General features: G+C 71.6%; 47 protein-coding genes (1 of these 47 running past the window's edge). 28 read left to right on the top strand and 19 right to left on the bottom strand.

The window, feature by feature from the left end; genetic code table 11:
• On the top strand, positions 1–841 hold the 3' portion of the coding sequence (locus tag AB0L37_RS23025; RefSeq protein ID WP_365508431.1) for an alpha/beta hydrolase. The gene continues 50 nt to the left of window position 1, outside the view; only the last 841 of its 891 coding nucleotides appear in the window; its start codon lies beyond the left edge, outside the window; its stop codon occupies positions 839–841.
• Between the two features lie 6 nt (positions 842–847).
• Here AB0L37_RS23025 and AB0L37_RS23020 read toward each other — a convergent pair whose 3' ends face one another.
• From AB0L37_RS23020 to dhaK, 3 genes are read right to left on the bottom strand one after another with little or no spacing between them, the layout of a single operon-like run.
• Entirely contained in the window at positions 848–1261 is a 414-nt protein-coding gene (locus AB0L37_RS23020) for a PTS fructose transporter subunit IIA (RefSeq protein WP_365508428.1), read from the bottom strand.
• Complete coding sequence (gene dhaL / locus AB0L37_RS23015) at positions 1258–1866, bottom strand: dihydroxyacetone kinase subunit DhaL (RefSeq protein WP_365508426.1); 609 nt, start codon at positions 1864–1866, stop codon at positions 1258–1260. Before dhaL ends, AB0L37_RS23020 begins: the two co-directional genes overlap by 4 nt.
• Before the next feature lie 53 nt (positions 1867–1919).
• Positions 1920–2912 (bottom strand): dihydroxyacetone kinase subunit DhaK, encoded by a 993-nt coding sequence (dhaK, locus tag AB0L37_RS23010; protein WP_365508423.1) that lies wholly within the window; start codon positions 2910–2912, stop codon positions 1920–1922.
• Positions 2913–3087: 175 nt separating this feature from the next.
• Here dhaK and AB0L37_RS23005 point away from each other — a divergent pair, with 175 nt between their 5' ends.
• The gene (locus AB0L37_RS23005) at positions 3088–4254 is read left to right on the top strand and encodes a pentapeptide repeat-containing protein (RefSeq protein ID WP_365508421.1); all 1167 of its coding nucleotides are present in this window, start codon (positions 3088–3090) and stop codon (positions 4252–4254) included.
• 43 nt (positions 4255–4297) lie between these two features.
• Here AB0L37_RS23005 and AB0L37_RS23000 read toward each other — a convergent pair whose 3' ends face one another.
• A complete protein-coding gene (locus AB0L37_RS23000; protein WP_365508418.1) occupies positions 4298–5794 on the bottom strand; it encodes a PHB depolymerase family esterase in 1497 nt (498 codons plus the stop codon).
• Between the two features lie 150 nt (positions 5795–5944).
• Positions 5945–6301: an STAS domain-containing protein gene (locus tag AB0L37_RS22995; protein WP_365508416.1), complete on the bottom strand. Its 357-nt coding sequence runs from the start codon at positions 6299–6301 to the stop codon at positions 5945–5947.
• A 186-nt stretch (positions 6302–6487) separates the two neighbouring features.
• On the opposite strand from AB0L37_RS22995, the gene AB0L37_RS22990 reads away from it, so the two are divergent.
• The 3 genes from AB0L37_RS22990 to AB0L37_RS22980 all read left to right on the top strand — a co-directional run bounded on the left by AB0L37_RS22990 (position 6488) and on the right by AB0L37_RS22980 (position 9831).
• On the top strand, positions 6488–7243 hold the full coding sequence (locus tag AB0L37_RS22990) for a GAF and ANTAR domain-containing protein (protein WP_365508751.1): 756 nt from the start codon (positions 6488–6490) through the stop codon (positions 7241–7243).
• 280 nt (positions 7244–7523) lie between these two features.
• A complete protein-coding gene (locus AB0L37_RS22985; protein WP_365508413.1) occupies positions 7524–8948 on the top strand; it encodes a tannase/feruloyl esterase family alpha/beta hydrolase in 1425 nt (474 codons plus the stop codon).
• A 124-nt stretch (positions 8949–9072) separates the two neighbouring features.
• Positions 9073–9831, top strand: a complete 759-nt coding sequence (locus AB0L37_RS22980) for an alpha/beta hydrolase (protein WP_365508410.1) — start codon at positions 9073–9075, stop codon at positions 9829–9831.
• On the opposite strand, the gene AB0L37_RS22975 is transcribed toward AB0L37_RS22980, so the two are convergent.
• Positions 9789–10481, bottom strand: a complete 693-nt coding sequence (locus tag AB0L37_RS22975) for a response regulator transcription factor (RefSeq protein WP_365508408.1) — start codon at positions 10479–10481, stop codon at positions 9789–9791. The genes AB0L37_RS22980 and AB0L37_RS22975 overlap by 43 nt on opposite strands.
• Positions 10478–11680 carry a histidine kinase gene (locus tag AB0L37_RS22970; protein WP_365508405.1) on the bottom strand — a complete coding sequence of 401 codons (1203 nt, stop codon included), beginning with the start codon at positions 11678–11680 and terminating at the stop codon, positions 10478–10480. Before AB0L37_RS22970 ends, AB0L37_RS22975 begins: the two co-directional genes overlap by 4 nt.
• Before the next feature lie 732 nt (positions 11681–12412).
• Here AB0L37_RS22970 and AB0L37_RS22965 point away from each other — a divergent pair.
• Entirely contained in the window at positions 12413–13555 is a 1143-nt protein-coding gene (locus tag AB0L37_RS22965) for a glycosyltransferase family 4 protein (protein WP_365508402.1), read from the top strand.
• Positions 13556–13786: 231 nt separating this feature from the next.
• Here AB0L37_RS22965 and AB0L37_RS22960 read toward each other — a convergent pair whose 3' ends face one another.
• Positions 13787–16408, bottom strand: coding sequence for an RICIN domain-containing protein (locus AB0L37_RS22960; protein WP_365508399.1), 2622 nt, complete (start codon positions 16406–16408; stop codon positions 13787–13789).
• Positions 16409–17009: 601 nt separating this feature from the next.
• On the opposite strand from AB0L37_RS22960, the gene AB0L37_RS22955 reads away from it, so the two are divergent.
• Positions 17010–18299 (top strand): sulfite oxidase, encoded by a 1290-nt coding sequence (locus AB0L37_RS22955; RefSeq protein ID WP_365508397.1) that lies wholly within the window; start codon positions 17010–17012, stop codon positions 18297–18299.
• Here the strand turns inward: AB0L37_RS22955 and AB0L37_RS22950 are convergent.
• The 3 genes from AB0L37_RS22950 to AB0L37_RS22940 all read right to left on the bottom strand — a co-directional run bounded on the left by AB0L37_RS22950 (position 18274) and on the right by AB0L37_RS22940 (position 23146).
• Positions 18274–19605, bottom strand: a complete 1332-nt coding sequence (locus AB0L37_RS22950) for an NAD(P)/FAD-dependent oxidoreductase (protein WP_365508394.1) — start codon at positions 19603–19605, stop codon at positions 18274–18276. The genes AB0L37_RS22955 and AB0L37_RS22950 overlap by 26 nt on opposite strands.
• 45 nt (positions 19606–19650) lie before the next feature.
• On the bottom strand, positions 19651–22641 hold the full coding sequence (locus AB0L37_RS22945) for an aminotransferase (RefSeq protein ID WP_365508391.1): 2991 nt from the start codon (positions 22639–22641) through the stop codon (positions 19651–19653).
• 64 nt (positions 22642–22705) lie between these two features.
• Positions 22706–23146, bottom strand: a complete 441-nt coding sequence (locus tag AB0L37_RS22940; protein WP_365508389.1) for an Lrp/AsnC family transcriptional regulator — start codon at positions 23144–23146, stop codon at positions 22706–22708.
• Positions 23147–23349: 203 nt separating this feature from the next.
• Between AB0L37_RS22940 and AB0L37_RS22935 the strand changes: the two genes are divergently transcribed.
• On the top strand, positions 23350–23967 hold the full coding sequence (locus AB0L37_RS22935; RefSeq protein WP_365508386.1) for a GNAT family N-acetyltransferase: 618 nt from the start codon (positions 23350–23352) through the stop codon (positions 23965–23967).
• A gap of 33 nt (positions 23968–24000) precedes the next feature.
• Here the strand turns inward: AB0L37_RS22935 and AB0L37_RS22930 are convergent, their stop codons facing one another.
• Complete coding sequence (locus AB0L37_RS22930; protein ID WP_365508383.1) at positions 24001–24990, bottom strand: aminoglycoside phosphotransferase family protein; 990 nt, start codon at positions 24988–24990, stop codon at positions 24001–24003.
• 536 nt (positions 24991–25526) lie between these two features.
• Between AB0L37_RS22930 and AB0L37_RS22925 the strand changes: the two genes are divergently transcribed.
• From AB0L37_RS22925 to AB0L37_RS22895, 7 genes are all read left to right on the top strand, one after another.
• Positions 25527–26135 (top strand): hypothetical protein, encoded by a 609-nt coding sequence (locus tag AB0L37_RS22925; protein ID WP_365508380.1) that lies wholly within the window; start codon positions 25527–25529, stop codon positions 26133–26135.
• 221 nt (positions 26136–26356) lie between these two features.
• On the top strand, positions 26357–27238 hold the full coding sequence (locus AB0L37_RS22920; RefSeq protein WP_365508377.1) for a GNAT family N-acetyltransferase: 882 nt from the start codon (positions 26357–26359) through the stop codon (positions 27236–27238).
• Between the two features lie 130 nt (positions 27239–27368).
• Positions 27369–27947 carry a SigE family RNA polymerase sigma factor gene (locus AB0L37_RS22915; protein WP_365508748.1) on the top strand — a complete coding sequence of 193 codons (579 nt, stop codon included), beginning with the start codon at positions 27369–27371 and terminating at the stop codon, positions 27945–27947.
• Positions 27940–28647: a hypothetical protein gene (locus AB0L37_RS22910; protein ID WP_365508375.1), complete on the top strand. Its 708-nt coding sequence runs from the start codon at positions 27940–27942 to the stop codon at positions 28645–28647. Before AB0L37_RS22915 ends, AB0L37_RS22910 begins: the two co-directional genes overlap by 8 nt.
• Before the next feature lie 72 nt (positions 28648–28719).
• Positions 28720–29358, top strand: a complete 639-nt coding sequence (locus tag AB0L37_RS22905) for a methyltransferase domain-containing protein (protein ID WP_365508372.1) — start codon at positions 28720–28722, stop codon at positions 29356–29358.
• A gap of 2 nt (positions 29359–29360) precedes the next feature.
• Complete coding sequence (locus AB0L37_RS22900) at positions 29361–30212, top strand: hypothetical protein (RefSeq protein WP_365508369.1); 852 nt, start codon at positions 29361–29363, stop codon at positions 30210–30212.
• A gap of 90 nt (positions 30213–30302) precedes the next feature.
• On the top strand, positions 30303–30917 hold the full coding sequence (locus tag AB0L37_RS22895; RefSeq protein ID WP_365508367.1) for a GNAT family protein: 615 nt from the start codon (positions 30303–30305) through the stop codon (positions 30915–30917).
• A gap of 13 nt (positions 30918–30930) precedes the next feature.
• Here AB0L37_RS22895 and AB0L37_RS22890 read toward each other — a convergent pair whose 3' ends face one another.
• Positions 30931–31515, bottom strand: a complete 585-nt coding sequence (locus AB0L37_RS22890; RefSeq protein WP_365508364.1) for a CGNR zinc finger domain-containing protein — start codon at positions 31513–31515, stop codon at positions 30931–30933.
• Positions 31516–31617: 102 nt separating this feature from the next.
• Between AB0L37_RS22890 and AB0L37_RS22885 the strand changes: the two genes are divergently transcribed.
• A complete protein-coding gene (locus tag AB0L37_RS22885) occupies positions 31618–32811 on the top strand; it encodes an epoxide hydrolase family protein (RefSeq protein ID WP_365508361.1) in 1194 nt (397 codons plus the stop codon).
• A gap of 75 nt (positions 32812–32886) precedes the next feature.
• Entirely contained in the window at positions 32887–33342 is a 456-nt protein-coding gene (locus AB0L37_RS22880) for an OsmC family protein (protein ID WP_365508358.1), read from the top strand.
• A 50-nt stretch (positions 33343–33392) separates the two neighbouring features.
• Here AB0L37_RS22880 and AB0L37_RS22875 read toward each other — a convergent pair whose 3' ends face one another.
• Positions 33393–34163: an SDR family oxidoreductase gene (locus tag AB0L37_RS22875; protein WP_365508355.1), complete on the bottom strand. Its 771-nt coding sequence runs from the start codon at positions 34161–34163 to the stop codon at positions 33393–33395.
• Positions 34164–34272: 109 nt separating this feature from the next.
• Positions 34273–34566, bottom strand: a complete 294-nt coding sequence (locus AB0L37_RS22870) for a DUF1330 domain-containing protein (protein ID WP_365508352.1) — start codon at positions 34564–34566, stop codon at positions 34273–34275.
• Between the two features lie 124 nt (positions 34567–34690).
• Between AB0L37_RS22870 and AB0L37_RS22865 the strand changes: the two genes are divergently transcribed.
• The 6 genes from AB0L37_RS22865 (at position 34691) to AB0L37_RS22840 (ending at position 40379) form a co-directional block, all read left to right on the top strand.
• A complete protein-coding gene (locus tag AB0L37_RS22865) occupies positions 34691–35209 on the top strand; it encodes a cupin domain-containing protein (protein WP_365508349.1) in 519 nt (172 codons plus the stop codon).
• 230 nt (positions 35210–35439) lie between these two features.
• Positions 35440–37257, top strand: a complete 1818-nt coding sequence (locus tag AB0L37_RS22860; RefSeq protein ID WP_365508346.1) for a serine/threonine-protein kinase — start codon at positions 35440–35442, stop codon at positions 37255–37257.
• Positions 37258–37341: 84 nt separating this feature from the next.
• Complete coding sequence (locus tag AB0L37_RS22855; RefSeq protein WP_365508343.1) at positions 37342–38265, top strand: NADP-dependent oxidoreductase; 924 nt, start codon at positions 37342–37344, stop codon at positions 38263–38265.
• A gap of 78 nt (positions 38266–38343) precedes the next feature.
• Complete coding sequence (locus AB0L37_RS22850) at positions 38344–38520, top strand: hypothetical protein (RefSeq protein WP_365508340.1); 177 nt, start codon at positions 38344–38346, stop codon at positions 38518–38520.
• A gap of 256 nt (positions 38521–38776) precedes the next feature.
• Positions 38777–39277 carry a transglycosylase SLT domain-containing protein gene (locus AB0L37_RS22845; protein WP_365508337.1) on the top strand — a complete coding sequence of 167 codons (501 nt, stop codon included), beginning with the start codon at positions 38777–38779 and terminating at the stop codon, positions 39275–39277.
• Positions 39278–39311: 34 nt separating this feature from the next.
• Positions 39312–40379 carry an LCP family protein gene (locus AB0L37_RS22840; protein WP_365508334.1) on the top strand — a complete coding sequence of 356 codons (1068 nt, stop codon included), beginning with the start codon at positions 39312–39314 and terminating at the stop codon, positions 40377–40379.
• A 58-nt stretch (positions 40380–40437) separates the two neighbouring features.
• Here the strand turns inward: AB0L37_RS22840 and AB0L37_RS22835 are convergent, their stop codons facing one another.
• The 4 genes from AB0L37_RS22835 to AB0L37_RS22820 form a co-directional block, all read right to left on the bottom strand.
• Positions 40438–43446 (bottom strand): family 16 glycoside hydrolase, encoded by a 3009-nt coding sequence (locus tag AB0L37_RS22835; protein ID WP_365508331.1) that lies wholly within the window; start codon positions 43444–43446, stop codon positions 40438–40440.
• 167 nt (positions 43447–43613) lie between these two features.
• Positions 43614–45020, bottom strand: a complete 1407-nt coding sequence (locus tag AB0L37_RS22830) for a DEAD/DEAH box helicase (protein WP_365508328.1) — start codon at positions 45018–45020, stop codon at positions 43614–43616.
• Between the two features lie 138 nt (positions 45021–45158).
• A complete protein-coding gene (locus AB0L37_RS22825) occupies positions 45159–48038 on the bottom strand; it encodes a CARDB domain-containing protein (RefSeq protein ID WP_365508745.1) in 2880 nt (959 codons plus the stop codon).
• Between the two features lie 158 nt (positions 48039–48196).
• The gene (locus tag AB0L37_RS22820; RefSeq protein ID WP_365508325.1) at positions 48197–50416 is read right to left on the bottom strand and encodes a discoidin domain-containing protein; all 2220 of its coding nucleotides are present in this window, start codon (positions 50414–50416) and stop codon (positions 48197–48199) included.
• Positions 50417–50711: 295 nt separating this feature from the next.
• Between AB0L37_RS22820 and AB0L37_RS22815 the strand changes: the two genes are divergently transcribed.
• From AB0L37_RS22815 to AB0L37_RS22795, 5 genes are all read left to right on the top strand, one after another.
• A complete protein-coding gene (locus AB0L37_RS22815; RefSeq protein WP_365508322.1) occupies positions 50712–52046 on the top strand; it encodes an extracellular solute-binding protein in 1335 nt (444 codons plus the stop codon).
• Between the two features lie 87 nt (positions 52047–52133).
• Positions 52134–53072 carry a sugar ABC transporter permease gene (locus tag AB0L37_RS22810; protein ID WP_365508319.1) on the top strand — a complete coding sequence of 313 codons (939 nt, stop codon included), beginning with the start codon at positions 52134–52136 and terminating at the stop codon, positions 53070–53072.
• A gap of 4 nt (positions 53073–53076) precedes the next feature.
• The gene (locus tag AB0L37_RS22805) at positions 53077–53997 is read left to right on the top strand and encodes a carbohydrate ABC transporter permease (RefSeq protein ID WP_365508316.1); all 921 of its coding nucleotides are present in this window, start codon (positions 53077–53079) and stop codon (positions 53995–53997) included.
• 97 nt (positions 53998–54094) lie between these two features.
• The gene (locus AB0L37_RS22800) at positions 54095–55699 is read left to right on the top strand and encodes a glycoside hydrolase family 13 protein (RefSeq protein ID WP_365508313.1); all 1605 of its coding nucleotides are present in this window, start codon (positions 54095–54097) and stop codon (positions 55697–55699) included.
• A complete protein-coding gene (locus AB0L37_RS22795; protein WP_365508310.1) occupies positions 55696–56754 on the top strand; it encodes a LacI family DNA-binding transcriptional regulator in 1059 nt (352 codons plus the stop codon). Before AB0L37_RS22800 ends, AB0L37_RS22795 begins: the two co-directional genes overlap by 4 nt.
• Positions 56755–56828 lie beyond the last annotated feature (74 nt).

The raw sequence follows: 56828 nt of genomic DNA, 5'->3' as shown, positions 1-56828 counted from the left end.
CGTCGCCGACGGCGTCGCCCTGAACGTCGCCGTCGGCGGCAGCGGCGCCCCGCTCGTGCTCCTGCACGGCTTCCCGCAGACGCACCTGATGTGGCGGCACGTCGCCGCCGATCTCGCCGCCGAGCACACCGTCATCTGCCCTGACCTGCGCGGCTACGGCGCCAGCGACAAGCCCGCCGAGACCTCGCCCGACACGTACGCCAAGCGCACCATGGCCGCCGACGTCGTGGCGCTCGCCCGCGCGCTCGGCCACGAGCGGTTCGCGCTCGCCGGGCACGACCGGGGCGCGCTCGTCGCGATCCGTGCCGGGCTAGACCACCCGGAGGCGATCACGCACCTGGCGTCGCTGGACGCCATGCCGACGTTCGACACCTGGGACGTCCTGCACGGCGCGTTCGGCGCGGTCGGCTTCCACCTCTACCTGATGGCGCAGCCGCCCGGCCTGCCGGAAGCGATGATCGCGGCGAGCGCGGACGCGTACTTCGGCCACTTCCTCGACCTGTGGGCGGGTTCGGGCGACGCGATCCCCGACGACGTACGCGCCCACTACCTGGCCGCCTGCCGCGCAGCCGTCCCCTCGATCGTCGCCGACTTCCGGGCCACCGCCGGCATCGACCTCGCCCACGACGAGGCGGACCGCGCGGCGGGGAACCGGCTGCGGATGCCGGTGACCGTGCTCCAGCAGGACTGGGGCACGGCCCTCGGGTTCGACGCCACGGCCCGCTGGCGTGCCTGGGCCGACGACCTCGACCACCGCACCGTCCCCTGCGGGCACTTCATGGCCGAGGAGGCGCCGACGCTCGTCGCCGACGCCCTCCGCGACCTGCTGAAGCGGCGGTAGCCGACGTCACTCCTTGCGGTACGCATACGCCTCCCCGGCCGCCGCCACGACCGCGTCGAGGTCCGCCCCGGCCGACGCCGAGACGACGGCGGCGACCGCGCCCTCCACGAACGGGGCGTCCACCAGGCGGGTGCCGTCGGGGAGTTCATCGCCCTCGGCGAGCAGCGCCTTCACGGTGAGCACCGCGCTGCCGAGGTCGACGAGGACGGCCACGCCCGCGCCCCGGTCCACCTGCGCGGCGGCGGCCGCGATGAGTTCGCTGCTGGTGCCGAGGCCGCCGTCCTCGGTGCCGCCCGCCGCCGCGACCGGCGCCGTCGACCCGCCGCCCGCGAGCCCCGCCGCGAGACGCGCCACGGACTCGGCGACCTCCCGGCTGTGCGAGACGAGGACGACGCCGACCGCCTTGTCGGGGGCGTTCACGAGGCGTCCCCCGCGGCCTCGGCGAGCGCCCCGACCAGGAGCGCCGACGACGTCGCGCCCGGATCCTGATGCCCGATGCTGCGCTCGCCCAGATAGCTCGCCCGCCCCTTGCGCGCCTGGAGCGGGGTCGTCGCCTCGGCCCCGTGCTCGGCCGCCGACCGCGCCGCCGCGAAGTCGCCGCCGTCCAGCGCGTCCACGGCCGGGACGAGCGCGTCCAGCATCGTCTTGTCGCCGGGCGCGGCCCCGCCGAGCGCGGCGACGGCGTCGACACCGACGCGCAGCGCCTGCGCGAGATCGGCCTTGCTCACCTCTGCCGCGTCCCCGAGCGCCTTGCCGGTGCGCCGCAGCAGCGTCCCGTACAGCGGACCCGACGCACCGCCGACGGTCGAGATCAACTGCCGTCCGGCGAGGGTGAGTACGGCGCCCGGCGTGTCCGGCGCGTCCTTGTCGAGGACGGCGCGCACGGCCGTGAAACCGCGCTGCAGATTGCTGCCGTGGTCGGCGTCGCCGATCGGCGAGTCGAGTTCGGTGAGACGGGCGGCCTCACGGTCCACGGCGGTCGCGGTAGCCGCCATCCAGCGCCGGAAGAAATCGGCGTCGAGCACAGGATCTCCTTGCTTGGTAGATGCGTTGAGCCGATCGACACGTACCGCGGGACTCACCTGCCCCAGCGCAGGGCCGCCGTGCTGACCGGCGCGTCCCACAGCCGCAGCAGTTCCTCGTCCACCTGGCAGAGCGTGACGGAGGCACCGGCCATGTCGAGCGACGTCACGTAGTTGCCGACGAGGGTGCGGGCGACGGGCACCCCGCGCTCGCCGAGGACGCGCTGCACCTCGGCGTTGAACCCGTAGAGCTCCAACAGGGGAGTGGCGCCCATGCCGTTGACGAGCGCGAGCACGGGGCTGGTGGGGTGGAGGTCCTCCAGGACGGCGTTGACGGCGAAGTCGGCGATCTCCCCCGACGTCATCATGGAACGCCGCTCGCGCCCCGGCTCGCCGTGGATGCCGATGCCCAACTCCAGTTCGCCGGGCGGCAGATCGAAGGTCGGCGACCCCTTCGCGGGGGTGCTGCACGCGCTGAGCGCCACCCCGAAACTCCGTGAGCTCTCGTTCACCTGACGGGCGATGGCCTCGACGCGCTCCAGCGGCTGACCCTCCTCGGCGGCGGCCCCCGCGATCTTCTCCACGAACAGCGTCGCCCCGGTGCCGCGCCGCCCTGCGGTGTACAGGCTGTCGGTGACGGCGACGTCGTCGTTCACGAGGACCTTGGCGACGGACACGCCCTCGTCCTCGGCGAGTTCGGCGGCCATGTCGAAGTTGAGCACGTCGCCGGTGTAGTTCTTGACGATGAACAGCACGCCCGCCCCGCTGTCCACCGCGGCGGCGGCCCGCACCATCTGATCGGGCACGGGCGACGTGAACACCTCGCCAGGGCAGGCCGCCGACAGCATCCCGGGCCCCACGAACCCGCCGTGCAACGGCTCGTGCCCGGACCCGCCGCCCGACACCAGCGCCACCTTCCCGGCGACGGGCGCGTCCCGCCGCACGATCACCCGGTTCTCGACGTCCACGTTCAGTTCGGGGTGGGCTGCGGCCATGCCACGCAGGGCGTCGGCGACGACGTTCTCGGCCACGTTGATCAACATCTTCACTGGTGTCTCCTGAGGACTGCTCTGGAGGGGGCGGTGGGGTCGGATGCGGATATGGGTGAGTACGACACAAGGTACGTGCCGGAAGTATCAACCTTGGGGGAGCGGACGTCACGAGCCCGGGCCCGAAGTCGTACACCTTGATCACTTTGTGAGCGGCGCCTAGGCTCCCATGCCCATGGAGACGGGGGATCGGCGCCACGGTCGCAGGCCGTGGCGCGAGCGGCGGGCCGGACAGCGAGCGATCGCGGCCCTCTTGGCCGGGGCGGCGGGGGTGGCCGTTCTCGGCGCGGTGCTCGTCGTCCTGCCGGGCGTGGTGGTCGACCACGATCTCGCCGGGGCGAGCGTCGCCGCGCAGGACCGGCTCAAAGCGGTGAACGACGTCCGTACGACCCTTCTCCAGGCCGTGGGCGGCGTGGTCGTGCTGTTCGGCGCGATCGCCACGTGGCGGCAACTGCGGGTCAGCCAGGACGGGTTGCGCGCCACCCGGGAGGGCTACATCACCGACCGGTTCAGCACAGCCGTCGATCAGCTCGGCAGCGACAAGGTGGAAACACGCATCGGCGGACTCCACGCGCTGTGGCGGATCGCGGAGCACTCCGCCCGTGACCGCGAGGCCGTCGTCTCCATCCAGGCCGCATACCTGCGGACCCACCTGCCGTGGCCGCCCGCGGGACCGGAGGCTCCGGCGCCGGACGCGCCGATCAACGACGTCGCGCCGCTGGAGGTCCGTGCCCCCGACGCCCAGGTGGCGCTGACCGGGCTCGGCGTGTTGCTGCTGGAACCCCGGCAGCAGTCCTGGGTCAACCTCGGCGTCACGGACCTGCGCCGGGCCGACTGCGACGGACTGTGGCTGCACGAGGTCAATCTCGACCGGTCCTGCATGGAGGCGGCGGGCCTCTACCACGCCAACCTGACGCAGGCCTCTCTCGTCTCCGTCAACCTGCGGCACGCCGACCTCAAGACGGCGATCCTGCGCCGGGCCCGCTGCGTTCTGTCCGACCTGCGGGGCGCCCGGCTGGTCGAGACGGACCTGCGGGACGCGGACTTCACCGAGGCCGATCTGCGCGAGGCGAACCTGCGCAAGGCCGACGCCGGCGGCGCCGTCTTCCGCCACGCCGACCTGCGCCTGGCCGATGTGCGCGGCTGCGACCTGCGCACCGCCGACCTGTTCCAGGCACGGCTGACCGGCGCGCTGGCCAGCGAGCACACGCGCTGGCCGGCCGGCTTCGACCACGCGGCCGCCGGTGTCGTCGTCACCGAGGACCCCGGCCCCGAACCGCCGCCCCTGCTCCAGCCCTCGGGGATCACCACGCAGCACCCGCCCCTGCGGTCCCTGCCGTGACCGAAGGGACCGCCGCCCGGGCCCTCGTCCAGGACCGTGATCGTCAGGCGGAGCAACCGGCGTCGGCGATGACGTAATAGCCGGGCGCCGTCTCCTTGAGGGTGTGTGTGGTCAGGGTGTTCCACAGCCCCATCGCCTGGTCGGAGCCGTTGGCGTAGGTGTAGCCGCCGCTCTGGTGGGCGCGGCCGGCCACCGTGTGCTGGTAGTTGCTCGCCGTGAAGCAGGTGGGTGTGTACCCCGTGGTCGTCGCGGACACCGATGCGGAGGCCGGACCGGCGGCGCCGGCGGAATCGACGGCGGCCACCGTGTAGGCGTACGTCGTGCCGATGGCGAGCCCGGTGTCGGTGTACGGGGAAGAGGCCGTGGTGCCGACCTTCGACCCGTCGCGGTAGACGGTGTAGGAGGCCGCGCCGTCCACCGCGTTCCACTTCACGGAGGCGGTGGTGTCGGTCGTCCCGGAGACGGCGAGGCCCGTGGGGGCGGGCAGGGAGCCGGGGTTCCCGTTGTCGCCCCCGGCGCCGTCGAGGCCCCAGAACCGGGCGGTGTGGTAGCTGGAGCAGATGGTGTCCAGGTAGTAGGTACCGGTGGTGCCGCACTGCTCGGCGCCCGTGCCCGGGTCGACGGCCAGGCCGTGCGCCATGCCGGAGACCGAGTAGACCTCGACGGCGGGCGTGCCCGCGGAGTCGTCGTAGACGCTGAGCGTGGTGCCGCCGCTGAGGCTCTCGGTGCGGGACGGGGTCTGCCCGGTGCCCCACACGTTCGTCCACTGGTCGCGCAGCTCGGCGGCGTTGGCGGGGGCGACGGTGGTGTCCGCCGTGCCCTGCCAGATCGCCACCCGGGGCCACGACGTGGTGCCGGCGGGAGCGGCGGAGCGTACGAGATCGCCCCACTGGGCAGGCGTCCTGTCCGGCGGGCTGTACATGCAGGTGTAGGCGGCGGACGTGCTCGTCGCGCAGGACGCGGGCAGCCCCGAGTCGATGGAGCCGCCGGCGAACACGTCGGGGTAGGCGGCGAGCAGGTTCGCGGTCATGCCGGCGCCCGCCGACAGGCCGGTGATGTAGACCCGCCCGGTGTCACTGCCGTACTGCTCGACCGCCTTGTCGACCATCTGCTTGATGGACAGGGCCTCGCCCTGGCCCCGCGCGCTGTCGCCCGGCTGGAACCAGTTGAAGCAGGAGTTGGCGTTGTTCGCACTGCTGGTCTGCGGGAAGACCAGCGCGAAGCCGTAGCTGTCGGCGAACTTCGGCCAGCCCGAGTGGGCGTAGTAGTCGCTCGCGCTCTGCGTGCACCCGTGCAGGGCGACCACGAGCGGAGCGTCGGCGGGCAGGTCCGAAGGCGCGTACGTGTACATGGAGAGGCTGCCGGGGTTCGACCCGAACCCGGTGACCTGGGTCAGGCCCGCGGCGGACGCCTGCGGGGCGGTGGCCAGCAGACCGGCGGTGAGGGCGAGGCCTCCCACGGCGGCGGCGACCCAGCGGCGGACGCCTCGGGCGCGACGGCGGACATGGGCGGCTCCGAACGGGCGGTACGGCTCTGTCATGACGACTGGCTCCAGGTGAGACAGGCCCCAGGGCGGGCCGGGACGTCGATGTGGCGTGCATCATCGACGCGCGCCGACCGGCCCCGACATATGTGGGGGCGCCAGGCGGGGCGCGGGCCCCATGTGCGGGCCACCCATGGCGGTCGCGGTTCAGGACGGGCCCGGGCCCGTCTCCGGCGGAGGCTTCCCGGCGTCGAGCAGCAGGCAGTGACTCGTCCCGGAGATGTCCAGGACGCGACGCACGGGCCGGCTGACGGCGATGACGTGGAGGCTGCCGCCCGCCGCGGCGGCCCGACGCTGGTGCCGTATGAGCAGGTTGATGCCGCTGGAATCGGCGAACGGGACGTCGAAGAGGTCGAGTTCGCAGCGCCGCGTGTGCAGCGGGGTCAGCGCGCGATCGAGACCGGGCGCGGTGTGGACGTCGAGCTCTCCGCACGCGGCCAGGAGCACCGAGTCGCCGGTGTCGATGACGTGGATGGTGAACTGCGGCTGTGACGGCGTACTCATGGACTGGCTCCCCAACATCCCCGCAGATGTGGTCTGTTGAGCTTTCATGGAAGCACCGTCGCACCTGCTTGGCATTCGAACAGTCGACAGTGGGGCCGGGAGTCGGGTGCATTCGCCGCCAGCACATGCCGGTGGCCGCCGGGTAGGCGCCGACCGGAAGACTGCATAGTGTGGGGCTTCGTGACCATGCGAGGAGCGGGAGCACTGTTGAGCGACTTAACTGCCGAACGTCAACTGGCTGATGCCGCGGTTCAGTTGGTGGACAAGCTGCTCGACGAGGAGGCGGCGGAGGACGCCGTCTTGGAGGAGTGGGCGCACTGGTGTTCCGCCCACTTCGGCGTGCGCGAGGCCGGCGTGCTGCTGGCAGATGACGGAGGCGCTTTGCGGGTGGTGGCCGCCACCGCCCCGGACGTTCGGATGTTGCAGACGGTCGCCGCGGACAGCGGGGAGGGCCCGGGCCCCGGTGCCTTCCACTCCGGGATGCCGGTCGTGGTCGACGACCTGGCCGCGGCGGCGGACCGATGGCCCGCGTACGCGTCCTGGGCGGACGAGTTCGGGATCGTCGCGATCGGCTCGCTGCCGCTGCGGCACAGGGCGTCCTCGCGGGTCCTCGGCGTCCTCAACCTCTTCGTCGCCGAGTCGGTGCCTTCGAAGGAGAGCATGCGCGCGGCCCAGTCCCTGGCGGACGCCGCCGGGACCGGCCTCGCGCACCGACGGGCGATGGGAGCGGCCCGCAGAACCGTCGGCCAGCTCGAACACGCCCTGGCCAGCCGGGTGTTGATCGAGCAGGCCAAGGGGATCCTGGCGGAGCGCTGGCGGACCGACGTCGGCACCGCCTTCGACAGACTGCGCCGGCACGCACGGTCCCGGCGGGTGCGCCTGGACGACATCAGCCGGGCGGTCGTGGCCCGGGACCCGGACGGCGACCCGTTCGCGGTCTGAGACGGACGCGTCGCGCAAGGGGGCTCACCACTCTCCAGGACGTCGCCCGTCGCGTGCGTCCGGGCCGGCTCCACGGGCATGAGGCCCGCGGTGCGCCCACCGGATCGCCATGTTCTTCGGACTCGGCGGGCAGCCGCCCCCTCCGCACGGCGCTGAAACGGCCCGCCATGGTGTCCGACGCTGTGGACGCGGCGCTCACCATGGCGGGCCCACACATGTCCGCGGCGGCACCGCGCCCCTAGCCTCCGGCCGTACCCACCCCGCGACTTGGAGGACCCGCATGCCCCCGTTCCGCACGGTCACCGCCCCGCCCCCGCCGAGACGAGCCGCCCTCGCGGCCCTGTCGCTCGTCGGAGCCTGTTCGCTCGTCATCGCCTCCGCCGCGGTGGCACCCGCGACCGTCCCCGGCGGGCATTGCGCGGGCCGCGCCCAGCTCCACGTGCCGGGAGCGGAACTCCAACAGGCCGACTGTCTCGACGAGTTGACCACCGCGGGCACCGTCGCCTCGGGCCACACCGACCCGGCCGACTACGCCGGACTCACCCCCAAGGACCTGGCCGCACCCAGCGGCGTCCCCGGCATCCAGATCGACGGCTACTTCCCCGACACGTCGACCACCAACACCAACCACGCCTGGAACCACGACGCGCAGTTCGTCATCCGCCTGCCCGACCACTGGAACGGGGGCCTGGTCGTCGCCGGTACCCCGGCCAACCGCGAGCAGTACGCCAACGACCGCGCCATCGCCGACTGGGTCCTCGCCCGCGGTTACGCCTACGCCGCCACCGACAAGGGCAACACCGGGCTCTCCTTCTACCGCGACGGCGACCGGCCGGGCGACGCCATCGCCGAGTGGAACGACCGCGTCACCCAACTCGCCCGCGCCGCCAGGACCGTCGTCGCCCAGCGCTATCACCGCCCACCCGTCCGTACCCTCGCCACCGGCATGTCGAACGGCGGCTACCTGGTGCGCTGGCAGCTGGAGAACCACCCCGAGCTGTACGACGGAGGCGTCGACTGGGAGGGCACCCTGTGGCGTGCCGAAGGCCCCCACCTGCTCACCTTCCTGCCCCCGGCCCTGCGCGCCTACCCGGCCTACGCGGCCGGCGGCGACGGAGCCGAAGAGGCCGAGAAGGCCCTGCACAAAGCCGGATACCCGGCCGGCTCCGAGTTCCTGTGGCCGTACCACAACAAGGTCTACTGGGACCTGACCCAGCGCATCTACCGCGAGGAGCTCGACCCGGACTTCGACGGAGCGACCGAGGCCGGCACCCCCTACTGCGCCTCCGGCACCCCGCGGTGCGACACCGACTACGACTACGCGTCCCGGCCCGCCGAGGTCCGCCGCGCCGTCGACCGCATCGCGCTCACCGGCCGCATCGGCAAACCCCTCATCACGCTTCAGGGCACCCTCGACGTGCTGCTGCCCATCAGCAAGGACTCCGACGTCTACGCCGACATGGTGCACGACTCCGGGCGCGGCGCGCTGCTGCACTACTACCGCATCGAGGACGGCACCCACGTCGACTCCCTCGTCGACACCTTCCCCGACAGGCTCCGCCCGATCGTCCCCTGCTACCGCTCCGCCTTCGCCTCCATGGAGAAGTGGCTGGGCGGCAAGTCCCAGCCCCCGGCCGACCACACCGTGCGCCGCCCGGCCGGCGCGGACAGCGCGACGCTGCTCACGAGGTGCCCGCTGAACTGACGTCGTGCGCGTCACGGTGACCGGCGCCTGCCGGCACATCGAGATCGACGAGGCCGCCGCGGCAGTGTTCTGCCGTCGGCCGAGACCTTCGCGGAGTCGCCGGCATGGGCGGCAGGATCGTCACATGCAGCCGATCTTCGTACTCGTGCACAGTCCGTCCGTGGGCCCCTCGACCTGGCGCCCCGTGGCCGACCACCTGACGGCGGCGGGGCACCAGGTCCGCGTGCCGTCCCTGCTGAACGTGGGCGCCGGTGCCGCGCCCTTCTGGCCGCGCGTCGTCGACGCCGTCCGCGAGGACCTCCGGCAGGTCCCGGCCGACCGCCCCGTCGCATGGGTGGCGCACAGCAACGCCGGCCTGTTTCTCCCGGCGATCCGTTCGGCCCTCGACCGTCCGGTGGCCGGCTCCGTCTTCGTCGACGCCGCCCTTCCGGCCCGAGCCGGCTCCACCCCAGTCGCCTCACCGGAGTTGCTGGAGTTCCTGCGCCCGATGGCCGTGAACGGGAGGCTGCCGCGGTGGACGGACTGGTGGGACGAGGCCGACGTCGCGCCCATGTTCACCGATCCGGAGATGCGGCAGACCGTCGTCGAGGAGCAGCCGACGCTGCCGTTGTCGTACTACGAACAGCGCGTCCCCGTACCCGAAGGATGGGACGACCACCCCTGCTCGTACCTGCTGTTCGGCCCTCCGTACGACGACCTGGCCGACGAGGCGCGCGCTCGCGGCTGGCGTGTGGCGCATCTGCCCGGCGAGCACCTTCACCAGATCATCGATCCGGCCGGGACAGCCCGGCACCTCGTCGAACTCGTGGCGCCCGGCCCGGTGGACCGGGACGCGAGCCCTCAACCGGGACTGCCTCCCACCCGAACCAGCCCCCACTCGTAGGCGACGATCACGGCCTGCGCACGATCCCGCAGTTCCAGTTTCGCGAAGAGCCGGTTGATATGGGTCTTCACGGTGTGATCCGTGATGCCGAGCCGCCGTGCGATCTCCGCGTTGGACAGCCCGCGCGCGATCAGCGTGAGCACTTCCGCCTCGCGCGTCGTGAGTGCTCCCAAGGAGTGCGCCGGTATCCGCGACCCACGCGTGTGCACGAACGCGCTGATCACCCGCTTCGTGATCTCCGGTGAGAGCAGGGCGTCGCCGGCCGCCACCACGCGTACCGCATGCAGCAGTTCGGGAAAGGTGGCGTCCTTGAGGAGGAAGCCGCCCGCTCCGGCGGCCAGCGCGTCGTACACGTACTCGTCGAGACCGAAGGTCGTCAGCATCAGCACCTTTGTCGCGCCGTCCGACGCGGCCAGGATCTCGCGGGCCGCATCAATGCCGTTCTTGTGCGGCATGCGGATGTCGAGGAGCGCGAGGTCGGGTCGGGTCTCGGCGGCGATCCGTACCGCCTGCACGCCGTCCGCGGCCTCGCCCACGACCTCGATGTCCGCCTGGGTGCCCAGGAGGTTCACAAAACCGGTGCGGACGACCGCCTGGTCGTCGGCGACGAGCGCCCTGATCACCCTCGGCTCCGCCCTCGTGCCGGTCATGTGGTTCCCCAGGGGAGCTCCGCCTCGACGAGGAATCCGCCGTCGGGGCCCGTGCTCGTGGTGAGGCGGCCGCCGACCAGGGCTGCCCGCTCCCGCATCCCGGTCAGCCCGTGGCCCGCGCCGGAGGCCGAGCCGGGGCCGGGCCCCGGGCCGTCGTCCTGAATCCGCAGGGTGAGCAGCCGATCGGCGCCGTAGTCGAGCTCCACCACCGTGCGGGCGCCGGGTGCGTGCTTGCGTGCGTTGGTCAGCGCCTCCTGGGCGATCCGGTAGGCGGCCAGCTCCCAGACCGCGGGCAGCGCGACCCGCGCACCGGTGACCCGCAGTTCAGCCCGGCCGCTCACGGTCCGGTGCTGCTCGACGAGGTCGGCGAGGCGGTCCAGCGTCGGCTGCGGGGCGGCGAAGGTCTCGTCGCCCCGCGCCTGGGGCGTGCGCAGCACGCCGAGGAGGCGGCGCAGTTCGGCCATGGAGGAGCGGGCGGTCTCGGCGATCTGCTGGAAGCCGTCCCGGGCCTCGGGGGTGAGGCCCGGGCTGGTGTAGGTGGCGCTCTCGGCCTGCACGGCGATCATCGACACCGAGTGGGAGACGATGTCGTGCAGTTCGCGGGCGATGGCGGCGCGCTCGGCCTCGGCCGCCTGCTGGCGCTCCATGGCGATCAACTGGGCCTGGGCCACCACGCGTTCGTCGCGGGTCTCCTCGCGGGAACGTACCGCGTCGCCCATCATCACGGCGCCGAAGACGACCACGGTCAGCAGGAACGACTCGGCGAACAGACTCGGTGAATCGTGCTCCCACAGCGCGGGCACCGGCAGGTCCATCCCCGCCCAGGTGTTGATGTGCACCAGGTTCACGCACAGGGCCCCGAGGGCACCGCCCGCGACCGTGATCGCGGGGTGCAGGACCCGGTTGCGGCCCAGTGTGTAGCAGCCCGTCAGACCGCTCGCCATGATCGAGACGTAGAGGTTCACGTCGCCGGCGAACCCGATGAGTCCCGCGGCGACCGTCAGCACCGCGACGGGTGGGAAGGCGCGCCGCCACATCAGGGAGGCGGAGGAGACGAGCACCCCGACCGTGGTCGTCACGGAACCGGGAAAGGCGATCAACTCGGCCACGGATGCGACGGTCAGGGCGCCGCCGGTGACCCAGGGGTAGGCGGGGGCGGCGATACAGGCGCGCAACCGCTGTTGAAGGGACATACGCATGGCTCCATGGTCCGTGCCCGCGCGGGGGAGCGCGTCACCGCAGGGGTTGAGGCTGCGCACGGCTGTCATGCCACGGGTTGACTTCCAGGTGCGGAGCCTCGGTTGACGCCCTCCGGCCTGCGTATTCGTAGCGTCGACAGACATGACGAAGCCTCTTGAACGGTGCGTGCGGCAGGTCCGGCGTCGGCCGCCCTGGTGGTACGAGCCGTGCGTGGTGGCCGCCTGCGCCATCGCCGCGCTGGGCCTCGCCCTTGTCCCGGAACTGTCTCCCCGGGAGGGCGCTGTTCGGCAGGCTGCCCGCAGAGCTCCGATGCTGGCCGGCCGCCCCCTTCGCGACGCACCTCGCCGCGGCCGGCCTGCATCGGGCCCGGCCGCCCGCCTGATGTGCCTCGGGCTCGTCCTCGCCGGGCCGGGGCGTCCCGGCCGGGCCTGCCCGGGGCGTCCCGGCCGGGCCTGCCCGGGGCTCGGCGCCGCTACCGCAGCCCAATGGACGGCCTGGCCCGCGCCTCCCGTGGCCCTCGCGCTTGTGGCGGCGCGCCACGGCAGGCGACCCGCACCGCGGTTCGCAGCCGCGGCCCTCGCCGTCACGTCCACAGCGGTGCCGCCCTTCGCCTGGGTCGGCCCCGTCGGCTTCCACCGAAACGCCGTCGCCTTTCCGCTCGGTCTGACCGACCCGCCGCGGCATCGGTCCCCCCTCGCCCTCGCCACGGATACCGGAGAGAAGGTCCTCGCATGACCCGTACCCTGATCGTCACGAACGACTTCCCGCCTCGCCAGGGCGGCATCGAGACCTTCGTCAGGGAACTGGCCGACCGTTTCCCGCCCGACAAGGTGGTCGTCTTCACCTCGACCGCGGACGCGGGGATCCCCACCCCCGCGGACCCCTTTCCGTACCCGGTGATCCGCCACCCGGCGCGCACGCTGCTTCCCACGCCTCGGGCCACCGCACACGCCGCGGCCGTGGCCCGACAGTACGGCTGTGAACAGGTGTGGTTCGGGGCGGCGGCACCGCTCGGGCTGATGGCGAGTCGTCTGCGGGCGACGACGGACATCCGTAACGCGGTCGCCACCACCCATGGCCACGAGGTGTGGTGGGCCCGCACCCCGGGGGCCCGCGGTCTGCTGCGCCGCATCGGCACACAGGTCGACGTCGTGACCTGGCTGGGCGAGAGCACCCGTCGACCGATCGAGGCGGCCTTGGCTCCCGGCACCCGCACCGCACGTCTGGTCCCGGGGGTGGACACCACGGTCTTCCGCCCCGGCCTGGACGGCGGTCCGGTACGGGCCCGCTACGGCCTGGGCCGGCGCCCGGTGATTCTGTGCGTCGCCCGGCTGGTTCCGCGCAAGGGGCAGGACACGCTGATCAGAGCATTGCCCTGGATCCACAGGGCAGCCCCCGACGCCATGCTCCTCCTGGTGGGCGACGGACCGTACGCCTCCGAACTGCGTCGAATCGCCGTGGCCGAGGGCGTGTCGGACTCCGTCGTCATCGCAGGCGGCCACCCCCAGCACACGCTCCCGTCCTTCTACGCCGCGGGCGACGCCTTCGCCATGCCCTGCCGAACCCGCAGGCGCGGCCTGGAGGTCGAGGGCCTGGGCATCGTCTCCCTGGAGGCCGCGGCGTCCGGACTCCCCGTCGTGACGGGCGACTCGGGCGGGGCCCCCGACACGGTTCGCGACGGTGAGACGGGCTACGTCATCGACGGCCGCTCGGTGGCGGCGACCGCGGACCGGCTGACCAGGCTCCTCCGTAACCCCGAACTCGCCCATGACATGGGCGCGAAGGGGCGCCACCGGATCCGGACGGAGTGGACCTGGGACCACTCCTACACGGCGTTGACCAGGCTGTTTCGTTCTGAGGGAGCGGCCGGGTGAGGCGGCGGCGACCGTATCCGTCGATGGCATGACCGTCGGGCGCCGGCCCAGGCCGTGGCGGGCCCGCAACTCGAGGGCGCGGCCCACTCCTCGCCGGTGACGCCGGCGCGGAGTGGGCCGCTGTCGCCCGATGACCGGCACCCGGCGGCAGGGCGGCGAACAGCAGCGCCCCCACCGGAAGCCGGCTCGGCGGAGCGGCGAGCGCCCAACTGCCCTACTGCGGCGTCCGGATCAGGAAGGGTCGCCGTACTGGAGGCCCCGCCCGTTGGTGCCGATGTAGACGCGGCCGAAGGTGTCGGGGTCGCCGGTGACGACGCCGGTGCCGCCGATGGCGCCCCACTGGTGGGCGTCGTCGTTGACGCGGACCCAGGTGGCGCCCTTGTCGGTGGAGCGGAAGACGCCGGTGACGTCCTTGACGGTGCCGATCAGGTACAGGGCCTGGTAGGAGGTGCCGGGCGCCGCCTTGCCGAAGCCGATGGCGGAGGCGGACGTCACCGAGGTGAGCGTCGTGAACGTGCCGCCGCCGTCCGTGGAGTGCAGCAGGCCCTTTCCGGCGCCCGCGATCCACAGGTCCCCGGTCCGGCCCGGGACGGCCTTGAGGCGGCCGTCGGAGGGCAGGCCGGTGGCCCGGGCGGTGAAGCTCGCGCCGCCGTCGGTGCTGGCGTACAGCGTCCCGCCGGACAGGGAGTAGAACGTACGGGCCGACGAACGGTCCGCCACGACCTCCGCCCCCGCGCCGAGCCCCCGCACCTTCGTCCAGCTCGTCCCCTTGTCCGTCGAGCGGTAGGGGGCCTGCCCGGCCTCGGTCCACACCAGGGTGGAGCCGTCCGCGGCGAGGGCGACGCGGCCGCTGTGGGCGGAGGCCACCGGCTCCGCCGCGAAGCCGCGCCAGGTGGCGCCGCCGTCGGTGGAGTAGGCGCCGTCCTGATCGCCGCCCGTCCCCACGCGCACCATCACCGACGGCTTGGACTCGGCGTAGTCGATGTCGGTGCTGTTGCTCATCAGCGGGTTCTTCATCCGCCCGGACGGCACGGCCGTCAGGTCGGTGTGACGGAATCCGCCCTGGTCGCCCATGGAGGTGAGGACGCTCGCGCCGCCGGGCGGGGCGACGGCGTCGAGGATCGCGGTCTCCTCAAGTCCCTTGGCGCCCACCGTCCAGTGGCTGGTGGCGGCGTCGGCGTCCTTGCTGCGCCAGATTCCGTTGCCGGTGCCGTACAGGACATGTCCGGAGTCGAACGGGTCGATGGCCAGAGCGGTCATCCAGTGCCCGGTGTGCGTGCCGACGTACGGGGCGCCGGAGGCGTCGCGCTTCGCCGTCCCGCCGAGCGCCTTCCACGTCGAGCCGCTGTCGGTGGAGCGGTAGATCTCGTCCTCGGGGTACCAGCGGTCCAGCGTCGTGACCATCACCGTGGAGGGCCTGCGCGGATCGACGGCCAGGCCCGCGAACCCGTACGAGCCCTTCGAGGGGGAGATGTCCTTCCAACTCCCGCCGCCCGGCGTGTACTTCCACACCGAGCCTCCCGTCACGCCGTTGGGCCCGAGGTTGTCGGTGTACGTGAGGTACAGCGTGCCGTCGCTCGTGACGGCACCGTGCTGCGGGATCCGCCCGGTCGGCTGTCCGGCGACGGCGCGCCAGGTGGCACCGCCGTCCGTCGACCGGTACAGGGGCGCGGACTTGTCGGCGACACCGGCGTACACCGTGCCGCTGCCCTTCGGCCCGTACGTCACGAAGGTGACGCCCGCGTCGTCCCTGGCCGGGAAGGACGCCACCCGGCTCCAGGTCACCCCGTAATCGGCGGACCGCCACAGCCCGTTCTTGCGCGAGCCGAGCAGCAGGCGCGAGTGGTCCGACGGGTCGACGACCAGGCGTTCGCCGGCTCCGCGACCGTCCTCGTTGCCGCCCACCTTGAAGGGCAGTTCGGTGCGCTTGAAGGTGCGGCCCCGGTCGGTGGAGCGCAGGATCGCGCCCTTGCCCGCCCAGTCGTTCGTGTACGTGCCCGCGGAGAGGTAAAGGCGGGAGGGGTCGACGGGGTCGGTGGCCAGCGCGTCGATGCCCAGCAGGTTCCAGTCCTTCTCGCCGATCCAGTCGGTCAGCGGGATCCACTGCTCGGCGCCGGTGTCCCAGCGGTACGCGCCGCCCATGTCGGTTCGGGCGTACAGGAGGCCCTGCTCACGCGGGTTGAACACCAGTCCGGTGACGTAACCGCCGCCCACCACCTGGGCGTTCCGCCACGCGTACGGTCCGGCCGCCGCGGCCGTGGCCTGCGTGCGGGCCACCTTCACCAGCCTCCACTGCCCGCCGGCGCCGCTGCTCGCGGCCGGATACTGGACGGCCGCCGCGCCGTCCGCCGTGGAGCTGTCGGCGACGGCCAGGACCTGCCCGCTCTTGCGGGAGGTGAAGGTGACGGCGCCGGAGTCGCCCACCTTCTTGATCCTCCACTCCTGTGCGGTGGAGGAGCTGTCGGTCCGCTGCTCGGCGGCGGCACCCTTCGCGGCCGAACTCCGCGCTGTACCGAGGACTTTGAGGCTGCCCCGGTTGACCAGCTCGTAGTAGCCGTCCCCGACGGGCCGCAGTCTCCACTGCTGGCCCGCGGTGTTCCGGTCGGTCCGCTGCCGGACCCGGGTGCCGTCGGCGGTGGAGCCGTCGACGTCGAGGGCCTTGCCGCTGTGCACCGAGACCAGCCGGTAGGAGGCGGTGGCGTCGACCGTGGCGGCCTGTGAGTCGTCCTGCGTGAACAGCAGGTACGGCACGACGGCGGCGGGAGCGCCGAGCAGCAGGCCGGTCGCGGTCCAGCGGCGGCGGTGGCGTCCGCGCTGCCTGCCATGTGCCGGGCTGTTGCGGGGGTTGTTCATGGGGGGTGTTCTCCTTGGCTGTTGTGCATGGGAAGCCGTCGGACCCGGCCACTGCTGTGGACGGGGCCGGCTCCTAGTGGCCACCGACGCCTCAAAAGGTTGCTCTGCGCAGGCAGAAGATGTGAACGCTCAACTACCGGGCCGTGCCCAGGGCGGTGTGAGCCAGGGGAAGGTCGTGTCGGCGGCCGCGGCGCCGCGCACCGACACCTTCGCGCCCTCGTCGAGCCGGTGGTGACCTTTTCGTCCTGTCAGTTCCTCCGATGCCGGTTCCGGCCCTGGGGTGGGATGGCGCGACTACGCCAACACCCCTGCGCAGGCGCCCCGTTGACACCCGTCGTGCCACGTGTTTGCATCCCGTCATGCCCGCACCGGAGCCATTGACCCGCCGCCGCGCCGTGGACCTCGTCCGCGTGGCCGCGGCGCTGTGTCGGCCCCTCGGCTGACGGCCCCTCACCCGGTACTTCCCCGGTTCTCCACTTCGGTTCTTCGCTCCGACGGCCACGTCGCACACCCGCCGTCGACCTCCACAGGCCTGTCGGGCTCACCTGCCTCCGTGCCCTGCCGCGTACGACACCTGCCGCCACCCCTGACGAGGATCACCATGTCCCCTGCCGGTTCCGCCGCCCACCACGAGACCGCCTACGACCGCCACAGACTGCGCCAGTGGCTCGCCGGAGAGGCCCGGGCCGACGGGGTGACGCGGCGTCGGCTGCTCACCCTGCTCGCCGCGACCGCCGCCGCCACGGCGCTTCCCGCCGCGAACCAGGCGCGCGCCGACGGCCCGACGATCGTCAAGCCGTTGCCGCCCGAGTGGTTCATCCCGCGCGGCACCAACGCCGAGACCCGCTGGGAGGCGCTGCGCGGAACCGGCCATCACACCCCCAACGAACGCTTCTTCGTCCGCAACCACACCGCGACCCCCGTCCTGGACGCCGCCGACTGGCGGCTGCGGCTGTGGGGCGACGGCCTGCGCGGAGCGCCCGGCGAGGACCGGGCGGTGGAGTTCGGCTACGACGACCTGCGGGCCCTGCCCGCCGTGACCCGCACCGCGTTCGTCGAGTGCGCCGGAAACGGCCGCAGTTACTACGCCACGCAGCAGGGCGAGCCGATCACCGGCACGGCCTGGACGCTGGGCGCCGTCGGGGTGGCGCGCTGGCGCGGGGTGCGCCTGGGCGACGTACTGCGCAGGGCGGGCCTTTCCGCGTACGCCGTGGACGTGCAACCGCGCGGCCTGGACGCCGAGTTCGTGAGCGGCGGCGAGAACCTGGGCCGCGTGCGGCGACCGCTGCCGCTGGCCAAGGCGCTCGACGACGTACTGCTCGCGTACGAGATGAACGGGGAGCCGCTGCCGTACGACCACGGTCACCCGGTGCGGGTGCTCGTGCCCTCGTGGGTGGGGATCGCCTCGATCAAATGGGTCGGGGACATCGAGGTGTCCGCGCAGCCGTTGTTCTCGCCGTGGAACACCACCTTCTACCGGCTGTTCGGCCCCGCCCACCCGCCGGAGGGCAGCGCCCCGTTGACCCGGCAGACCGTCAAGAGCGCCTTCGAGCTGGCGAGCGGCGCGACCTTCGAGGCAGGGCAGCGGCAGGTGCTGCACGGTCGGTCCTGGTCGGGCGCCGGCGCGATCGCGCGGGTCGACATCAGCACCGACGGCGGCGCGAGCTGGCGCCCCGCCCGGCTGCACGACCGCCCGCACTCCGGCACCTGGACCCGCTGGTCCGTGCCCTGGACGCCCGGCACGCCCGGACCCGCGCACCTGCTGGCCCGTGCCACGGACACGGCGGCCCGCACACAGCCGGACACCGCCGTCGCCAACACGCAGGGCTACCTGTTCGACGGGGTGGTGCGCCATCCCGTGACCGTCACTCCTGGCGGACGTCCCGCGTGAGCTCGCCGAGAGGGATCGGTGCTCCGAGAATCCGTTCGGCCGCGCGGTGCCCCGACAGGAGTGCCCCGTGGACCGTGGCGGGTTCGTGGGCGTACGTCGCCTCGCCGGCGAAGTGCAGCACGCCGTCGACGGGGCCCGCCAGGGCGTCGTGGTCGTCGTGGGAGGAGCCGACGGCGACGTACGAGTACGAGCCTCGGGCGAGCGGGTCGCTGCCCCAGCGGGTGATCCAGTGGGCGACGGGGTCGGGGACGGAGGCGCCGTAGAGCGCGCGGAGCGCGTCGAGGACCGAGGCGACGATCTCCTCGTCGGTCTTCCGCTCGATCTCCCGGCCCCAGGCGCCGCCCGCGAAGGTCAGCAGCATCGGTTCGCCGCTGACGGCCGAGACGTCGTACCAGGAGTGCCAGGGGAAGCCGGGCTTGCCGTGCCGGCGGATCGCGTAGACGTCGTCCTGCCAGAACCGCTGCGGGAACTGGAGGAACACCTTGTTGAAGACGCCCATGCCGAGCCGGTCGATCGGGCCCGCGACGGTGTCGGGGAGAGCGGGGGTGAACTCGATCGTCCCCGCTTTGAGGACCCCGAGCGGCACCGTGACGATCACCTGGGCGGCTTCGAAGGACTCGGTGCGCGTGTCGACGCGTACGCCGTCGGACGACGACCTGGTGATCGCGGTGACGGTCGTTCCCAGGCGTACGTCGAGGCCTTCGGCGAGCTTGCGGGGCAGTACGTCGAAGCCGCCGGGGAAGATCACCTCGTCGCCCTCGATGGCGTCCTCGTCGAGGGCGTGCGCGGCGACCTGCTCGGCCTCGGCGCCGCACTGCTCCTCCGTGCGGTGCCGGTAGAACGCGCGGACCCGGTCGGCGCGTTCGGTGGTCAAGCCGGTCGCGGCGAGGGTGCGTTCGGCGGCGGTGGCGTAGCTCTCGTCGTGGCCGGAATCCGCGATGGTCCGCTGGAAGAGCGCGTCCGCCGTGTCGACGTCATCGGTCCACCGCCGGGTCGCGTCGGCGTCCAGCAGGCGCCCTGACTCGTCGTGGTCGGCGATCGGGCGGCCGCCCGCCTGGAAGCTGCCGACCGTGAACTCGTGGGTCTCCATGCCGAACGCCGGGACGAGGTCCGTGAGCGGGTTGCCGGTGAGGCCGTGGATCCACGAGGCGCCCCGGTCCACCGAGAAGCCCGCCGTGCGGTCCGTCCACATCCGGCCGCCGACGCGGTCGCGTGCTTCGAGTACGAGCACGCGCTGCCCCGCGGCGTGCAGGAGCCGCGCTGCGGTGAGGCCGGCGACACCGGCGCCCACGACGATCGTGTCCATCAGCTTCGCTCTCTTTCGGGGGAGGTGACGGCGGTGGTACGAGGATCAGGCGGCGTGACCGAGTTGGGTCAGGGCCAGGTCGAGCGCGTCGGCGAAGAAGTCCGCCGCTGCCGTGTCGATGCACAACGGCGGCTTGATCTTCAGGATGTTGAGGTGGTCGCCGGTGGGCTGGACGACGACGCCCAGGTCGAGCATCCGATCGCACAGTTCGGCGGTCTCCTCGGTGGCGGGTTCCAAAGTGGCCCGGTCGCGGACGAGTTGGAGACCGAGGTAGAGGCCTGATCCGTGGACCGCGCCGACGAGCGGGTGACGGCCCGTCAATTCCTGTAGGCGGCGCTTGAGGTGGCTGCCGACGCGGACCGCGTTGCCCTGGAGGTCCTCGTCGCGCAGCGCGTCCAGGACGGTGAGGCCGACGACGCTGGAGACCGGGCTGCCGCCGGTGGACGAGAAGAAGTAACCCTGCTCGCGGTACCGGTCGGCGATCGCCCGTGACGTGATGACGGCGCCGAGGGGATGCCCGTTGCCCATGGCCTTGGCGACGCAGACGATGTCGGGCACGACCTGCTGCTGCTCGAACCCCCAGAACCAGTGGCCGAGCCGGCCGTACCCGGCCTGGACCTCGTCGGCGACCGCGAACCCGCCGTGGCGCCGCACCGCCGCGTACACCTCGGCCAAGTAGCCGTCGGGCAGGGCGACTCCGCCCGCGTTGCCGTAGAACGCCTCGCTGATGAACGCCCCCGCGGGCCGGCCGGTGGCGGCGAGTTCGTCGATCACGGCGACGGCTTCCGGCGCGTAGCGCGCCGCGTCCGCGCCGCGGTGGCGGCCCCGGTACGTGTTGGGCGAGTCGACGGTGTGCACCCAACTCGGGCGTGTGGCCAGGGCGTTGGGGTTGTCCTGGAGGGAGGTGGAGACGGCGTCCGAGGCATAGGTCCAGCCGTGGTACGCCTCCCGCACCGCGACGACGTCGGGGCGGCCGGACGCGCCGATCGCGAGGCGCAGGCCCAAGTCCACCGCCTCGGAGCCGGAGTTGACCAGGAACACCGTGTCCAGCGGGTCGGGCAGCAGGGCGGCGAGACGCTCGGTGAACTCCACCACCGACGCGTAGTGGAACCGCGAGTTGGTGTTCAGACGCCGGAGCTGGCGGGTCACCGCCTGTTCGACGCGGGGGTGGGCGTGACCGAGCGGGGTGACGTTGTTGACGATGTCGAGGTAGGCGCGGCCGTCGGTGGAGAGCAGATGGTGGCGCCAACCCCGTTCGATCCGGGGCGGGGTGGCGTAGTAGTGCCCCTGGACGGTCGCGAAGACGGAGCCGCGACGCTCCAGCAGATCCGTGTCGGCCGGCCGGGCGTCGTCGGTGGGCGCCAGGCCCAGGAGCGGGGCCGGGTCGGCCGTGAACGGCAGCCAGGCGGCGGCGTACTCGGGGCGGACCAGAGGCGGGACGGCGGGGCTGTCGGACGTGCGCAGGGTGAGGTGGGCACGGCTTCCGGCGGGGAGGCGGACGAGGTCGTCGCCCGGCCGGACCGTCGCCCCGGTGGCCACGGAAGGTGTGGTCGTGGCCGGGAACGTCGCCGTGAGCAGGAGAGCGCCCTGGGTGATCTCCACGACGCCCGGGCCCGCGGAGCGGACCTGCCCCGGCTCGGGGGCCTGAAGGACAGCCGTCTCGCCGAGTCGCAGGTCGACGCCGGTCGGGACCGTCGCGGGGGAGTGCATCGAGAGGGGCCGGGCCAGGTTCAGTCGTGGCTGCGCGTACCGCGTGACGGTCGCGGCGCTGCCGCTCGCGAGCGCGGCGGCTGACAGCGTCTCCTCGGCGTCGGCGTCGGTGTCGGTGTCGGCGTAGAGCCAGGCTCCGCCGTCCATGGCGTCGGATTCGGCGGACAGGTCGAGTACGGCGACGCGGTCGGCGGATATGCCGCGCAGCAAGGGGAGTCGGGGAGCGGTGACCGTGACAGGGGCGTCGGCGTGGCCGGTCGCCTCCTTGACGAGTCGGCTCATCGCCGGCAGTGGCAGGGAGACGGCCTGCTCGAAGATCCGCCACTCGCGGTCCAGCGCGGACGTGGCGTACGCGTTGTCCGCGTCGACGGCGGCCTGCTGCCGTCCGCTCACGACGAGGCCCGCGGCGCGCAGCACCACGAGCGGCCAGAGCGCCTCGGCCTCCGCGGCGGCGAGGGGGCGTACCGCGTGGAAGGCGCGGACGGCGGGCAGTACGTGATGCGGTTCGATGCCGTCGTGGTGGAGGACGGAGGAGAGCGAGACGGCCAGTTCGCTGATCGCCCAACTCGTCGTCAGGTCACCGAAGTCGATGACGCCGTCCGGCATCGGGACGCGACCGGCGGGGTCGCGGATCAGGTTGTCGTCGGTGAGGTCCAGGTGCACGGCCTGCCGAGGCAGCGTGTCCGCGACCGCCTGGACGCGACTCCAGGCTTCGGCGGCGGCCTCCTGGACGGCGGACCGGCGCTCGGGCTCGGTGATGTGCCCGGCGAGCAGGGCGACGACACGGTCGGCGTACCGCAGGTCCCACTGGAGGACGCGGTCGAGGCCCGGGTGGCTGAACTCGCGCAGCGCGGTGCTCACTCGGGCGACGATCGTGCCCATCGCCGCCACCGTGCCGGGGGACAGGTGGCGTGGCCCGGAGAGGGCGCCGCCGGGCAGGTGCCGCAGCAGCCGGGCGACGGCAGGACCGCCGTCGGTGTCGACCGTGGTCCGGAGCGGGGTGCCGTCCGGGTGGCGCAGGACGGTGGCGACCCGCAGGTCGGGGTGGGCGGCGGCGATCAGGTCGGCGGCGGCGTCCTGCGCCTCGATCTCCGTGGGACCGAAGGCCGGGTTGGCGATCTTCAGGACCGCCTGGATCGCCGAAGTCGCGTCCCGCAGCAGGAAGTTGGCGTCCTGCTGGCTGCCGAGCGGCTCCGCTCGCACGCCGTCGTCGATGCCGAGGCGCCGGCACGCCATGAGCTCGGCCTCTTCGAGCGTGGTGCGGGGAGCCGGGAGCGCGTCCTCGGCGAAGAAGTCGATCGTCGTGCGGTGCTCGGAGCGCGGCATGCCTGGGTCCTCGACGGAGTACGGGGTGCGGGGTGACGGGGGGCGCGGGAGGGAGGCGGAGGTCTCAGTCGACGTGCCACAGGAAGCGGTGGGTGTGGATCCCGAAGTAGGGGAACTTCTCCACGGCCGTGACGCCCTCGACGGCCCGTACGACGTCGTTGACGAAGTCCAGGAGGTCGTGGGGGCGCGGGCAGACGACCTCGACGAACAGGTCGAACGTTCCGGCGGTGAGCACCGCGTACACGACCTCGTCGTGCCGGGAGAGTTCGTCGGCCACGGCGCGCGGGTCGCCGTCGACGCGCAGTCCGAGCAGCGCCATCGTCTGATGGCCCATGGTCATCGGGTCGGTCACCCCGACCACCTGCACCGCCTTGGCGTCGATCAGGCGCTGCAACCGCAGTCGTGCGGCCGACGGCGAGAGCCCCACCTTCGGTCCCAGCTCGGCATAGGGGATCCGCCCGTCCACCTGCAGCTCGCGCAGGATGGCCCGGTCGATCTCGTCCATGAGGTACCTCTTCGCCGCCGGAACAGGGGGTTGGGGTGCTGATGCGAGAACCATGCCGGGTCTTCGCGCTCGAATCAAGCGTTGGTGTGCTCGAATCACGCGCGAGGGAGAGGTGCCCGGGGCGGAGGCAGCGGAGGCGGGGGCGCCTGAATTCGACGAAATCCGTTGTCCGCAGGGCCGCCACCTGCGGTTACGGTACGGCGATGACCAGTACGTATCGCCCCGCGGCCCGGGTCGCTTCCGCCGCAGACATCGACGCCATGGTCTCCACGCTGACCACCGCCTTCTTCCGCGATCCGGTGTGGGGCCCGGCCTTCCCCGACCCCGCGCTGCGCGCTGTGCAGGCGGCGGCGATGTGGCGTCTGTACGTGACCTCCGCCCTGCGCTACCCCTGGACGCTGGTCACGCCCGGCGCGGAAGCCGTGGCCGTGTGGATCCCGCCGGGCGGCGCCGAACTCACCCCGGAAGAGGAAAGGGGCATGGGGCCTGTGCTGGAGCGGGCGGCAGGACCGGACGTGGCCAAGGCGGTCCTGGCGATCGGCGAGCAGCTGACAGCGGCACTCCCGCAGGAGCCGTTCTTCTACCTCACCCTTCTCGGAGTGCACGACGACCACCGAGGCAAGGGACTCGGCATGCGGCTGCTCGCGGAGAGTCTCGAGCGCGTCGACGCCCAGGGAGCCCCTGCGTACCTGGAGTCGACCAACCCCGCCAACCTCGCTCGGTACCAGAGCGTCGGCTTCACCCCGCGCGGCGAGATCACCACCGCCACCGGCCACGTCGTCACGACCATGTGGCGCCCGGGCCGCGGAACGGGACGATGAGGGCACTCGCGGGAGCAGTGCCTGCGGCGCGCTCTAACGCTCCGCCGCGCGCCCCAGCAGCGCCATGACCGTATCGAGCTCGCCGCGCGCGAAGTCGTAGGCGTGGGAGTCGGTGTGGCCGCGGTACACGGTCTCGATCACCATGATCAGCATCAGGTGGAGGCAGTACAGACGGCGGCGCACCCGCTCGTTCTCCGTGAGCTCCGCACGTCCGTAGCCCCGCATGAAAGCGGTCGGGTCGCCGAAGGCGGGCAGCTGGGTGCCGGCGAAGCAGACCTCCATCAACGGGTCGCCGTAGAAGGCGCGTTCGTGGTCGATGACGCAGGCGATCTTGCCGTCGCGGACCATGACGTTGCCGTCCCACAGGTCCCACTCGATCAGGCGCGGCTCGGTGACCTCGTCGAGGGCGGTGGCGTGCTCGGCCAGCACCGTGCGTACGGTGTCGTACTCCCGGCCGATGTCGACGGCGCGGCGCTCCCCGTCGGCAAGGACGTCCTCGACGAGGCCGGTGAACACACGCCGCCAGCTCGGGTCGTACGGCCCGGCCAGTGGCCCGAAGCCGGGCCCGGCAAGGGAGTTGATCTCCCGGTTGGCCGCGCCGAGCTGCTCGTTGTAGGCGTCGCGCTCGGCGGGGGTCAGCCCGTCCTTGACGAGGGCGAGGTTGTCGGCGTCGACGTACGGCATGAAGAAGTAGTCGGCGTCGATCAGTTCGTGACTCCGGTCGGCGAAGTGGACCTCGGGGACCGGCACGGAGGTGCGGGTGGCCAGCAGCTCCAAGGTCGCCAGCTCGATCGCCATGGCGCCGCGCTCGTACGTCATCACCTCCACGTGCGGCGGCGGCGCGATCTTCAGGACGACCTCGGCGCCGTCGCGCAGCCGGATGCGGTAGGCCACGTTGAACAAGCCGTGCCCCAGTTCGGTCGCCCACGCGTCCCCGGTCGGCACCTGCCCGGGCCCGTAGGCGCGGGCGATCACGGCGCGCAGGACGTCGGGCGACTGCCGGTTCTTGGTGATGCTCTCCACGCCGGGACCTTTCGATGACGGTGACGGTGACGGCGATGACGGCGACGACGAGGGCGTCTTAACACGCAGTCGATGTCATGACCAGGGGGGCGAGGCGGGCAGGGAACGGTCATGACGACTTCCCCGACGCCGACCATCTCCCTTCCTGTCGCGCCGAGCGTGGCCTCGGACCTCAACGCCCTTGCGCACTGCATGGGTTCGATGCGGGCACCCCGCACGGCCTCGGAGGACACGAACAGGCCCTGTACGGCGCCTACTTGCCGGCGCTCGCCCTCTCCTCGGCAGTACGTACGACCTGCCGCACGCCCAGACCCGCGCGGCGGTGCTCCCGTACATACTGGCGTTGAACGCGGCGTCCGCATCTGCGCCGCCCGCCGCGGGCGGCGTGGGCCGGTACGGATCCGGTGGCGGCAGCAGCCCGTCAGGCGAGTCGCCGTGCGATGCGGGGCCCACGAGGCTCCCCAGGCGCCCGGCAGGGTCCCCGCGCGAGCCTGATAGAACAGCTGTCTGTGGGGATCCAGGAGCGCGAACGCAAAATGTACCGGCCGCTGCGGAGAGCCGGCATCGAGGTGATCCCGAACGCCGTGCCCGACGGCACGATGCCGTTCGTCCACGGTTACCGTCGCGAGGACATCGTCGGCGGCTTCTCCCACCCCTACGAGGCCCCACGACTCGTGGAGCGCCTCAACGAGGACTGGTACGAACTGGCGACCTCCACCGGCCTCTTCGACCCCGGGCGGCGACGCGAGTTCCTCCTCATGCTCCCGGTCGGCACCCGCAGCCACAGCGCCTATGTGCGGGACATGAACGGCGCCGGCCGCGCCGCACCCCCGGTGTGGACCAGGGTCCGGCTCCTGGACCGCTGGGACGTCATGGGCCGGGGTGCGGCATCGGCGTTCCTCGGCATTCACGCGGGCCATCCGGGCTTCGGGATGCTGGCGCTCGACAGCGGCGTGTACATCAGTTGCTCGACGGGGGAGCGGGGCGTCGACGTCCTCGCGGTGGGCCACCCCGACCGCTCCGAGAACGTCCTGCGGCACCTGGAACGCTTCGCATCGTGGCAGGGTGGCGCCGACCGCGTGCTTCGGGAGCGCATCGCCGCGTGGCTCGCGGGCCGCGCGGTGGGTGCGGGCGGCGGGTCCTAGGGGCTGCCCGGCCGACCCCGGACTGCACGCAGTTCGCCGATCAGTTCCTTTATTCCTTTGCCGCGAGGGCGGCGGCCAGCTAAGTTCTCCCAGCCGACCGATGCCGTCCGATGCCGTCGGGGCCGGCGCCGTCGACGAGGAGGTGTGGAGCACATGCGCAGGAGTGCCCAGCAGGTGAGTCCGCGTACTGCCCCTTGCCACCTCCTCACGACGGAGACACCTTGTCGCCTCGCATCACCCCACTGACCGACCCCGTTCACGGCGCGAACAGCCGACGTCTCGCCTGGCTGGCGTCCGACGCCGAATCGCATCCCGTCGGATCCGCCTTCCTCCGCCTGTTCGACAGCCCCGACCAGAAGCACCTGGCCGAACTGACCCTCGCCGTCCATCCCGCGGAACGACGCAAGCGCGTCGGTTCCGCGCTCGCCGACGCCGCCGTGACCGCCGCCCGGGCCGAGGTTCGACGCTGCGTCATCGCGCAGGCCGAGGCCGGATCGCCCGGCGACCACTTCCTGCCCGCCCACGGGTTCAGGAAGGTCCTCACCCTCAGGTACACCCGCCTGCCGCTCGCCGACACGGACCCGGCCGCCCTCACCCGCGTCGTCGAACGCCCGCATCCCGGCTACCGGTTGAGGTCCTGGCACGGAACCGTGCCCGACGACCTCGCCGAGACCTTCGCCGCCTCGCGCCGTGCCATGGACGACATGCCCATGGACGACACCGACTACGGCAGGGTCACCTGGGACGTGGACCGGCTCCGGGCCGCGGCGCGGGCCGTCGAACAGCGCGGCGACCTCCTGCACACCGTCGTCGCCGTCGACGCGTCCGACGGTTCGATCGCCGGGTTCACCGAACTGGTCGTCCCCGGCGACGGCAGAGGCGACGGCCAGCACTACGGCACCGGCGTGCTGCCCGAGCACCGTGGACACGGTCTCGGCCGGTGGATGAAGGCCGCATCGATCCGGTACGCCCAAGAGCGCCATCCCGGTCTCGGCGGCCTCCTGACGGACACCGCCGAGAGCAACGCACCCATGAGGCAGATCAACGACAGCCTCGGCTACGCGCTCACGCACACGACGCACCAGTACCAACTCGACCTGTAGCCCGGCAGCCGTACAAGCACCCGGCCGGACCGCCGCCGCGCATCCGTGTGTAACATCCCCGCCCCGTCACGCGTGTTGAGGACGAGAGTCAGAGCCAGCCGCAGACGACACGCCCCTGGGGAGACGCATGATGACGGACGGCGCGCACGACCCCGGCGGCGGTCCGGCCGGGCACCGCGGTGCCGAGGGCTTCGACGCCTTCTACACCGCCACCGCCAAACGCCTGGTGTCCACGGTCTACGCCATGACCGGCGACCTGGCCGAGGCGGAGGACGCCGTGCAGGAGGCGTACGTCAGGGCCTGGCAGCGCTGGGACCGGCTGGTGCGCGAAGGGGACCCGCTGCCGTGGGTGCGGACCGTCGCCTCGCGGCTCGCGATCAGCACGTGGCGCAGAACGCGCGGCCGGCTGCTCGCGCACCGCAGACACGGCCCGCACGCGGACCTGCCCGAACTCTCCGCGGACCGGGTCGCGTTGATCGAGGCGCTGCGCGAACTGACGCCGCAGCAGCGGCAGGTGATCGTGCTGCACCACCTTCTCGACCTGCCCGTGGAACAGGTGGCCCGCGAGACGGGGGCCTCCGGCGGTGCCGTACGCACCCGTCTCAGCCGGACCCGGAAGATCCTCGGCGAGCGTCTGGGCGACCGCGCGACGCCGTCCGTGAACGCCGCTGCCCAGACCGCCGCCAAGGAGGCCGCGCACCATGCCTGAGGTCGACGAACTGCTTGACGACGTGACGCTGTCCCTGCCCGACGCCGCCACCCTCCGCGCCCGCGGCGCGCGCCGCACCGGCCGCAGGCGCATGCTGGCCGCCGGGGGAGCCGTGGCGGCGGTCCTGGCCGGGGTGTTGTGGGCGGTGCCGGGAAGCGGCCAGGAAGCCCGACCGGCGAGCGGGCCGGGAATGAAGGTGTCGCAGAGCGCGTCGGCGTTCCCGGAGTCGACGCCGTACCGCAAGAACGGCACGATCCTGCTCGGCCCGGCCACGGACCTGCCGCGGGACGGCAGCCGGCACTGGGCGCGCACGAAGGAGGGCGCGCCGGAGGAAGGCTGGCCGCTGGCATGGGTCGGCTTCGACCTGAATGCCTGCGGACCGGACATCCTGCCGAAGAGCAAGGCGTCGCCCGGCGAGCACCGGGGCGGCAGTTGGCACTACACGGGGACCGGCGGGGCGGTGGCCCGCCAGACCTATCTGGAGTACACGAACCCCTACGACCGCTCGACCGACCTCTCCGATCTGTTCAACTCCCTGACCGATTGCGGACTGTACGCGAACGGGGCCGCGGGCGCCGAGCCCTCCCAGGTCTTCAGGGGCTCGGACCCCGACCGGCCCGGCCTGACGGTCCGGGTCGAGTACGGGTGGAAGTGGATCAGGGTGGTGCAGGAGCAGTCCCACAGGACGGCGGCACGGTGACCGTGCTGCCGCCAAGGACCGTACCCACGCGCGCCGTTGGCGCGAGCGCGCGCCTGTGGCATCGTGCCCGGCATGCCCGATCATGACGTGGTACGACGCAGCTACGACACCGTGGCCGACGACTACACCGCCCGCCTGCACGACGAGCTCGCGGGAAAGCCGCTCGACCGCGCGCTGCTCGCCTCCCTCCTCGAACAGACCGAGCCGGGCGCCCCGATCGCCGACCTGGGCTGCGGACCGGGCCACGTCGCGGCCTGGCTCGCCGAGCGGGGAGCGAGCACGGTCGGCATCGATCTGTCCCCGGCCATGGTGGAGACGGGCCGCAGCCGCTTCCCGAAGGTCGAGTTCCGTCAGGGCGACCTCCTCGAACTGCCGGGTGCGGACCGTGAGTTCGGTTCCCTCGTCGCCCTGTACTCGATCATCCACCTCGCTCCGGGCGAACTGCCCCACGCCTTTGCGGAGGCCGCGCGCGTCCTGCGCCCGACCGGCCTCGCCCTCTTCGCCTTCCACGTCGGCGAGGAGACCCGGCACCTCGACGAGTGGTGGGGCCACGAGGTCGACCTCGACTTCCGCTTCCTCCAACCCGCGCGCATCGCAGGCCTGTTGGAGGAAGCTGGGTTCACCGTGGAGATGAGCATGGAGCGCGCCCATTACGCCGGCGAGGTCGACACGCGGCGCGCCTACCTGCTGGCCCGGCGCGGAGGCTCCTGACCATGGAAGAGATCTGGCGCCGCCTCGAGACCTGTCATGCCACCGTGTACTTCGCCCCCGAAGCAGGACCCGGCTACGCCACCGAGGGCCTCAAGGGCTTCTGGATGGGCTACTTCGCCTCCCGCTCGGCCGCGCTCGGCGCCGTGCCCGCCGACGTGGTGACGGCCACGTTCTACAACTTCGCCCCCGCAAGGGTGGCCCGAGCGCTCCCCGACGCCTGGGCGTACTGCTCGCCCGAGGCCGCGCTCGCCGCCCGGCTCGACGTCGTGGACCGCTCGCTGCGGCGGATCCTCGGGGGCCTCGTCGCCGAGCCGTCCACGGCGGAGGCCGCCGCGCTGGCCCGCCGCGCGGTCGACGCCGCTCCCCGCGCGGGCCGCCCCCTCTTCGCCGCGCACGCCGCCGTGCCCGTACCCGACGAACCGCATCTGGCGCTGTGGTGGGCGGCGACCGCGCTGCGCGAATTCCGCGGCGACGGCCACATCGCCGCGCTGCTCGACGCCGGCCTGGACGGCTGCGAGGCCAATGTCGTCGCGGTGGCCCTCGGCGCGTCGCCGCAGGCGCAGCGCGACCACCGCGGCTGGACCCGGACGGAATGGGCGGCGGCCACGGACCGGCTCCGCGAGCGCGGGTGGCTCACGGCCGACGGAACTCTCACCGCCGAGGGACGCCGCCGACGCCGGGCGATCGAAGCGGCGACCGAACGGCTGGCCGCACCCGCCCTCGCCGCGCTCGGCCCGGCGGACACCGGCCGGCTCGACGCGTGCCTGCGCCCCCTCGTCCGACGGATCGTCGACGCCGACGCGATCCCGTTCCCGAACGCGATGGGACTCCCGCGGCCCGAACTCGACGGCTGAGCCGGACGCGACCCCTGACCCGTCCGCGCCGCTCACCCGCCCGGCAATAACGGCAGGCGCCGGCAGGGCAGTTGACCTAGGCTCCGCGGCATGAGCCCCGATGTTCCCGTCCTGTCCGGCGCCTCCGTCCGCCTGGAGCCGCTCACCCTGGACCACGCTCCTGAGCTGGCCCTGGCCGTGGAAGAGGACCGTTCCTCGTACGGGTTCACCATGGTGCCGCGCTGCGACGAGGTGAAGGACTACGTCCAGGCCCAGCTGTCCCGCAAGGGACTGATCCCGTTCGCGCAGATCCGGGTGGCCGACGGCAGGGCGGTCGGATGCACGGCCTTCTGGGACCTGCGGACCTGGCCGGGCCGTGACCGACTCCGCGCGGTCGAGGTCGGGTTCACCTGGCTCGGCGCATCGGCCCAGGGGACCACGATCAACGCCGAGGCCAAGCTGCTGCTGATGACGTACGCCTTCGAGGAGTGGGGCGTCCACCGCGTCGACCTCAAGACCGACGCCCGCAACCAGCGCTCCCGCGCCGCGATCGCGGCTCTCGGCGCCACCTTCGAGGGCGTCCTGCGCAACTGGTCCCTCTCCTGGGCGCCCGGCGAGGACGGACGGCTGCGGGACTCGGCCATGTTCTCGGTCACCGACGGCGAATGGGGCGACGTGAAGGCGGGTCTTGAGCGACGCATCGCGGCCCGCGCAGCGGCGAGTTGAGCCGGCCGTCGGTTCACGCGCCGGTGTGCTCCGGGCCGCGTACGGCAGCCTTTCCCGCAAGGAAGCGCGCCTTCTTCTGACGGTTCCCGCACGTGTTCATCTCGCACCACTTGCGCGTACGGCTCTGGCTGCTGTCGAAGAAGGCGGCCCGGCAGGTCGGTGACGCGCACAGGGCCAGCCGTCCGCTCCGTTCACCGGCGAGGATGGCGATCGCGTCGGCGGCGATGACGCTCAGCGCGTCCTCCACGCGGGAATCCGGGCCGAGCCGCCACTCCCGTTCGTTCCCGGCGGTCAGAAAGGCCGAGGCCCGGCCGTGCGTGCTGAAGTCGTTGATGACCCGCACGGCGGATGACGGAAGCACGTCCCCCACCGCGGCCGCGGTCAGCGCGGTGTGGATCGCTTCCCTGAGTTTCCTGGCGCGTTCGAGCTGCGCAGGGGTGCATGACGCCACGACGAGTCCGTACTCCGCCAGCCAGTCGACGAGCCGCTGCGGTACGGGAATGCGCTCGACGGCATCGCCGCGGCGCTCCGTCAGCGTCGCCGTGAAGCTGGTCGCCGGCACGGTGCCGAGACGGAATTCGGGAAAGCGATCGGGCATGGAACCACCTTAGCCGGTTGCGGACCGGCACCGAGGCTTGTTAGAACCGTCTTAGCCGGTTCGCGTTGATGTCCGGCCGGTGCCCGACGAGCAGGAGGCCCCATGCCCAGCGACGTGCAAGCGGTGCACGGAGTGCACGACGTGCAGGCGTTCGAAGCCCGCGCCACGGACGCCGACCTCGACGATCTGCGCGCACGACTGGCCGCGGCCCGGCTGCCGGAAGCGGAGACCGTCCGCCCCACGGCATCCGGCGCGCACCGATGGGACCAGGGCGTCCCCCTGGCGGACCTCGTCGACGTCGTGGACTACTGGCGTACCGCGTACGACTGGCGTGCGTTCGAGGCACGCCTCGACCGGATCGGGCAGTTCCGTACGACCGTCGACGGACTCGGTATCCACTTCCTGCACCGCCGCTCCCCGCGCGGAGACGCCACACCGCTGGTCATGACGCACGGCTGGCCGGGGAGCGTCGCGGAGTTCGTCGACGTCATCGACGAACTCGCGGATCCGCAGGACGCGGACGCTCCCGCCTTCCACGTCGTGGCCCCCTCGCTGCCGGGCTTCGGCCACAGCGACAAGCCGACCACTCCGGGCTGGGGCATCGAGAAGATCGCGGCCGCCTGGGTGGAACTCATGGGACGGCTCGGCTACGGCACCTTCCTGGCCCACGGCGGCGACTGGGGAGGCCCGATCACCACGGTCCTCGCCGGCCGCTTCCCGGAGCACGTCATCGGCCTGCACACCACGACCGCCCAGGCGCCGCCCGGCCTTTCGACGGACGGGCTGACGGCGGCCGAGCTCGCCTGGGTCGAGGAGACGCGGGACTTCTGGAACGGCCCTGCTGCGGCCTACGCGAAACAGCAGGCGACCCGGCCGCAGACCATCGGCTACGCGCTCGTCGACTCCCCGGTCGGGCTGCTCGCCTGGATCCTCGACAAGTTCGCCGCGTGGACCGACACCGAGGACAGCCCGTTCGAGACGATCTCCCTGGACCGTTTTCTCGACAACGTCACGCTGCACTGGCTGGCCAGGACCGGCGCGTCGTCGGCCCGCATCTACTACGAGAGCCACCTCGCCCTCGACCCCGACCTCCGGGGCGACGTCCCGGCGGCCGTCTCCGTCTATCCGTACGACATCGAGAAGTCCCCGAGGTCCTGGGCGCAGGCGCGCTACCGGCACATCGTCCGGTGGAGGGTGGCCGAGTCCGGTGGCCACTTCCCGTCGCTCGAGGTCCCCGAGTACTTCGTCGACGATCTACGGGACGGCCTCGCGGCGGTACTCGCCGCCCGGCGCTGAACCCGCCCGCCGCCGGGACGGGCCGGTGAAGTGGCCTGCCGTGGTTCGGTGATCCGCGACATTAGTCTCGGCGTCATGACCGACACCACGACTCCGAGCGCCTCGCTGCGCACCGTCACCGTCGAGCGGGCCGGAGCGGGCCGCTTCACCGCCACCAACGCCCGCGGCGGAACCGTCGACTTCGGCACCGGCGCGGACTCCGACTTCACCCCCGTGGAACTCCTCCTCGCCGCGATCGGCGGCTGCTCCGCCGCCGACGTGGAGGTCGCCACCACCCGCCACACGGACCCCACCACGTTCTCGATCACCGTCAACGGCAACAAGATCGAGGACGAGACCGGCAACCGTCTGACGGACCTGGAGGTCGTCTTCACGGTGGCCTTCCCCGAAGGACCGTCCGGGGACCGGGCCCGCGCGATCCTCCCGCGCGCCGTGAAGACCTCCCACGACCGGCTCTGCACGGTCAGCCGCACCGTCGAAGCGGGCACGCCCGTCCGCACGGTGGTGTCGGAGACGCCCGAGGGCGCCTGACGCGCTCGTACCGGACCAAGATCCACCGGGGTCCGGTGCCGAGTGACGCGTCAGACCGTGTACCCGCCGTCCACCGCCAGGTGCTGCCCGGTGATGAACCCGGCCCGGTCCGACGCGAGGAACGCGACCGCCTCCGCGATGTCCTGGGCGCCGCCGAACCGCCGCAGCGGAATGTTGCCGCGGGTCACCTGAAGGGCGTCGTCGTCGAGTTCGCCGTCCGCGATGAGGCGGGCGGCGATGCCGTCGGTGAGCATGCCGGGACCCACGCAGTTGAACCGCACCCCGTACCGGCCCTCCTCGGCCGCGAGGGCCCGTACCAGTGCTTCGACGGCGGCTTTCGGTGCCGATGAGAGGCCGTCGCGTACGGGGTAGCGGTGGGTGGCGGCCGTCGTCACGGCCACGACGCTTCCGCCGCTGTCGCGCAGCGCGCCGAGCGCCGGGTGCACCAGGTGGTAGAAGGCGAGCGCGTCGGAGTGGAGCTGGTCGCGCAGGCGGGACGGGGGGACGCGGCTGAGGTGCACCATCGGGACGTGCGGCCCGGCCGCGTACACGAGCGTGTGCAGTGCGCCGAACCGGTCGACCGCCGCGCGCACGGCGGCCTCGGCCCGCGTCTCGTCGGTGAGGTCGGCGCGTACGGAGTGCACGTCCGGGCCTTCCGCCACCAGCGCGTCCGCCGCGGTCGCGTTGGACCGGTACGTGAAGAGCACCCTGCTGCCGCGCCGGGCCAGCGTGCGCACCACTGCCGCCCCGATGCCGCCCGTTCCGCCCGCGACCAGTGCGACGCCCTTGCGCCCGGCGAAGTCCTCGTCCTGCTCGGCCATGCGCCGCCCTCCAACTCCCCGGCATGAGTACTCCGGTTATGTAGCCGTAATCGCCGGAGAGTTGAAGGCATCGGCGCGTTCGGGACGCCCTGCGACTGCGCGACGTCCGTCAGTCGAGGCCCTCGATGACGCGGAAGTCGCGCTCGACGGCGTCGGAAAGGACGTCAAGGGCCTTCTTGTACGCCGGGCTCTCGCGGGTCGCCACCGCCTGCTCGAAGGAGTCGAACTCGATCAGGATGGTGCGCTCGGCGATCCCGGCGTCGTAGGCGACGACCCGGCCGTCGCGGGCGAGCACCCGCCCGCCCCCGGCCTGGACGGCCTCACGGGCCAGCTTGTTGTAGGCGGCCAGCTTCTCGGGGTCGGAAATGGTGCGGTAGACACTGACCCAGTAGCCCTTGGCCATGGAACCCCCTGTGAACTGGCTGATGTGGGTGTGCTGTTGAGACAAGCGTACGGGTCAAGATTGTCTTCCCTGCCGCCGAGGAGAGGCAGGATGCGGTGAGACGACAAGACCGAAGGAGCGCAGCATGTCCTTTCTGGAGCCCCTCGACTACCCGGAGCCCCGCTACCACGGTGACCGCGGTGAGGTGAACGCCGTCTTCCGCCCCGCCGAGACCCCGCCCGACCTCTCCTCGCCCGGCGGGACGACCCACTACCTCGCCACCCATGAGTCGACCGGCGGCGAATTCGGCCTGTACAAGGTCGAGTTGGGCGCGAGGTCCCCCGGCGCGAAGACACACTTCCACCGGGCCATGTCGGAGTCCTTCTACGTCCTGTCCGGTGAACTCGAGCTCTTCGACGGACGCAAGTGGGTCACGGGCCGCGAGGGCGACTTCCTCTACGTGCCGGTCGGCGGCCTGCACGCGTTCAAGAACGCCACCGACGAGCCGCTCTCGATGCTGATGCTCTTCTCGCCCGGCGCACCGCGCGAGGAGTACTTCGAGCAGGTCGCGGAGGTGTCCCGGCGCGGAGGCGAGGAGCTGAAGAACTTCCGTGTCCGGCACGACAGTTACTTCGAGGAGGATCTCGACGCAGACGCCGGCTAGCGCGCGGGCCGCGGGGTCGCCCGCCTCACCGGAACCGTCGTGGAGTGCGACGTGCGGGTCCCGCCGCTCCTGCAGCTCGACCCGTTCGCGCACCCGGCGCGCCGGACTCGGCACGTTGTAGCGCGACTGTTGCGACCGTGCTCACAGAAGTGCCCCGCGGATTCGATATGTTTCCGGGGACTTCGGGGACCGGGCGACGGACGTTGCCCTTGAGCAGGGGACGATGCGACATGGTGACACCTTCGGCGGAGCTGTTTCAGCCGCTCGGGGCCGACGACCCGCCGGTGGTGGGCGGATACCGGCTGGCCGCCGTTCTGGGCACCGGTGGGATGGGCAAGGTGTACCTCTCGTACACGCCGGGCGGCAGGCCCATCGCGCTGAAGGTGATCCGGCCCGAGTTCAGCCAGGACCCGGAGTTCCGGCGCCGGTTCGAGCAGGAGGTCAGCTCCGCGCAGCGGGTGCAGGGGCTCTACACCGCGCCCGTCATCGACGGCGACACCAAGGGGCAGCAGCCCTGGCTGGCCACCGCGTACGTGCCCGGGCCCTCGCTGGCGCACGCCGTCGCCCAGCACGGCGCCCTGCCGCTGCGCAGCACGCTCCTGCTCACGGTCGGCGTCGCCGAGGCGCTGCACGTCATCCACGGTGCGGGCATCGTGCACCGTGACCTCAAGCCCGCCAACGTCCTGCTGGCCGCTGACGGGCCGCGGGTCATCGACTTCGGTATCGCCCGCGCGGCCGACGCGACCTCGCTGACCGGCACCGGCGTGTCCGTGGGCACGCCGCACTTCATGGCCCCGGAGCAGGCGGCGGCCGGCACGATCACCCCCGCCACCGACGTGTTCGCCCTGGGCCAGATCGCCGCCTTCGCCGCGATCGGCAAGCCGGCGTTCGGCGAGGGGTCCTCGCACGCGGTGCTGTACCGGATCGTGCACGAGGACCCGGACCTCAGCCAACTCCCGGACGAACTGCGGCCGTTGGTCACCCACTGCCTCAGCCGTGACCCCGCCGACCGGCCGAGCCTGACCGAGATCATCACGAAGTGCCACGAGCTGTCCCCGACCCCGCTGCGCCAGGGCGAGGACTGGCTGCCGCAGACCTTCGCCAGCTCCATCACCGAGCGACTGCGCCTGCCCGAGCCAGCCCCGACGCCGGCGCCCGCCGCTAGCGCGCCGACCCCGCCCGTCGGGGCAGCGCCCACCCCGCCCCCGCCGACCGCCGCGGCCACCCCCGCGCCCCCGCTCGGGGCGCCCCCGCACGTCCCGACCGCGTTCAGCCCGCACACGCCGCCGCCGTCCCCGTACGCGCACACGGCGCCCCACCCCTCCGTGCAGGCGCGGGCCCCGTACCCGACGCCCGCGCCCGCCCCCCAGTGGAACCGCGGCTACGCGCCCCCGCAGGGACCGGGCATGCACGGACCGAGGCCGTGGCCCACACCGCCCCCGCCGAAGAAGCGGACGGGACTGATCGTCGCCGGGGTCGTGGTGGGCGTCTTCGCCGCGCTGGCGATCATCGGTGCCCTGGTGCCGGACGAGGGGTCCGGGGACGGCCAGGCCGGATCCAGTAACTCCAGCAGCTCGGGCGGGAGTGCCAAGGGCGGCGGCAGCGGCAAACTGCCCGACCCCAAGCCGGCGACCTACAAGGGCATCGATCTCACCGAGGACTACTACCTCCAGCTCGCGGACAACCCGCCGAAGCCGATCGACGGCGGCGACACCGGGGCCATGTACATGCACGGTGACCTGTACTACTACTACTACGGCGGCGACAGCGCCGACGACCAGCAGATCGGCACCGACAACGGCAAACTGGTCCTCCTCAACAACGCGCAGCAGGGCTCCTTGAAGACCTGCCGCGCGGAGACCCGCTACACCGAGAAGATCGTCCTCGCCCAGCTGACGGCCGGTTCGGAGATCTGCGTCCGCAGCGACTCCGGGCACATCGCCGTCGTCACGTACCGCGGCAGGTCGGGAGTGAACGACCCGAGCAAGTACGTCACCCTCGACGTGACGGTCTGGCGCAACGCCGAGGAGCCGACGGACGGCGACTGACCGATCCGCGCTGGTGCGGACCCGTCGGCGACCGTAGATTCGAGGTACGGACCATCCCATTCCGTCGGAAAGCGACCTCGAACCATGAAGGCAATTGCGCTCGACCAGTACGGCTCCGCCGATGACCTGCGGCTTCTGGAACTGCCTGACCCGAAGGTCGCACCCGGAGAGGTCCTGATCCGGGTGAAGGCGGCGGGCGTCAACCCGGTGGACTGGAAGCTCGCGGCAGGCTACCTGGACCCGATCATGGAGGTCCGGTTCCCGCTGATCTCGGGCTGGGACGTCGCCGGTGTCGTGGAGAGCGTCGGCCTCGACGCCGGGGAGTTCGCGGTCGGGGACGAGGTCTTCGGCTACGTCCGCAAGGACTGGGCCCAGAACGGCTCGTACGCCGAACTGGTCTCCGCCCCGGTCCGCACGCTGGCCAGGAAGCCGCGGGCGTTCACCTGGGAGCAGGCCGCGGGGGCGCCGCTCGCGGGCCTCACCGCGTACCAGTGCGTCAAGCGGGTCGGCCTGGCCAAGGGGGAGACGGTGCTGATCCACGCCGCCGCCGGAGGGGTCGGCTCCCTGGGGGTGCAGATCGCCGCCGCGCTGGGCGCCCGGGTGATCGGCACGGCCAGCGAACGCAACCACGCCTTCCTCCGTGAGCTCGGCGCGGAGCCGGTCACCTATGGCGACGGTCTCGTGGACCGCGTACGGGAACTCGCGCCCGACGGCATCGACGCCGCGCTCGACTTCATCGGCGAGGGCGCCGTGGACATCTCGCAGCAGCTCCTCAAGAGCCGTGACCGGGTGGCGTCCGTCACCGACGGCGAGGCGGCCACCAAGGGCGGCCATTACGTGTGGGTCCGCCCGGACGCCGCCGACCTGACGGCCCTTGCCGGCCTGGCCGACTCGGGGGCGCTGACGGTGCACGTGGATCGCACGTTCCCGTTGGCCGAAACCGCCGCCGCGTGGCGCCTCAACCAGGAGGGCCGCACCCGCGGAAAGATCGTTCTGACCGTGCAGTGACAGACCGGACAGTGACAGACCGTGCATGGCGTGTAATGCTCTGGCTTCAGCTTCACTCCTGACGCTACGGTTCTTCATATGTCCGTCACATATTCGCTGGGCACCAGGCGATCCGCTGAGGAGCTCAACGCGCAGATCCGCCTGCTCATGCTCCGCTCCGGCGGCTGGCTCAACGACGACCAGCGCCGCGAGTACGAAGGGCTCGTCGCCGAGTGGGCCGTCGCGGTCCGCGCCGACGCGGACGTGGCGGGCTGACCGCGCCGCGGAGAACGCTCCCGTGGCGCCTTTCCTGTGACCTCTCCCATGTGGGCCACGCCACCTGCTAACCCCGGTCGTAGACGCCGCAGGCCCCTGCCCGCCCGCTGTGCGACGGGCGAACGGCCGGGACGAAAGTCCTTTCTGCGTACCCAGGTAGTACGTCACTTCTTTGCGCCGCGCTCCGGACGCGCCTAACCCTGGCTGACGTTCCGGGCAGTCCGGACGTACTGAACGCAGGGAGAGACACATCCGTATGCCCACGCTGACGCCCGCCGACCGCGCCACCACCCGCACCGCCCGGATCCGCAGGATCTCGATCGCCGGGATCGCCACCGCGGGTGCCGCGGCCGCCGCGCTCACGCTGGTCCCCTCGCCCGCCCAGGCCGCCGAACCGGCCGCGCCGAAGCAGGCCGCGACCGCGCAGAAGTCCTACCCGGACACCCTCGACGGCTGGATCCGCGAATCCCTCGACATCATGAAGGCGAAGGGCATCCCCGGTACGTACGAGGGGCTGCACCGCAACATCATGCGCGAGTCCTCCGGCAACCCGGAGGCCGTGAACGGCTGGGACGTCAACGCGCAGAACGGCACCCCGTCCAAGGGGCTGCTCCAGGTCATCCAGCCGACCTTCGACACCTACCACGTGGCGGGCACCGCGAACGACCTGACCGACCCGGTCGCCAACATCACCGCCGCCGCCAACTACGCCGCCGCCACGTACGGCTCGATCGACAACGTCGACTCCGCGTACTGACCGGACGGACAACGACGACGAGGAGGTGCGACGCATGGCGCGCAGGTCCCGCAAGGCACACAAGGCACGTAAGAAGGGGCTGCGCTACGTCGCATGGGGCGCCCTCGCCCTGGTCGTCGCCGGAGGCGGCGGGGTGGCGTACGCCTGGCAGCACCTCGACGGGAACATCCAGGGCACCGACATGAACGCCCTGCTCGGCCACGACCGGCCGACCGCCCGGCACGACGGGGCGATGAACATCCTGCTGCTCGGCTCCGACTCGCGCGCCGGAACGCACGGCGAGTACGGCAGCGGCGTCCTCGGCGCCCGCGCCGACACCGCGATGGTGCTGCACGTCGACAAGACCCACCGGAAGGCGTCTGTCGTCAGCATCCCGCGCGACACGATGGTCGAGCGGCCCACGTGCGCCAAGCCCGGCGGCGGCACCGTGGCCGGCGCCCAGCAGACCATGTTCAACTCCTCGTACGCCATGGGCGGCCCCGCCTGCACCGTGAAGACCGTGGAGAAGATGTCCGGCGTCCGCATGGACCACTACCTCGAAGTCGACTTCAAGGGCTTCCGGAAACTCATCGACCAGCTCGGCGGCGTCGACATCACCACCGAGCGGGCGATCCACGACTCCGGCAGCGGGCTGCGCCTGTCCGCCGGTGAGCACCGGCTGAAGGGCGAGGACGCCCTCGCGCTCGTCCGCACCCGGCACGGCGTCGGCGACGGCAGCGACCTCGGCCGCATCCAGCTCCAGCAGGCGTTCATGAAGGCCCTCATCCACCGGGCCGAGACCGTGGACCCGCTCGGCAGCCCCGCCACGTCCTACGCCCTCGCGGACACCGCCACCAAGAGCATCAGCGCGGACTCCGGCCTCGCCTCGGCGGGCAAACTCCTCGGTCTGGCCGAGGAGTTGAAGGGCATCAGCCCGGACCGTACCCACATGGTCACCCTGCCCGTCACCTACGACGCCAGGGACGCCGGACGCGTCCTGCCGATGGACAAGGCCGCGCACCGGGTGTGGTCCGCGCTGCGCGACGACCGGGCGGTGCCGAAGTCCGCGACCCAGGGGTCGGTCGGCGCCCGCACCGACTCGCCGGTGTCGGCCGGCTCCTGACGCGAGAAGGCCGCGCCCACGACAGCGTGGGCGCGGCCCGCACCTCACCGGAAGGTGCTCAACTCAGCGGCTCCACACGGATGTTGCGGAACCGGACCTTGTTCCCGTGGTCCTGGAGCCGGATCGCCCCGGCCGACGGGCCCTCCGGCGCGCCCGCGCCGGTCGGACCGTCGATCGCCACGTCGTCGTGGACCTTCGTGCCGTTCCACACGACCGTGACCCGCGCGTCGGCGGTCTTCTTGCCGCCGTCGTCGAAGCGTGCCGCGCGGAACGTGATGTCGTAGGTCTGCCAACTCTCCGGCGCCGTCGCCGCGTTGACGTCCGGCGCCTTCTTCAGATAGATCGCCCCGGCCTCGTTCGTGTCGAGGGTCGTGTCGCCGTACGAGTCGAGGATCTGCAATTCGTAGCGGTCCTGGAGGTAGATGCCGCTGTTGCCGCGGTTCTGCCCGGTCACGTCGTCGGGCAGCAGGGGCACCCGGAACTCCACGTGCAGTTTGAAGTCCCCGTACGCGTCCTTGGTGCGGATGTCCCCGCAGCACACCTCCATCGAGTCCTCGGCGGTGAGCGGCCACTCCAGGCGCCGCCCGTCGGTGTGCTGCCACTGGGCCTGCGAGGCGGCCGTCCCGTCGAAGAGGGCGACCGGGGCGCCGTGCGGGCGCACGGTGATCAGATCGAGGTTGACGTGCCCGGTGTCGCCGGCGTCGAAGCGGTAGGCGAGCGTGTTGCGGCCCGCCTTGAGCGTGACGCGCTCGGTCTGCGTCGACCACGCGTCCCAGGTGCCCGTCGACGCCAGCTTCGTCTGGCGCAGCTTGTCCCCATTGGCGTACAGGGAAAGGGACTTGGTGCCCTGGAACGGGTTGGGGCCGTTCGAGTAGCGCAGGTTCACGTCGTAGTCGCCGGCCTCGGGGACGGTGACGTCGAAGGTCGTCGCGGCCTTGCCCTCGGTGTTGTAGCGGTCGACGAAACCGCTGCCCGAGTAGCCGGGGTGGTCGGTGTTGATGCCGGCCGTGCCCGTCAGGCGTGCCTCCTCCGCCTCGTACAGGGTGGCGGGCGGCGGCTGCTCGCCCGGCAGCGCGTTGAGCGTGTACCAGGCCTCGGTGCTCCACAGCGTCTCGCCGGAGTCGGACGCGAAGGGGCGCGGGGAGCGCAGGTGCACGACGCGGTCGGGCTTGAGGCCGTCGAGCCGCAGCCGCACGGTGCGGCCGTCGTCGGCGAGCGTCGCCGAGCGCACCGCGAGCTTCTCCTCGCCGATCTTCGGGCCGCCGTAGTCGGACGTCGGCGTGTACCGCCACTGCTCGGCCGTGTACCGCTCGGCCAGCTTCTCGGCGGTGGCCTGCGACAGCGGCTGCGTGTACTCCAGGTCGAAGCCGCCGGGGACCGCGCGCATCTCCTTGACGTCGAAGGTGTTACCGCCGTTCGGCGTCAGCTTCTGGAGGCCGAACTTCAGCTTGCCTTCCTGGCCCCAGTTGCCGTCGGCGCCGAGCCCGCCCGCGTAGATCGCGCCGTCGGGCCCCATCGTGATCCGGTTGACCCCGGCCTCCAGGCCCTGCGTGTAGCGGAACACGGCGCCCTGGTACTGGCCCTTCACCTTCTCCAGGTAGGCGCGCTGCAACCCGCCGTAGGTGACGTCGCCGAAGAGCATCTGCCCGGCGAAGCGCCCCTGCTTCAGGTACAGCGGAGTACTGGGGGAGTTGGCGATCTCGTTCTGCGGCAGCCACAGCACGGGACGGGTGACGGGCTGGTCGTCGAACGGGCCCGACGGCTCCGTGTAGTGGTTGAAGAAGCGGTCCTGTCTGATCTGCACCAGCTTCGACGCGGGCAGCCAGCCGCCCTGGTTGTCGGTGGTGAAGATGTCCCCGTCGGGGCCCCAGCCGATCCCGTTCGGCGTGCGCAGACCGCCCGCGACCGCGTGGATCTTCCCGGTCTTCCTGCTGACCTTGTACGTGGTGCCGCGACCGGGCGCGGGCTGCGGGGTGGTGGTCGCGCCGCCGTAGTTGATGGCGACGGACAGGTTCACGTAGAAGTAGCCGTCCTTGTAGAGGAGGCCGAACGCGAACTCGTGGAAGTTCCCGCCGTACGGCCAGGTGGCGACCGTGCGGTACGCGTCGGTCACCAAGTCCTTGTCGGTGTCGACGAGTTGGGTCAGCTCGTGCTTCTGCGAGACGTACAGCGAGCCGTCGACGTACTTGATGCCCATCGGTTCGCGCAGCCCGCTCGCGACCTTCTTCACGGTCACCTTGTCGCGGCTGGTGTCCCCGGTGACGTGGTCGAGGACGTACACCTCGCCGTCCTTGTTCTGCGACCCGCCCCACGTGCTGAGCGCGAGGCGTCCGTCCGGCAGCCAGTCCATGCCGGTGACCTGCGGCTCGAAGCCGTCGGGGCGCAGATCGGTGAGGTCGAGGTCGGGGCGCACGCCGGCCAGCGGCAGGCCGTCGCCGGGGCTGTCCGCGCCCGACTCGCACTCCTTGCGGCCCGGCGCGGTCACCCGGACCACGCCCGCGTCGGTGCTCAGCGCCTCGCGCGGTACGACGGTGAAGTCGCCCGCGCCCGGCGGCTTCCACGCCAGCGTGAGCTGCTGGCCGCCGGTCCGCTCGAAGTAGTCGACGCGGAACGGGTGGGAACCGGCGGCGAGTTGGACGGATCCGTCCTTGGGCTCGGCGCCGTGCAGTCCGTCGTGGTCGATGACCTCGCGGTCGTCGATCGTCAGGCGCGAGCCGTCGTCACTGGTGAGCCGGAACGTGTACGTGCCGTCGCTCGGGATCACCAGATAGCCGGACGCCTCGGCCGAGAAGTTGTCGGCGAACCCGCCGAAGTCGTCGGTCGTGGACCAGTCCACGGTCGGCATGAGCTTGTCGTGGTTGGGGGTCTGCCGGGGCTTCAGCGCGCAGAGCTTGCTGAGCGGGACCTGGGTGTCGAAGACGCGCAGGGTGACGCCCGGCTCCTGCGGCGGGATGTCGTCGGGCGCGGCGGCGGACGGGGGAGCGGTCCAGATCCCTCCGGCCAGGAAGCCTCCGACGAGCAGGGTGGTGAGCCGTCTTCGGGCGCGCGGGAACAGCCGTGGATGCATCGGTCCTCCAGGACGGGACCGGAGGCCGCCGGATTGCACCCCGGTCGAGCTATTACGCCTACGGTTGCGCCGTCACGCTAGAAGACTTCTGCCGATCCCGTCCAGACTTTGTCATCGATGAGTTCAAAGTCCTGGGCATGCTCAACTGCCCGCCGGGGGAGGGGTGTTCAGCGGCCGCGGCGGCGCATCGCCGCCGCCTTGCGGGCCTCGGCGAGCTTGCGCGCCTCGCCGGCCTTGCGGGACTTGCCGCCGCCCGCGCTGCCGCCCTTGCCGCCACCGCCACTGCCGCCGGCGGCCGGTGCGCCCTTGCTGGAGCCGAGACCGCGGAACGGGGCGTTGGTGTTCTTGGGCTTCGCCGCGGCGGGGTCGCTGTCCAGCGGTGTGCCCGACGGCTTCCTGGCGCCCGTGATCCGGCTCAGCTCCGCCTCGCCCGAGCGCACCTTGGTGACCGTCGGTTCGACGCCGGCCTCGACGAGGAGCGCGCTCATCTCGCGGCGCTGCCCCGACAGGACCAGGGTGACGACGCGGCCGGACTCGCCGGCCCGCGCCGTGCGGCCCGCGCGGTGCAGATAGTCCTTGGGGTCGGTGGGCGGGTCGACGTTCACCACGAGGTCGAGGTCGTCGACGTGCAGGCCGCGCGCCGCGACGTTCGTCGCCACCAGCGCGGTGATCGCGCCGCTCTTGAACTGGGCCAGGGTCTTGCTCCGCTGCGGCTGCGACTTGCCGCTGTGCAGCGCCGCGGCGTGCACCCCGTTCGCCCGCAGGTGCCGGGTGAGCAGGTCCACGCCGTGCTTGGTGTCGAGGAAGAGCAGGACGCGGCCGTCGCGGGCGGCGATCTCCGTCGTGACGGCGTACCGGTCGGGCCCGTGCACGACCATCACGTGGTGGTCCATCGTCGTCACCGCGCCCGCCGACGGGTCGACCTCGTGGACGACGGGGTCGTGCAGGTAGCGGCTGACGAGCTCGTCGACGTCACGGTCCAGGGTCGCGGAGAACAGCATCCGCTGGCCGCCCGCGCGCACCTGGTCGAGCGCCTCGGTGACCTGCGGCAGGAACCCCATGTCGCACATCTGGTCCGCCTCGTCCAGGACCGTGATCCGCACCTTGTCCAGCCGGCACGCCTTGCGCTCGATCAGGTCGTGCAGCCGGCCCGGGGTGGCCACGACGACTTCGGCGCCGTCCCGCAGCGCGGCGACCTGGCGGCCGATCGAGATGCCGCCGACGACCGTGGCCATCCGCAGCCGCAGCGCCCCGGCGTACGGGGTGAGCGCCTCGGTGACCTGCTGGGCCAGCTCGCGCGTCGGCACCAGGACCAGTGCGAGGGGCTGCTTCGCGTCGGCGCGGCGCCCGGCCGTGCGCGCGAGCAGCGGCAGACCGAACGCGAGGGTCTTGCCCGAGCCGGTGCGCCCGCGCCCCAGGACGTCGCGGCCCGCGAGCGCGCTGGGCACCGTGGCCGCCTGGATCGGGAAGGGCTCCCGTACGTCCTGCTCGGTGAGGGTGCGCAGCAGCGCCGGCGGCAGGTCGAGGTCGGCGAAGGAGACGACGGGCGCCGTGGCCGGGTTCGAGGAGTCCATGAGGAGCCTTCCGCGTAGGTGACGTACCGAGGAAGGCCCGGCAGGATCGCAAAGGTCTCAGATTAACACCGAGCGGCCGCTCGGGCCTGCCGCCCGGACCCCCGTCACGGGGATCCGGGCGGCAGGCAGGCAGCCCTCCTACTTGTTGGCGGAGCCGTTGATCACGAACTGCGAGCCGGGTTCGATCAGGACGTCCCCGTCCCGCGAACCGCTGATCGTGACGTTCGTGAGCGTCGCGCTGCCCCGTGCCCCGCCCATGGCGAGGATGCCGGAGCCGTTGTTGGACTTGGAGATCGTGACATTGCTGATCCTCGCGTCCGGGATCGCGCCGCCACCCGTCTTGAACTGGATGCCGTCGTACGTCGAGTCGTGGATGTCGGTGTCGCGGATGGTGACCCCGGGGATGTCCGGGCCCTGGGCGAACAGCGTGATCGCGCCGAACTCCTGGTCCTCGTTCCAGAACGCCCCGCCGGTGCGGTACAGACCGTTGTTCGCGATCAGGGTCTGGCCGGAGAACGGGATCGGGTCGTGGTCGGTGGCCAGCATGATGCCGGGGTAGTTCATCGTGTCGTAGACCAGGTTGTTCTCGATCTTGTTGCCGTAGCCGCCGTACACCGCGATGCCGTTGGCCCGCCACGGCAGCTGCACCGTGTTGTTGCGGAACGCGTTGTCGTGGCCGACGTCGACGGAGGTGTCCTTGACGTACTTGCTGGCCCAGACGGCGAGCGCGTCGTCGCCGGTGTTGCGGAACGAGGAGTTGAAGACGGTCGAGTTGCGGGTGCCGTTGGTGAAGTTGATGCCGTCCGCGTAGGTGTTGCGGATCCGCATGCCGGTGAACTCCAGGCCGTCGCCGGGGCCCCACAGCTCGGGGATGTTGCTGTAGTCGCGGCCGACCCAGGTGCCGACGTTGGCGTGCTCGATCCAGACATTGCTGATCTTGGTGTTCTTGCCGAAGCGGCCGTTGAGGCCGACGCCGCCCTCGGCGTTGCCGTCGCCGCCGCGGATGGTGCCCGAGCCGAAGATCGCGATGTCGGAGATCTTGGTGTTGTCGTCGATGTCGAAACCGAAGTTGCCCTCGTGCGGATGGTTGATGCCGCCCGCGTCCTGCGGCGGGATCAGCGAGTACAGCTGGGAGTGCCACATGCCGGCGCCGCGGATGGTCACGTCACGGATGCCGACCTGGTTGTACTGGCCGCGGTTGAGCGGGTCGTCGGTGAGGATCTTCTTCTCCTGGCGCCACTGCCCGGCCGGGATCCACACGCAGGCGATCTCGCCCTTCTGGTCGGCGGTCACGGCCTTCTGGATCGCGTCGGCGTCGTCGATCCCGTCGTTCGGGACCGCCCCGTAAGCGGTGATCGAGGTGCACTCGGCGGGCTTGCTCGCCGCCGGGGCCACCTGCTCCAGGTCGATCAGGTCCACGATGTAGTACGCGGCGTCGTCACCGGCGTCGCGCTGCAACCGGAACGTCGTGCCCTGCGGATAGGTCTGCGTGAGCAGCGCGTGGGTCTCGTCGAAGAGCCGGCGGGCGTCGCCGCCGGGGGTGTTCGTCAGGCCCTCGGGCTGGTCCGTGGTCCCGTACAGCCAGCTGTGCTTGGACGACAGGGTCAGCTTCTGCACGAACTTCCCGTCGGCGTACAGGCTCAGTGTCTTCTCCTGCCCGCCGCCGTTCGGCGCGTCCGGCAGGGAGTTGCGCACGACGATCGAGTTGGTCGCGTTCTTCGAGGTGAACTCCACATACTGGCCGGTCGAGTTGAGACGGACCGAGGCGCGGCCGGAGGACTCGGTGGCGAAGTTCGTGTGCCCGAAGGTGCGCTCGGCGTCCGCCTTCAGGAGTGTGCCGTCGTAGCGGCCGTCCTCCGCCTCGTACTCCGTGTACGGCACCGCGGCGCCGCGGCCGACGACGACGGAGCGCGCGAGGACGTTGTTGTTCTCGTTCGTCTCGCTCACCACGTTCGTGGCGTCGGCGGTCGCGGTCAGCGTGGCGCCTCCGCTGGTCGCGGTCCAGCTCCCGGAGATGTCGACGGTGGCGCTCTCGCCCGCGGCGACGGCGGGCGTCGTTCCGTTCAGCGTCGTGCCGCCGACCGACAGACGGGTCACCGAGCCGGCGCTCACCGCGCTGGTGCCGCGGTTGTGGACCTTCACCGCGAACGTGACCTGCGCGCCGACGGCCGGGTTCGCCGGGGTGGACGTGATGCCCGTGACCTCCAGGTCGGGACCCGGGCTCTGACTGACCGTCAACTTGCTGTCCGCGGCGGCGCTGTTGTTGTCCTCGGCCAGCTCCCGGACGGTGTCGCCCGGGTCCACCAGCGCCGAGAGTGTGTAGCTGCCCTGCGCGCGCTTGCCGATGTCGACCGTGACCGCGGCCGACGCCCCGGCGTCGAGGGCGCCCACGGAGGCGGTGCCCGCGACGGTGCCGCCGAGGCTGACGTCGAGCGTCGTCGCGGGGGACGGCGCCGTACCGGTGTTGCGCACCGTGGCCTTCACCTGCACGGCGTCGCTCTCGCTGGGCTGCGCGGGCGCCCAGCTCAGACCGGACACCGTCAGGTCGGGGGCCGGCGCCGGGGTCCCGTTGACCTGGAACTCGGCGATCTGCCCCGCGTATCCGGAGCTGTTGGCGGATATCTTCAGCTGGACGTCGGCGTAACTGCCCGACACCGGGATCGTCACCGTGTTCTGGTTGGCACCGGGGTCGAACCTGTAGTCCGCGCGGGCCTTCACGGTGCCGAAGCTGTCGCCCGCCGCCTTGCGGCCCAGGACCTCGATGCTCTGCGTCCGGGTCGACCAGGCCGGGTCCGGGTTGAGCTTGAGGACGAGCGAGCTGAGATCGGCGTCGGCGCCGAGCTTCACGGTGAGCGTCGACGGGTTGCTGCCCGCCTCCCAATAGGTGCTCGTACTCCCGTCGTTGGCGTTCGTCGCCACATAGTTCTGGATCGACGACGATGCCTCGATCGGCTTGTTCAGGGCCAGGTTCACGGCGGCCTCGGCGATCGGCGCCGGGGCCGCCACGGCGGCGGGCAGGAACCCGGCGGTGGCGAGTGCGGTGCCCAGCCAGACGGCGATGAACCGTCGGCCGCGTGGTCTGCGTCTCACGGTGGTCCTTTCGTGGGGTGGGGGATGCGGCTCAGCGCTCCAGCGCTTCAGTGCTCCAGCGCTCCAGTGCTCCAGCGCTTCAGGCCTCAGCCGAGGTACGCCTCGACCTCGCTGAACTGGGCGGCGGGCCAGCCCGAGTTGGCGGTCACGTGCACCCGCAGATAGCGGGTCGAGGGCACGCTGTCGGGCAGCGTGACGGTCACCGTGTTGCCGCTCGCCGGATCGAAGCGGTAGTCCTTCGAGGCGGCCAGCGTGGTGAACGACGAGCCGTCGGTGCCGCCCTGCACCGAGAGCGTCTGCGTCCGCGCTCCCCACGCCGCCGACGGCGGCAGCTTCAGGACGACGCGGCGCACCGCCTTCGCCGCGCCGAGGTCGACCGTGAGCGCCTGCGGGAAGGCGTTGTTGGTGGACTCCCAGTACGAGTTCGCGTCGCCGTCGACGGCCTTGCCGGGCGTGTAGACGTCGGTCGAACCGGTCGCCGTCGCCGTACGCCCCTTGGCGAGGTTGACGGTCGGATCGGGGTCGGGGTCCGGATCGGTGTTCCCGCCGCCCGGCTGCGGCCACGTTGAGCAGTCGTTCCAGCGGCTGTCCCAGCCCGTGTTGCCGCCGCCGTCGGTGAGCGTGAAGGTGCCGGACCCGGACGGGTAGGGGCAGTTGTAGACCCCGGCCGCGCCGACCCCGGTGGCCTTGACGTTGCTGAACTTCACGGCGCCCGGTGTCTCCGCCTGGACGACGACCGTGCCGACCCCGGCCACGGTCGAGCCGTCGACGGTGACGTTCCTGACGGCCTTGCCGGTGCCGCTGCCGGACACGAACTCGTACGCGCTGTACGGGCTGTCCTCGATGGTGGTGTCCGTGATGTTGACGGTGGCGTCGATGGCGCTGTCGTACGCGTCGACGCGCAACGCCCCCATCGGATGGCCCCAGTTGGGGTTGAGCGCACCGGTCCGCACGAGCGTGTTCCCGGCGACCGTGATGGTGCCGGCGAGCGGCAGGAACGGGTCGAGGAACTTCTGGTTGGAGATCGCGATGCCGCTGCCCAGCGCGTTGGTGTCCCGTACGAGGTTGCCGGTGACGGTGATGTCGCGGCCGCCGTAGATCGCGATCCCGTTGGCCAGGTTGGGCTGCGAGATCGTGTTGTCCGCGAACGTCGAGTCGCTGTTGGTGGTGTTGAGCGACCACATCGCGAGCGCGTCGTCGCCCTGGTTGCGCAGGAAGTTGTTCCGTACGGTGACGCCCTTGGCCGTGCCGTTGAGGTTGAGGCCGTCGGCCGTGGTGTCGAGGATGCGGTTGTCCTCCACGACGAGGTTGTCGTTGTTGCCGGTCAGCCACAGTCCGACCTTCAGGTGCTGGATCCACATGCCCGAGACCGAGGAGCCGGGGCCCAGCGAGCCGTTGACGAAGTTGTCCGGGTTGCCGTCGACGCGCTCGGTGACCTCGCCGATCACCGCGAAGTCCTTGAGGTGCACGCGCCCCGCGGAGCTTGACTGGTTGATGAAGCGCGAGGAGTGCACCACCGAGTGCCAGCTGCCGGCGCCCTGGAGCGTCACGTTCTCCACACCGCTCAGCTCGGAGCCCAGCGTGAAGTTCCCCGCGGGGATCCACACCGTGCCACCGCTGCCCTTGGCCGCGGCGATCGCGTCGCGGAAGGCCTGCGTGGAGTCCCGCTGACCGGTGGGGTCCGCGCCCTTGTCGACGACGGATATCGCGCCCGAGGGGCGGGCGGCCGGGTCGGCCACCTGCTCGAAGTCGGCGACGTCGACGGTGACTTGCGTGGATGTGGCCTCGAATTTCACCTTGTCGCCCGCCTGAAGAGTGCGGCCGAGCAGCAGGCGGGCGTTGTCGAAGAAGTGATGGGTCTTGGCGCCAGCGATCCACGGGGTGTCGACATAGCTGTACTTGGAGGTGACGGGCAGGGACCGGTCGAGCCGGGTGCCGTTGACGTACACGGCGAGGGTCCCGCTCTGCCCGTCGGGCACGCTGGCCGCGACGTTCACGGCGTTCGCCGCCCCGGTCAGGGTGAACTCGACGCTCTGGCCCGCGTCCAGGCGCACCGCCTGGCGGCCCGACGCCTCGGAGGCGAGTGTGCCCTGCGTGTGGTCGGGGCCGATCTTCCGGCCGGTGGTGGCCGCGGACTCGGCCTCGGCGGAGGTGAAGGGGAGCGCGGCGCCGGACTGCGCGGCCGCCGCGGTGGGTTCCGGCGCGGGCCGCGCCGCCGCCGGGCCCGCGACGCCGACGACGGTGCCCACGAGGGCGACCGCGACGGCGAGGACGTACGAACTGCGCGGCGTTACAAGGGGATTCATGTGCGGGTGCACCTTCCTGGTGGGGGAGGGGGTGGTGGTGTCAGCCGCTCGGCGGGGCACACTCAAGCACTGCCACCAGATGTGCACAAGATGTCGCGCGTCTACTGCAAATAGTTGACAGGCTTACGCAAGTCTTTCGTGCTGAGGGTCGCGCGGCGGCCGGTGATCCGGGAGCTGTCGTGATGCAGTCGTAATCTTGCAATCTTGGATCGAAATCTTGCGCACATCTGTACGCCGTCCTAATGTGACGCACCGATCAGGGCAGTGCTTGGGCGTCACCCCTAGAGGAGCCGTAATGAAGCCCCGTAACCTCGCGATCCTTCTGACGACAGGTCTCGCACTCACCGCCACCGCCTGCGGGGGTGACTCGTCGAGCTCCGATGCCGGCGGCGACGTCACGATCACCGTGGCGTGCCAGCCGGCGAAGACCGCGCCGAAGACGCGCAAGGCGTGGGACGACGACGTCGCCACGTTCGAGAAGGCGCACCCGGGCGTGCAGGTCAAGAGCACCGACCAGCAGCCGTGCTTCGACCCGAAGACCTTCGCCGCGAAGCTGGCCGGCGGGCAGATGGAGACCGTCTTCATGGTGCCGGTCACCAACTACGCCGACGTCATCGCCAAGCGGCAGGCCAAGGACATCACCGGACAGACGAAGCTGGTGAAGAACTACGGCGACATCAAGCAGGACGTCCGCGACATGGTCACCAAGGACGGCAAGGTCTACGGCATCCCCAACGTCAGCTACAGCGTCGGTCTCGTCTACAACCGCAAGCTGTTCAAGCAGGCGGGGCTCGACCCGGACAGCCCGCCGAAGACGTGGGACGAGGTGCGCGCGGCGGCCAAGAAGATCGCGGGCCTCGGCGACGGCTACGTCGGCTACGGCGAGTACGGCGGCGGGAACGTGGGCGGCTGGCACTTCGCGCAGTCCCTGTTCAGCCGCGGCGGCGAGATGGTCACCGACCACAAGGCCGCGTTCAACAGCCCTGAAGGCAAAGCCGTGTTGCAGACCCTGCACGACATGCGGTGGAAGGACCACAGCACCGGCAGCAAGGTCCTCATCGGCTGGGAGTCGCTGATGCAGCAGATGGCCGCAGGCAAGACGGGCATGATGCTCGGCGCGCCGGACGTCGTCACCGACGTCGTCCAGAAGTTCCAGGGCAAGGCCGCCGACTACGGCATCACGGCGATACCCGACGGCAAGGCGTCGCTCACCGGCGGCGAGGCGTACATGATCAACCCGAAGGCGAACGCGGCCCAGACCAAGGCCGCGCTGGAGTGGATCGACTTCGAGTTCCACACCCCCGGCAAGGGCCGCCTCGACTTCGCCCGGGGCAAGGCCAACGGCGAGGCCGTCGGCGTCCCGAACAACGACTACATGGGCGACTCCCCGACCGGCAAGGCCATCATCGAGGGCCGCAAGGCGAACGCGGCCCTCCCCGTCGAGAACTACGAGCCGTACGTGGCCGCCGCCACCGGCATCACGCCCAAGCTGGAGCCGGAGAAGGCCCAGGAGCTGTACGCCGTCCTGGACGTGCCCATGTCCGCGGTCCTGACCAGGGAGAACGCCGACATCGACCAGTTGCTCTCGGACGCCGAGTCCAAGGCCAACTCGATCCTGGCCAAGCGCTGACGCCAGCTGGTCGCGGCAACGGCCACGGGGTGCCGCTCGCGCAGCAGCGCGGCACCCCGCGTCGGCGGCCCGGAACGGGAGATCACGATGGAAACACTCACCAAGGAACCGACGCGGCAGATCGCGCCGGACCGCAGGCCGCGGCCGCCCACCAAGCGGCGCCGGGGCGCACGCAGGAACCTGACCGCCTACGGGTTCCTGTGCGCCGCGCTGTTCTGCTTCGCGATGTTCGCCTGGTGGCCGATCATCAGGGAGGTCATCCTCAGCTTCCAGTCGACGAACCTGGTCGACGCCCCCGAGTGGGTGGGCCTGGACAACTTCCGCACGGTGGTGGACGACCCGGCGTTCGGCCAGGCCTGGCGCAACACCCTCGTCTTCACGCTGCTCGCGCTGCTGTGCGGCTACATCGTGCCGTTCGCCGTCGCGATCGTCCTCAACGAACTGCGGCACGCCCGCGCCTACTTGAGGTTCGTCGTCTACCTGCCGGTGATGCTGCCGCCGATCGTCTCCGTTCTCCTCTTCCGCTGGTTCTACGATCCAGGACCGGGCCTGTTCAACCAGGTCCTGGACTTCGTCGGGCTGCCGACCCTGTCCTGGCTCGACTCCACCAGCACCGCGCTGATCTCCCTGGTGATCGTCTCGACCTGGATGAACCTCGGCTCCGGCGTCCTGATCTACCTGGCCGCCCTCCAGAACATCCCCGGTGACCTGTACGAGGCCGCCGAACTCGACGGCGCCGGCATCCTCAAGCGGATCTGGCACGTCACCATCCCGCAGACCCGGCTGATCCTGCTGCTGATGTTGATGCTCCAGATCGTCGCCACGATGCAGGTGTTCATCGAGCCGTTCATGCTCACCGGCGGCGGCCCGGAGAACGCGACGGTCACCGTCGTCTACCTCATGTACCAGTACGCCTTCGTCTACGGCGGCAACTACGGGGCCGGCAGCGCGCTCGGCCTGATGCTGATGCTCGTCCTGCTGGCCGTCGCCGCGGTCCAGCTCCGGCTGACCCGAGAGGAGAAGTAGGGCCGTGCCGAACGTGCCGCACACGAAGCGCCGGGGCGCCTGGGCCGACGGCCACGCCCGCACCATCGTCTCCCCGCTGGAACTCAAGTCCCGCTGGGGCCGCAAGATCTACTGGACGCTGCTCGCGACCGTACTGATCGGTTTCACCCTGACCTTCGTCTTCCCGCTGTACTGGATGGTCACCGGGGCGATGAAGACGGGCGAGGAGATCGCCCAGATGCCGCCCACCCTCTTCCCGAAGTCCCCCGACCTCTCGGTGTTCACGGACGCCTGGGAACTCTTCGACATCGGCACCCTGCTGAAGAACACGCTGTTCTACGCGGTCGGCGCCTGGCTGTTCGCCCTCGCCGTGGACGTGTCCGCCGCGTACGCGCTGTCCAAGCTCCGCCCGATGTTCGGCAACGTGATCCTCGCGGGCATGCTCGCCACCCTGATGATCCCGCCGATCGTCGTGATGATCCCCGCGTACATCACCGTGACCGACGTGCCGATCTTCGGCTGGCACCTGCTCAACTCGCCCTGGGCGATCTGGTTCCCGGTCGCCGCGAACGGCTTCAACATCTTCCTCCTGAAGCGGTTCTTCGACTCCATCCCGAACGAGATCCTCGAAGCGGCCGAGATCGACGGCGTGCCCCCGTGGCGCGTCCTCGTCTCGATCATCCTGCCGATCTCGCGGCCCATCCTCGGCGTCGTCTCCATCTTCACCGTCGTCCTCGTCTTCAAGGACTTCGTCTGGCCGCTGCTCGTCCTGCCCGACAGCGAGAAGATGACGCTCAGCGTCGGCCTGTCCCAGACCGCGGGAGCGGTGACGCAGAACCAGATCATGGCCGGACTCGTGATCGCCAGCGTCCCGATGATCATCGTCTTCCTCTTCTTCCAGCGCAGCATCATGGCGGGCCTCACCGCCGGCAGCCTCAAGGGCTGACGCCGCGCCACCACCCCACAGCACTCCGCCGCCGGCGCACCTGTCCATGCCCCCGCCCGGCCGGCGGCGGAGTCCCACCTGCCCGAAAGGACCTCACGTGGCAGCCCTTCCCTCCCAGCGCACCGACGACTGGTGGCGCGACGCCGTCATCTACCAGGTGTATCCACGCAGCTTCGCGGACGGAGACGGCGACGGCACCGGGGACCTCGCGGGCGTCCGCGCCCATCTGCCCTACTTGCGCGCACTCGGCGTCGACGCCGTGTGGTTCACCCCCTGGTACGTGTCCCCGCTCGTCGACGGCGGCTACGACGTGGCCGACTACCGCACCATCGACCCGGCCTTCGGCACCCTCGAAGAGGCCGAGAAGCTGATCTCCGAGGCCGCCGAGTTCGGGATCCGGGTCGTCGTCGACATCGTCCCCAACCATGTGTCCGACCAACACGCATGGTTCCGGGCCGCGTTGGCCGCGGGACCCGGCAGCCCCGAGCGGGAGCTGTTCCACTTCCGCCCCGGCCGCGGCGAGCACGGCGAACTCCCGCCCAACAACTGGCCGTCCCAGTTCGCCGGCGCCACCTGGACCCGCGTCCCGGACGGCGAGTGGTACCTGCACCTGTTCGCACCCGAGCAGCCCGACCTCAACTGGGCCCACCCCGCCGTCCGCCGGGAACACGAGGACGTGCTCCGCTTCTGGTTCGAGCGCGGTGTCGCGGGGGTGCGCATCGACTCCGCCGCGCTGCTCGCCAAGCACCCGGCGCTGGCCGACTTCGAGGAGGGCGTCGACCCGCACCCGTACATCGACCAGGACGAGATCCACGACATCTACCGCTCCTGGCGCGCCATCGCCGACACCTACGGGGGCATGTTCGTCGGCGAGGTGTGGCTGCCCGACGCCGAACGCTTCGCCCGCTATCTGCGCCCCGACGAACTGCACACCGCCTTCAACTTCAACTTCCTCGCCTGCCCCTGGGACGCGGGACGGCTGCGCCGCACCATCGACGACACCCTCGCCGAACACGCCCCCGTCCAGGCCCCGGCGACCTGGGTCCTGTGCAACCACGACGTGACCCGCACCGTCACCCGCTACGGCCGCGCCGACACCGGCTTCGACTTCGCCGCCAAGGCCTTCGGCACCCCCACCGACCTGGACCTCGGCACCCGGCGCGCCCGCGCCGCCGCCCTGCTCACCCTCGCCCTGCCCGGCTCCGTCTACCTCTACCAGGGCGAGGAACTCGGGCTGCCCGAGGCGGACATACCGCTGGACCGGATCCAGGACCCGATGCACTTCCGCTCCGGCGGCACCGACCCAGGCCGCGACGGCTGCCGGGTGCCGCTGCCCTGGTCCGCCGACGCCCCACACTTCGGCTTCGGCTCCCGCGGCGAACCCTGGCTGCCGCAGCCCGCCGACTGGGGCCGCTACGCCGTCGACGAGCAGCTCGCGACACCCGACTCCATGCTCACCCTCTACCGCACGGCGCTCCGGCTGCGCCGCACCGTGGCCGGCTTCGGCGACGGCCCCATGACCTGGCTCCCCTCGGACGACGGCGTCCTGGCCTTCGCCCGCGCGCACGGCCTCGTCTGCGTGGTCAACCTGTCCGACACCCCGGCCCCCCTGCCGCCCTACGAACGGCTGATCCTCAGCAGCGGACCGCTCGACGGGCAGGGCGGACTGCCGCGTGACACGGCGGTCTGGCTCCAGACGTGAGCGCACGGCAGAAGCTCTCGCACGTGGCGAGGAAGGCCGGAGTGAGCGAGGCGACGGTCAGCCGGGTCCTCAACGAGCGGCCCGGAGTCTCGGAAGGGACCCGGCTCTCCGTCCTGACGGCCCTCGACGTCCTCGGCTACGAGCGTCCGACGCAACTGCGCGGCGAACGCTCCCGGCTCGTAGGCCTCGTCCTGCCCGAGCTCCAGAACCCGATCTTCCCGGCGTTCGCCGACGTCATCGGTGGCGCCCTCGCCCAGCAGGGGCTCACCCCCCTGCTGTGCACGCAGACCAAGGGAGGTGTCTCCGAGGCCGACTACATGGACCTGCTGCTCCAGCAGCAGGTCTCCGGAGTGGTCTTCGCCGGCGGTCTCTTCGCGGAGGCCGACGCGCCGCACGAGCACTACCGCAGGCTCGCGGAGCGGAGGATCCCCGCCGTGTTCGTCAACGCGTCCCTGGCCGGCCTCGACTTCCCCTGCGTCGCCTGCGACGACGCGGTCGCCGTCGAACAGGCCTGGCGCCACCTCGCCTCGCTGGGCCACGAACGGATCGGCCTGCTGCTCGGGCCCGGCGACCACGTCCCCTCCCGCCGCAAGCTGGAGGCGGCGCGGAGCGTGGCGCGGTCCCTGGGCACGCATGTGGACGACGCCTTCGTCGAGCGGTCGATCTTCTCGCTCGAAGGCGGCCAGGCGTCCGCGGCCCGGCTCCTCGAACGCGGCGTCACCGGCATCGTCTGCGCCAGCGACCCCCTCGCCCTCGGCGCGATCCGGGCGGCCCGCCGCCGGGGCCTGTCCGTACCCGGGGATCTGTCGGTCGTCGGCTTCGACGACTCGGCGTTCATGACGTGCACGGACCCGCCGCTCTCGACGGTGCGCCAGCCCATCGAGGCGATGGGCCGCGCCGCGGTCGAGCTCCTGAGCGCCCAGATCCAGGGAACGCCGACACATCTGGGCGAACTGCTCTTCGAACCGGAGCTCGTGGTCCGCGGCTCGACCGCGCGACCGCGGCCGCCTGTCGCGGACCGTCCGGCCGGCGCGGAGCGGTCCGCTTCCCACTGATCCGCCCCACGACAGAACACCACACCGACGTTTAAGGAAAGAAAGATGTTAAGAGCTGGTTAAAATAAGGGGTC

Source organism: Streptomyces sp. NPDC052225 (assembly GCF_040679615.1).
GTDB lineage: Bacteria > Actinomycetota > Actinomycetes > Streptomycetales > Streptomycetaceae > Streptomyces.
Note: the sequence above shows the minus strand (reverse complement) of the source record. Positions and strands in the feature narration are given on the sequence as shown.

What these genes read in the sequence shown, in the direction of transcription:
- AB0L37_RS22875 (WP_365508355.1), bottom strand. Translation starts at nt 34,163, where the DNA reads ATGGCCGAGCAGGACGAGGACTTCGCCGGGCGCAAGGGCGTCGCACTG.
- AB0L37_RS22830 (WP_365508328.1), bottom strand. Translation starts at nt 45,020, where the DNA reads ATGGACTCCTCGAACCCGGCCACGGCGCCCGTCGTCTCCTTCGCCGAC.
- AB0L37_RS22840 (WP_365508334.1), top strand. Translation starts at nt 39,312, where the DNA reads ATGGCGCGCAGGTCCCGCAAGGCACACAAGGCACGTAAGAAGGGGCTG.
- AB0L37_RS22960 (WP_365508399.1), bottom strand. Translation starts at nt 16,408, where the DNA reads ATGAACAACCCCCGCAACAGCCCGGCACATGGCAGGCAGCGCGGACGC.
- AB0L37_RS22855 (WP_365508343.1), top strand. Translation starts at nt 37,342, where the DNA reads ATGAAGGCAATTGCGCTCGACCAGTACGGCTCCGCCGATGACCTGCGG.
- AB0L37_RS22905 (WP_365508372.1), top strand. Translation starts at nt 28,720, where the DNA reads ATGCCCGATCATGACGTGGTACGACGCAGCTACGACACCGTGGCCGAC.
- AB0L37_RS22880 (WP_365508358.1), top strand. Translation starts at nt 32,887, where the DNA reads ATGACCGACACCACGACTCCGAGCGCCTCGCTGCGCACCGTCACCGTC.
- AB0L37_RS22885 (WP_365508361.1), top strand. Translation starts at nt 31,618, where the DNA reads ATGCCCAGCGACGTGCAAGCGGTGCACGGAGTGCACGACGTGCAGGCG.
- AB0L37_RS22970 (WP_365508405.1), bottom strand. Translation starts at nt 11,680, where the DNA reads ATGCGTATGTCCCTTCAACAGCGGTTGCGCGCCTGTATCGCCGCCCCC.
- AB0L37_RS22945 (WP_365508391.1), bottom strand. Translation starts at nt 22,641, where the DNA reads ATGCCGCGCTCCGAGCACCGCACGACGATCGACTTCTTCGCCGAGGAC.
- AB0L37_RS22820 (WP_365508325.1), bottom strand. Translation starts at nt 50,416, where the DNA reads ATGAATCCCCTTGTAACGCCGCGCAGTTCGTACGTCCTCGCCGTCGCG.
- AB0L37_RS22835 (WP_365508331.1), bottom strand. Translation starts at nt 43,446, where the DNA reads ATGCATCCACGGCTGTTCCCGCGCGCCCGAAGACGGCTCACCACCCTG.
- AB0L37_RS22950 (WP_365508394.1), bottom strand. Translation starts at nt 19,605, where the DNA reads ATGGACACGATCGTCGTGGGCGCCGGTGTCGCCGGCCTCACCGCAGCG.
- AB0L37_RS22850 (WP_365508340.1), top strand. Translation starts at nt 38,344, where the DNA reads ATGTCCGTCACATATTCGCTGGGCACCAGGCGATCCGCTGAGGAGCTC.
- AB0L37_RS22890 (WP_365508364.1), bottom strand. Translation starts at nt 31,515, where the DNA reads ATGCCCGATCGCTTTCCCGAATTCCGTCTCGGCACCGTGCCGGCGACC.
- AB0L37_RS22935 (WP_365508386.1), top strand. Translation starts at nt 23,350, where the DNA reads ATGACCAGTACGTATCGCCCCGCGGCCCGGGTCGCTTCCGCCGCAGAC.
- AB0L37_RS22965 (WP_365508402.1), top strand. Translation starts at nt 12,413, where the DNA reads ATGACCCGTACCCTGATCGTCACGAACGACTTCCCGCCTCGCCAGGGC.
- AB0L37_RS22870 (WP_365508352.1), bottom strand. Translation starts at nt 34,566, where the DNA reads ATGGCCAAGGGCTACTGGGTCAGTGTCTACCGCACCATTTCCGACCCC.
- AB0L37_RS22860 (WP_365508346.1), top strand. Translation starts at nt 35,440, where the DNA reads ATGGTGACACCTTCGGCGGAGCTGTTTCAGCCGCTCGGGGCCGACGAC.
- AB0L37_RS22915 (WP_365508748.1), top strand. Translation starts at nt 27,369, where the DNA reads ATGACGGACGGCGCGCACGACCCCGGCGGCGGTCCGGCCGGGCACCGC.
- AB0L37_RS23005 (WP_365508421.1), top strand. Translation starts at nt 3,088, where the DNA reads ATGGAGACGGGGGATCGGCGCCACGGTCGCAGGCCGTGGCGCGAGCGG.
- AB0L37_RS22925 (WP_365508380.1), top strand. Translation starts at nt 25,527, where the DNA reads ATGTACCGGCCGCTGCGGAGAGCCGGCATCGAGGTGATCCCGAACGCC.
- AB0L37_RS22910 (WP_365508375.1), top strand. Translation starts at nt 27,940, where the DNA reads ATGCCTGAGGTCGACGAACTGCTTGACGACGTGACGCTGTCCCTGCCC.
- AB0L37_RS22940 (WP_365508389.1), bottom strand. Translation starts at nt 23,146, where the DNA reads ATGGACGAGATCGACCGGGCCATCCTGCGCGAGCTGCAGGTGGACGGG.
- AB0L37_RS22845 (WP_365508337.1), top strand. Translation starts at nt 38,777, where the DNA reads ATGCCCACGCTGACGCCCGCCGACCGCGCCACCACCCGCACCGCCCGG.
- AB0L37_RS22810 (WP_365508319.1), top strand. Translation starts at nt 52,134, where the DNA reads ATGGAAACACTCACCAAGGAACCGACGCGGCAGATCGCGCCGGACCGC.
- AB0L37_RS22865 (WP_365508349.1), top strand. Translation starts at nt 34,691, where the DNA reads ATGTCCTTTCTGGAGCCCCTCGACTACCCGGAGCCCCGCTACCACGGT.
- AB0L37_RS23000 (WP_365508418.1), bottom strand. Translation starts at nt 5,794, where the DNA reads ATGACAGAGCCGTACCGCCCGTTCGGAGCCGCCCATGTCCGCCGTCGC.
- AB0L37_RS22895 (WP_365508367.1), top strand. Translation starts at nt 30,303, where the DNA reads ATGAGCCCCGATGTTCCCGTCCTGTCCGGCGCCTCCGTCCGCCTGGAG.
- AB0L37_RS22955 (WP_365508397.1), top strand. Translation starts at nt 17,010, where the DNA reads ATGTCCCCTGCCGGTTCCGCCGCCCACCACGAGACCGCCTACGACCGC.
- AB0L37_RS22975 (WP_365508408.1), bottom strand. Translation starts at nt 10,481, where the DNA reads ATGACCGGCACGAGGGCGGAGCCGAGGGTGATCAGGGCGCTCGTCGCC.
- AB0L37_RS22990 (WP_365508751.1), top strand. Translation starts at nt 6,488, where the DNA reads ATGCGAGGAGCGGGAGCACTGTTGAGCGACTTAACTGCCGAACGTCAA.
- AB0L37_RS22980 (WP_365508410.1), top strand. Translation starts at nt 9,073, where the DNA reads ATGCAGCCGATCTTCGTACTCGTGCACAGTCCGTCCGTGGGCCCCTCG.
- AB0L37_RS22900 (WP_365508369.1), top strand. Translation starts at nt 29,361, where the DNA reads ATGGAAGAGATCTGGCGCCGCCTCGAGACCTGTCATGCCACCGTGTAC.
- AB0L37_RS22815 (WP_365508322.1), top strand. Translation starts at nt 50,712, where the DNA reads ATGAAGCCCCGTAACCTCGCGATCCTTCTGACGACAGGTCTCGCACTC.
- AB0L37_RS22995 (WP_365508416.1), bottom strand. Translation starts at nt 6,301, where the DNA reads ATGAGTACGCCGTCACAGCCGCAGTTCACCATCCACGTCATCGACACC.
- AB0L37_RS22985 (WP_365508413.1), top strand. Translation starts at nt 7,524, where the DNA reads ATGCCCCCGTTCCGCACGGTCACCGCCCCGCCCCCGCCGAGACGAGCC.